The following is a 57,671-nucleotide window of genomic DNA, read 5'->3' on the forward strand; positions in this document are numbered from 1 at the left end:
TTTTGTACCCGCTGATTCTCCGCAAAGCCTTCGCCGGACCACAAACGCTGCACGCTAAAAAAATAGCCAAATAGACCCGGGGAACCTACCCTATAAATACCTAAAAAAAACAAAAGCAGCAGCATCGCCAGCACATAATTATCCTGAAAACGCAACTTCTCTAGGTCCCTTTGCCGCGAGGCGTACACCAAACCCTCTACCCGAACTTCCGCCTCAGAAGAGGCGAACGAGCTTACCTGGCGAAAAGCAGGTACCTGAACACTCCCACTGCAGAAAATGCGCAATTGCTGCGCCTCCAGAGAGGGGAACTGTTTCCAAAGCGTCGCGTATTGGCCACGAATAAGCGTGTCAGAGACGGCTTGAAACCAAAATTTATCGCCGATGAATACCTGTGCACCCTGCCCGACCTCAAGCTCAAAATACGCATAGGGGAAGGAGGCTTGAGAAAATGTGGTGCTATACACATGCGAAAAACCCGCATGCCGAAAAGCAGAAAGTGGCTGGTGGTCAAAAGAAAACTCCCGCAGTAGCTGCCCCTGGACGGAGCCAAGGCTTAACCAACAAAAAATAAAAAATACACAAGCACGCATACCGACACCGAATGAATATTACAGCACAAAAGTGAAAATTATCCGAATAGCGAACAAATGCTTACCTTTGAAATTTAAATTATAGCGCTTTGGCAGGAATCTACCTTCACATACCCTTCTGTAAACAGGCATGTCACTACTGTGACTTCCACTTCAGCACCAAGCTTGACCTCCAGAAACCTATGGTGGAGGCGATGCGGCAGGAATTAGCGCTGCGCAAAGGCTTTTTCCCTGCGGACGCCACCGTGGAGACGCTCTATTTCGGGGGAGGAACCCCTAGCCTGCTAGCACCCGAGGAGGTGGCCAGCTTAATAGAGGCGGCGGCCACCCATTTCCCGCTACGTCTTAAAGAGATTACCTTAGAAGCGAATCCAGACGACCTAAGTCTAGAAAAGGCACAGAAGCTCCGCGCTGCCGGCATTAACAGGCTTAGCATTGGCATTCAGACTTTTGACGCCTCACTTCTCAAGCATTTTAACCGCGCACACACTGCCTCAGAGGCAGAAAAGGCCGTCTGGAATGCTGTAGAAGCAGGCTTCGATAACATTACCATCGACCTGATGTACGGTGCCCGATCGCTGAGCCCAGAGCTTTGGGAGGAACAGCTGGAGCGCGCCGTCCACCTGCCTGTACAGCACATCTCTGCCTACAGCCTGACGGTAGAGCCAAAAACGGTTTTTGCCCATAGGGAAAAAAAGGGGGATGCCCTTACTTTAGAAGAAGATGCGCAGGCGAAGCAGTTTGAACATATGCAGGATCGACTAAAAAAAGCTGGTTTCATCCAGTATGAGGTTGCTAGCTTCGGTAGGCCTGGCTTTTTTAGCCAGCATAATAGCAACTACTGGAAAGGACTCCCCTACTTAGGTATCGGCCCAGGTGCACATGGTTTCGATGGTGCAAAACGATACAGTAATATGCGCCACAACCCACGCTACATAAAAGCCTTGCGGGAAGGCAGCCCCTTTTCCGAGGACGAGACACTTAGCCCCGAAGAGGTCCTTAATGAGCGGGTGCTTACCGGGTTACGTACCATCTGGGGGATTTCCTGCAGTGAACTGGAAAGCTTACAGCCAAACTGGAGGCAGCGGCACGCGAAGACGCTCCTCTGGCTACGCCAAAATGGCTATCTAGAGGAAAATGAAGAACGGATATGGCTGACGCCAAAAGGTTTTATGCTGGCAGATAGCATTGCTTGCCAACTCTTTACCTAAGACAACCTATAGCGCGAAGCACCTGGTCTCCCGCGGCCTTTTGGATTTACAAACCGCTTCCCTTACCTTTAACAGACATGAAAAAAAGTGGATTTGAATATTATAAGCGCAAGCGCGAGGTAGCTCCCCTAGAAGAAGCCTTTAAGGATCTACTAAGAGCATATCGCTTGGAACGCAAGTTCGAAGAAAAGCAGCTGACGCAGGCTTGGCAAGAGATCGTAGGTACCACGGTGGCTAGCAGAACCTCCGCCCTTTATGTAAAGGAGGCTACACTTTTCGCTAAAATCGAATCAGGACCACTAAAAAAAGAGCTCAACATGGCCAAGTCGAAGGTGCTAGCCAGAATTCAGGCGCAGTTCGGTGAGGCCCTTATTAAAGAGATTCTTTTTTATTAAAAATCAGGAGCCATCCGGCGAGAGGGCTCTCGTCGGATGGCTCCTTTTTATTAAGAGTTACTGATTAAGGGTTAGCAAAAACACGACGTAAAATCGCCGTGGTTCGCGCCGCCGGGTCGGCTCGAATCGCCGCTTCCTCTTGGGCCACTAACTGAAACAAACCATCCACAGCCCGCTGCGTGACATAGGCGTTAATATCGGGATCAATCTTGCGCGTGGTCAGTGGAATCGCATTGTAAGCAGTCGCTATCTCTCCATAAAAACGTGTGGCCCCCACCTCATTTAACGCTTCCTCCATATGCGGCTGAAAACGTGCGATTAACTCCGCCTCTGTCGTACGACGTAAAAACTGTGTAGCGGCATCTTGGTCGCCACGTAAAAGGGCGAATGCATCTTGAATCGTAAGCTGGCGAATGGCCGAAATAAAGATAGGCTTAGCCTCCTGAGCGGCACGCTCAGCCCCTCGATTAATGGAAAGCAGTGCCCGATCTACTTCAGCACCGAGTCCGATTTGGCGTAGTGTGCTTTCCACCCTACGCGCATCTTCAGGGAGTAAAATGCGAATCAATTCATTTTGCCAAAAGCCATCTTGCACGCTCGCTCGATCGGCCCCCTTACTAATCCCCTGAATAAGCGCCTCTTTTAGGCCCGTATTCACTTCGCCTTCCGTCAGCGGAGCAGTGCCTGACATTTCTTTCATAAAACGCTTCAGGTCAGAAGAGCTACATGCTGCGAGCAAAAGACAAAAAATAACCAATTGTAAAGACCGAGCTGTACGGGTGAGTGATCGTTGTATCATATTAAAATTTTAATGGTATCTATTAATTTTATTATCGTACTGACGTAAATCAAACGTGATTGCTTATTTTTGTTCACAGAAGACCCTATGAACGACCTCCGCCGTGTAAATATCACAAAAGTTAGCTTTTTCACCGCCATAATTGCATGGCTAATTTTGCTGTTCGTTGATATTACCCGCTTATTTAACAACCTAAATCAGCTCGAGGGCCGCACAGCCTCTGAATTTACGTATATATTAGAGGTGCTGTTTTTTATTATGGTCTATCTTTTTTACCAGAAAAAGATAGAAGAGCACGAACAAAAAGACTTTCTTGAGCTGATTTGGCGGGGCACCTGGACAGGGCTCGTGGCATTAGGGACCTCATTAGCCATTAGCTTATTTTATTATTTATTAGGTGACAGCCGTTTAGGGAATGATCCCCTACTCGCAAACTTTTTTTATCACGTGAACTTTGCGCTCATGGCGCTTTTTCTGGTATCCTGCGCACTTCTCTTTAAACATCTCATTCTGTATCAAAGATCTAAAAAGACTGTCAAACAGTGGCAGGTTTTTGAGGTCGCCATGCTGAGTAGCATGTTTTTGTCGCTACTGAATAAAAATAGCTTCGATTACACCTTTTTACTCGGCCTTGTATTCCTTGTCGTTCTGGGCACCAGCTTGGCCCTTAACCTAAAATGGATTCCCTACCTCACCTTTAAGGAAAAACTAAAAGCCCTGCTTTTCTTTTTTACCATCCAGCTCGCTACCGCCTACCTATTCATTCAGCTACTTAACTATTCAGACAGTTACTTTATAGAGGTAAATCTGACGGATAATCTTTTTTTAATCGCCCTATTCTTTTTTGTATTTATCTACGCGTTGATCAGCTTTTTGGTCACCCTTTTTAACCTCCCGACCAGTTCTGTCTTCGAGCAGAAACTAACAGAGGCCATGAGTTTTCAGCGTCTTAGCCAGTCGATTAAGCCGGGAGAAAATGAGGAGCAGGTGCTAGACATTCTTTTGGACTCCTGTATGTCAGCGGCATACGTAGACGGAGCCTGGCTGGAGCTCCTGACGGAGCAAAAAGTCAGCACTACCAGTCAGCGTCGTTTTATTTCTAAACAGGAGCAAATCGAGCTTGAAACGCTAATCGAATCCACCAAGCCCTTTAACACTTTTGACTGGAAAGCAGACGAAAAAAACGCTCTGTTTAATGGGCGGATCGCGCATTCTAAATTTCAGTCAGCTGTCATGATGCCACTATTCGTTAATGGTGAACTTATCGGGCGCATGTTTTTAGTGAAAGAGGTCAAAGACGGTTTTAATAAGGAGATGCTGGACATCCTGAGGACTTTCGTCGGACAAGCTTGTATCTCTGTCGAAAACTACCGACTGCTAAACGAAGCGATAAAAAATGAGCGCTACCGGGAGGAGCTTAAAATTGCGCAGCGCGTACAGCGTAGTTTGTTACCACGCACCCTTCACTCGGACGCGACCTTTCAGATTTCTGGCTTTTCGGAAGCAGCAAATGAAGTGGGAGGTGATTATTACGAGACCTTCCCTTTGAGCGAAGCTCAATATGCCATCATGATGGGGGACGTCTCGGGGAAAGGCACTTCTGCAGCCTTTAATATGTCACAGATGAAAGGGGTCTTTCATAGTCTGGTGCTCGATCACCCAGAACCAGAGGCCTTTATTAAGAAAGCGAACCGTGCGCTTAGCAAATGCTTAGAGCGGAATCACTTCATTACAGCGATCTACATGCTGGTCGATACGCAGCAGAAAAGTATCCGCTATTCGCGCGCAGGTCACTGCCCTATTCTCTACTACCGACATGCCACAGCAGGTGCCGACTATCTCGCTAGTGAGGGCATGGGCTTAGGCATCCTCAGGAACCAAGGCTACGAGCGTTATGTGCACCTAAATGAGCTTAACTGGAACTCCGGGGACATTTTAGTACTTTTTACCGATGGCATTATAGAAGCGAAAAATGAGCAGCAGGAGGAATTCGGCTATAAGCGACTAAAGGAGGCCCTTAACCTGCATGCGGAGAAAAGTGCGCAGGAAATTCAAGAGTCCATCAAGCAGGATGTGTATCGCTTCATCGGTAAACAGCATTACATGGACGATGACTACACCATGCTCGTATTAAAATTTAATTAGAAAAACCCTGCGTTTTATTACGCGTATACTGAAGTAGTTATGTTAGCAATTAAAGAAGTTTTTCACGCCGAATATGTTACCTTACAGCTATCTGGAGAGATAGATGCGAGTAACTCCGTACTTTTAGATGAGGCGATAAAGCAAGCCATAAATGGAAAACACCAGAAAATACTCATCGATGCTACTGGCCTTACGTATATCAGCTCCGCTGGGCTAGGGGTTTTTATGTCCTATCTAGAGGTGTTTGAGGAAAAAAACATCTACTTCGCACTCTATGGGCTCAGCCCAGCAGTGTTTCAGGTATTCCAAATCCTGGGGCTCGATCAGCTTCTTACCATCACCGGCAGTGCAGAGGAGGCACTACAGACATCGTAATGGGGGCGCATGTTTTCACATTGCATAAAGGCCTAGATCAGTTAGGTGAGCTTCGCGGTTTTATTCGGAGCCAGTTAGCGCGTACCCCGATGAAAGAAGAAAAACAGATGATGGTGGTACTCGCCATAGAAGAGGTCTGCGCAAATCTTATCATCCATGAATTTAAACAGCGAGATGGAGAGAGCATCGTCGTGAGCATCCGAAATACGGATAAAAAAATCATCTTTGAGATTAAAAATAGAGGGGGCAGCTTTAACATGCTGGAGTACCAAGAACCTAACTTACGCGAAGTGAAGGCGAGCAAGCGTAAAGGAGGAATGGGAATAGCATTAATAAAACGTATCATCGATCACATCGAATACGACATTTCTCCCGAGTACAATACGTGTAGACTAATCAAGGTTCTCGATTAATTTTCTCATTAAACACTTTACTTTAAGCATTTTTAACCCTTTTTGTACTCAATAATTCGTAACATTGTGTTTGAATTGAGTAAGATCATGATGAAGGGTAGATTCCTCGTTTTAATTGTTTTACTGATAGGATCGGCATGTGTGAGCAGGCCGACGAATAGCAGCGCGGAGAACGAAGAAATTCCTGCGGTACCGCTCTTAACGGTGGACGGCAGAGAGGTTTTTTCGGACGAATTTTTATGGGTGCTAGAATCAGGCTCGGCGACCTCTCAAGATCCTGACACCTTCGGTGAAGAGCTACAGACGTTTATCGATTTTCAGTTGAAGGTATCTGAAGCACTCGCTTTAGGGCTCGATCAAACAGAGGCATTTCAGGCAGAATATGAAAGTCTGAAAGAAGAGCTGGTGCGCCCCTTTTTAATCGAAAGTAGCCTACGGGAAGGTGAGGTGAAGAAATCGTATGACCGCATGCAGGAAGTGGTGGCTGCCAGTCACATTTTAATTCAGTTTCCGCCTGCTGCTTCCCAGGAGGATAGTCTGGCCGTCCTACGCATGACGTTACAGCTGAAAGAACGAGCGGAAAATGGAGAAGATTTTAATGCATTAGCCGCTACTTACTCAGAAGATCCTTCAGCGAGCGAAAACAAAGGCCGCCTGGGTTACTTTACGGCTTTGCAGATGGTATATCCTTTCGAAGATGCTGCCTATAATCTGCAAATTGGCCAAATTTCAGACCCTGTTCTTACTAATTTTGGCTATCACTTGATACGGGTAGAAGACCGAAAGCCTAACCCCGGGCAGATTCAGGTAAGTCACATCCTTTTGCGCAGCCGCGCAAATGACCCTGTGCAGGAGGAACGAGCACTTCGACGTGCTGAAGAAATATATCTGGCTTTAGAAGAAGATCCTTCCCGCTGGGAAAACTTGGTGGAGACCTATTCAGATGATCCAGGGAGTAAGCAAAACGGAGGGCGTTTACCCTTTATTAGTTTAGGGTCACTGGTACCTGAATTTGAGCGGGCGGCCTTCAACTTACAGGAGATCGGAGCCATTAGCTTACCTGTTCGAAGTAGCTTCGGGTTTCACATTATCCGTTTAGAGGATAAAAAGCCCCTTGCTCCTTTGGAAGAAATGGAAGCGGAGATTTTGTCCAAGATTTTGCGCGATACACGCTCTAATTTGGTCCGCGAACAGACGATGGCGATTCAGAAGTCACGTTTCAACTGGGTGGAGAACGCCAGCTTTTCGGCCTATCTAAATCAATCATTCAATGAAATGGGGCGTGAGCGTTTTTTGTCGCACATCCGTGAAGAGCTAAGCTTGCAGGATTCTGTTTTGTTTACGATCGGTGGAAATAGTTATCGCTTGCAGGATTTCGTCCAATATGTAGGTGATAACCCTCGTGCGCGTCCTTCGGGAACGAAAAACACTTTCGAGGTCTGGGAGGAAGGTTTTTTAAAACAAAGGCTAGACGCCTATGAAAGAAGCTACCTAGAAGCGACCCACCCCTCCTACCGGCAGCAGTTAACCGCTTATCGGTCGGGGATTTTAATGTTTTCGCTTATGAATGAGCGTGTTTGGCAGAAGGGAATAAATGATGATGCGGGCTTGAAGCGTTTTTATGAGGAGCATCAGGACGACTACATGTGGCCCAGCAGAAAAGAAGTGGTGCGCGTATATGAAGTACTTCCCGCCTATGAGGCACGGATAAAGAAATTTCTACAAGATAAGCCTGTGAATGCAGCACTCTTGGATAGGCTCGAGAACACCTATTTACTTGAAGAGCCTAATGCTTTTAAAATGGAGCTCATTTTACTGGAGGAGCATCACCCCTGGCTTTTGGGCAGGGAGGCGCGACAGGTATTTCGGAACGAAGCAGGCATCTTTAAGGTGGGGCAGCAAGTAAGTTCTACGCCTAAAAAGCTAGAGGAGACTCGAGGACCGCTCATCCGAGATTACCAAGCGCATTTAGAACAGGAAATGCTGGAGGAGGTGCGTAAGAAGTATGCTGTAGAAGTTAATGCGAGCGAGCTCGATCGCTTAAAAGCCCTTCGGTACCCAGATGAAAATTAAACGACAGCCCATTCTACTCCTGCTGCTGCTCCTTCTCAGCAGCTGTGATCTTTTTCGGTTAAAATCAGACGAAAACGAAGAGATAAATCCTAAATTAGCGGAGGTGGGCAATCAAGTTTTACGTATGGACGATGTGCGTTTTCTCTATAAAACGCCCCTATCCACTATGGATAGCAGCCAGCTACTGGAAGCCTACGTAAAAAGCTGGGTAAAGAAGCAGTTGATGATAGCTGAAGCGAGCCAAAGCGTCAAGATAGATGAGGCAGAAGTGAACCGAAAGCTTCTGGACTACAGGTACGCCTTGCTGGTATATGAGCTAGAGCGTCAGTTTGTAGAAAAGAATTTGGATAAAAGCATCCAATTGGAAGAGGTAGAAGCCTATTATGCGGCGAATAAGGAAAACTTTATCTTGAAAGATGCTATCTTACGCGTGCAGTATTTTAAGGTAGCGAAGGGTAACGATCGGGCGATCAAAAAAATCCTTTCTTTAGTCGGAAAAGAAGACGAAAAAAGTTTGTCGGAGCTTCGCGATGTAGCCCTGAACAGCACGGTGACGCACTTTGTGGAGACGAATAGCTGGATAAAGTGGGGGGAATTAGCTGCTGGCACTCCTTTAGAAACAGCCTCGAATGTAAACAATGTACTCCGTAGACCGGGGACATTAGAGTTTGAAGACGAAGATTACGCGTACATTTTCCATGTTTTGGAATATAAATTGTACGATGAATATCCACCGATGGAATTTGTGGAAGCAGAGATTCGCAAGATTCTCCAGACAAAACGCCAGGCGGCCTTAGTGGAGCAGCTGGAGCGTGAGATTTATGAAAGAGCACTTGAAAAAAAGGAATTTAAGATTTATGAGTAAGCATGTGAAAACACTGGGATTACTTCTCTTTTTATGTTTAGGGCATTTTGCGTTACAAGCGCAAGAGGAAGAAAAAAAGGAAGAAAAACCAGCGACCAGGCCTTCGGGGCAAGTGATCGACAGGATTGTAGCTAAGGTGAATAATTATATTATTTTGGAATCTGAGGTGCAGCGAGCTTTTTTAGAAGCGATCGCGAGTAACCAAGACGGATTCGAAACCCCCTCTCGCTGTGACATCTTCGAATCTCTACTGATCAATAAGTTGATGGTTGCTAAAGCAGAACTTGATTCCGTGGAAGTAAATGATGCAGAGGTGATTTTCGAGGCGGATCAGCGTTTTTCGATGGCACTTCAGCAAATCGGTGGCGATGAAGACATGCTGGTGGAGGTTTACGGAAAAACCGCTGACCAGCTGAAGAACGAAATTCAGGCCTCTATAAAGGAGCAAATGATTATTGGTCGTATGCAGCGACGGATCACAGAAGATTTACGCGTATCCCCTGCAGAGGTGAGGCGATTTTATAACTCCATTCCTCGGGATTCTTTACCCCTATTCTCGAAAGAGGTAACCGTGGGCCAAATCGTTAAAGAGCCGATCGTATCGCGCGAGATAAAAGATAAGATTGCCGCTCAGCTTATGTTGTTTAAAGAACAGATTCTGAACGGGGAAAAGACCTTCGCTGAGCTGGCTAGGGAATATTCCGAGGATCCGATGTCTGCCATTCAAGGTGGTGATTTAGGGTTTTTCAGAAGGGGTGAGCTCGCCCCAGAATACGAGGCTACAGCGCTTGGGCTTAAGCAGGGGGAGATTTCTGATCCCGTGGAGACCATGTTTGGTTTTCATATGATCCAACTGCTAGAAAGAAGGGGAAATTCATTTAACACGCGTCACATTCTGATCCGTCCACAGCCTTCCGATGCTGATATCGCACGCACGGAACGGTTTTTAGATAGCTTACGGACTGAGATAGAGGCGGGTAAAATCACCTTTGCTAAAGCGGCAAAAGAGCACTCCGATGATCGGGAAACGTCAGATAACGGCGGATTCTTTTCAGATCCAGGCTCCGGGGCGAACCGGCTGACACTACGTACGCTGGATGATCCGGTTTTATATTTCACGATCGATTCCATGAAAGTGGGTACGATGACGAAACCGATGCGCTTCGAAGACCCTAGAGCAGGTATCAAGGTAAGGATGCTTTATTTTAAAGAAAGTTTTCCGGCCCATCGCGCCAACTTGAATGATGACTATGAAAAGCTTAAAGAAGCGACACGCCGAAAAAAGCAAGATGAGATGCTCAGCAAATGGTTTCTGACGGCGAAGGAAGATGTTTTTATCGATATAGACCCTGCCTACGACCGGTGCAATGCACTAGGAGATAAGTAAGAAAGACCTATACGCCAAAAAAGCCTCTACAGGATTTGTCCCTGTAGAGGCTTTTTTGTTATTAAACATCGGATAGGCTCGACAGGCTAAACGAGCTTGCCAAACTGATGTAAAAACCGAATGTCATTTTCAGTAAAAAGCCTCAGATCCTTAATCTGATAACTGAGCATGGCGATACGTTCGATTCCCATCCCGAAGGCAAAGCCCGTGTACTGCTGCGGATCGATACCGGAAGCTGCCAAAACGTTCGGGTCTACCATGCCCGAACCACCGATTTCTACCCAGCCGGTTCCTTTGCATACATTACAGCCTTCCCCTCCACATAGCTGACAGCTGATATCGATTTCCGCACTCGGCTCTGTGAAAGGAAAGAAGGAAGGGCGGAAACGCACCTTGGTAGAGGCGCCGAACATCTCTTTCGCAAAGTGGTAGAGCGTATTTTTCAGGTCTCGGAAACCTACATTTTTATCGATGTAAAGCCCTTCAACCTGATGGAAAATACAATGTGCACGTGCGGAAATCGCTTCGTTTCGATACACCCTCCCTGGAGAAAGAGTTCGAATAGGGGGGCGCTCGTTTTCCATGACCCGAACTTGTACCGAGCTAGTATGTGTGCGTAGCGCTATATCTGGATTCTTTTCTATAAAAAAAGTATCCTGCATCTCTCGTGCTGGGTGGTTTTCAGGGAAGTTTAAGGCCGAAAAGTTATGCCAGTCGTCTTCTATTTCTGGCCCCTCGGATAGATTGAACCCGATGCGCTCGAAAATGGAAATAATTTTTCTACGGGTGGCAGTAAGCGGATGTACTGCTCCCGAAGGAGTAAGAACAGGAGGTAATGTCAAATCGAAGGCCGCTTGTTTCGCTCCTGAGTTTCCAGCTTCTAACTCTTCTATTAGCGCCTTAAACTTGACTTCAGCCGCCTCCTTTACCTCGTTTATAAGTTGACCATAGGCTTTTTTTTCCTCATTTGGAACAGTACGCATGGTCGCAAACAGCTCCCCTACGACACTTTTTTTACTTATAAAACGCATGCGATAGGCTTCTAGCTCCTGCGCATCCTTGGCAGTAGCAGCAGCTATGGCAGCTTTAACCTCTTCTATCTTCTCTGTATTCATGTAAATTATGCGATGCTAGCACAAATCTAAAGCTTTCTGACGTGAATGAAAATATTTTAAAGCGTAAATAGCGCCCTCCTAGCTTTAGCCTAATCGCTAATTCCTAGGCGAAGCCGTCACAAAAAGGAAAAGAGCGGCAGCATCCCACACAGCACTATTTTTCTATCTTTTCAGTGGAAATAGTAGATTTTTTACTACGCTTTACATCTAAGCGATAAAGTACCTGCGTATATCTTCCCAAATCTAAAACAACTATTATCATGAAAAAGCTTTCATTTTCGTTTTTAATTGTGGCTATAGCCTTTTTAACCACATTTAATTCCGCCATGGCACAGAAAGAGAAAACAGTAGAAGTAGGTGGTGCACCGATGTATCCTTCTAAGAATATCGTAGAGAATGCGGTAAACTCTAAGGATCATACGACATTAGTAGCTGCTGTTCAAGCTGCCGGCTTAGTAGATGTTCTACAGTCAGACGGTCCTTTCACTGTTTTCGCTCCAACAAACGCTGCCTTCGGAAAACTTCCTGAGGGAACAGTAGAAACACTTGTGAAGCCTGAAAGCAAGGATTTACTAACGGCCATTTTAACCTACCACGTCGTAGCAGGGAAATTCGGATCTGCTGAAATCGCTGACGCGATCAAAAAAGGAAATGGAAAAGCTACCTTCACTACCGTACAGGGTGGAAAACTAAGTGCGGAGATGAAAGGCAAAGACCTTATCTTAACAGATGAGAATGGCGGAGCATCTAAAGTAACGATCAAAGATGTTTTCCAGTCTAATGGTGTTATCCACGTGATCGACACCGTGGTAACTCCAGCTATGTAAGCTGTACATAGTGTATTAAAAGCAAAGGCTGCCTCTCGAGGCAGCCTTTTGTATGTCAAGTTATTTTTTCTTATTTACCAAGAACGTCCACCGGTAAAAGGAGGTCTTCCTCCGCCAAATGGGCTTTGTGCAGGCTGACGCGTAGGGGCTTTAAAATTACCGATGTTGTAGGTGAAGTTAAGTAGACCATAGCGGGTCAAGACACGAGTAAAGGTATCTGTAACGGAAATATCGTTTACCTCACGAGCAATAGCTTGGTTTTGACCTAAAAGGTCAAAGATAATCAAGCGCAATTCTCCCCGATTTTCTTTCAAGAAACGATAGCCAAACTCAATATTCCATAACCAAACAGACTGATCAAGTCCTTCAGATAAACCACGAAATAAGGAATTATTTACCACGTTCGACACGTATAGCTTTCCGTTATTTGGTGAATAATACAAACGGATATTGGAGTTCTGGATATAGAAGTTATTATTCAGGTTTTGCTGCAAGCTACTGTTTACAATCGTATAGGTACCCGAAGTTCCGATCGTGAAATCTACATCTTTACTGATATTAGAAGTTAAGGTAATGCCCTGCGTCAGATCGATGTTATCGTTCGTGTTACGCTCTCCATTTATCAAACCCGGGGTACGATTAAAGGAAACACTGGTATTAGAGTTAAACTGAGATTTCAACTTTTTAATCGGCGAGCCGAAGGTCGTAAACAAACGTGAGCGGATTTGACCATCTAAGTTGACAGGCTGGATTAATTGCCCGCCAGGGCGAAGAGGCACTTCTCCATTTATAAGCGTATCACGCCTTACGACTGTGGTGCTGCTCCCGATAAAATCTTCTGTCACAGAGGCAAATAAGAATACAAAGAAGGTGCGTGACTTTTCGATATTGATTTTACTGTAATTGGCGAACACATTATGCGTAAATGCTTGGCCCAAGTCAGGGTTACCTACACGAAGTAAAAGTGGATTGCTGTTATCGATAACATTTTGGAGCTGGTTGACACTAGGCTCATTCGTAGAGGTTCGGTAGCGGATTCGCAAGCTATTGCCTTTTTCTCGGTTACGGTACTGAGCGTTTACTTGTGGGAGGAAATTACTAAAAGACTGATTGAATACGCGTTCTGTGGGAAATAGGCTTTCATTATCTTGTACGGCGTACTGGTAATCTAAAGATGCATTTATATTCCATTTCCCTGCATTGAAGCGAAGGCCCGCGCTAGGTCGCTGCACGACAAATCGGTTATCGAACACGTTACTTAGAGCTGTGTCTAAAACCATGATCCCGATTTCCGGCTCTAGCGCGAAGGTCTGTTGATCGGCGGAGGTTTTATTATTCGCCACCTGATAGGAAAGTGTCAATAAAGACTTCTCTCCCAAAGTTTCTGTAAACTGCACGGTGGCTCTATAGTTAAAGCCTTCCGTCAAACCAATCGTCTCTTGGTTCAGGGTGTCGCGTATGTCTCGAACGAAGTCCGTATTGCGCGCAATAAGCTCATCGAGTTGATCACGCTGATTAAATGCCGTGAAGATGGTCGTCGATAAAGTTCTTCCACGCTTATCGAACTTGTAGCGGTATACTAAATTATTCGAAACATTATAGCTGGTGTTTTTATTATCCGTCACACTCCGTAAGCCAGAAAGTGGGCTTAAATCACCCGCTGAATTTAATGCTTCTCGATCACCTAAATTAAAATTCTGAGAAAAACGGATATTCGGAGTGGATATAATCGCGTGGCGCTCATTTATGTCATACTCTAGACGCGCATTCACACGATGGTTATTGCTTCTGGAATTATTTAAAAGTGTTTCTTCATAAAACTGACGATCATTGCCTCCTAAGATAAGCTCTCTATTCGTCAGTCTCAATAGATTATTCGCACTGTTATTAAAGAAGTAGCTGGCGGTAAGATTCGCTTTCTCTCCTAATCGATCGCTGTAGTTAACACCTATCGAGTTCGTGGTGATGATTCCATTATCATTCGATGCCCCGAAAGGATTATTTCCTCCACGGCCACCGCCTCCACCGCCGACACCACCGAGGTCTTCTGAAGCGAAGTTCTGCTGGTTGATGTTATTAAACAAGCCGATCACGGAGATACGTCGGGTACCTTTAAAGAAGTTGATATTTCCTCCCGTGCTGTAGCGATCATCTGTTCCATAGCCGCCATAGACGCGCCCGAAAACTCCCTGACGGCGATCTTCACGCAAGACAATATTAATGGTTCGGGAGTAATTTCCATCGTCAAAGCCCGTCAAACGACTCTGATCGTTTTGCTGATCCAGGATCTCTACGCGATCGATCACATCAGCCGGCAGATTTCGAAGAGCTAAAAAAGGATCCGATCCGAAAAATTCACGGCCATCCACGAGCACCTTTTGTACATTTTCTCCACGAGCTTGAATCTGCCCATTCTGAATCGTTACCCCTGGGAGCTTCCGGATAAGGTCTTCCGCTTCAGCATTTTCGCGGGTTTTAAAGGCACTGGCACTGAAGGAGGTTGTATCTCCCCGCACCTCTCCCACGTACACTTGGCCTTCTACGACCACCTCCCCGAGGACTTTACTGTCTTCTTTCAAGACGATTTCACCTAATTCTAAGCCATCGCGAATGCCTAAGACCTTCTCGAAGCGCTCATAGCCGATAAAAGAAATGCTTAATTTCACTTCTCTCACCCATGGCCGCTGAATACTGAACTCCCCGTTCGCACCCGTCACAGTACTTACCAGTAAGGAATCCTCCATGGATCGAATGATTACATTCGCTCCTATCAAGCCCTCCTTTGTCCCCTCTTCGAGAACCTTTCCTGTCATAAAAAGTGCGCGTCCTTGGCCTTGCCTTTGGCCCTGAGCCTGAACTCCTTGAAGCACGAAAAATAAGAGCAATACGCCCCAAGCATAGTAGATTTTTTTCACCTTGATCGTAATTATAACATGTGATGATTAGACCAAAGTGACCTATAAAAGTTTAATCGAGCAGCTAACTTCGTGTTAAACCCTTAAATTATATCCATAATCGGTAGAAAGTTGATGTAAAAATTTTGCCCAAAGGGCGGCTTACAAAGAAATTTTTAGACCAGTTTGGACTTTAGAGCTGGATAATTTATCCCCATGTGGCTTTCATGGTACAGCACCTTTCCATCACGCAGTACCAGCACCTGGGGAGAGGCATGCTCGATGCCAAGTTGCTGAGCGACAGCGTTCGAAATCTCCCGAAACTGAATGAGGTCGAGAAAGTAAGCATCCGCGATCTGATCATCCTCTGCCGACCAGTTGCGCTTCAGCCGATCCCATGCCATCGAACTGATAGAGCAGCGTGTACTGTGTTTAAAAATGACCACTGGCCGCTGCCGACTGCTTGATATAGCTTCCCTTAGATGCTCCGTATTCTGAAGAGACTTCCACATAAACCTTATACTTTGAGTTGAAAATGCATTTTAAATGCCGAAAGTTCCCGACCAGGGTTTTGGGGCGAGCCCCAAATCGAAAGCTCGAAAAGACATCAGGAAGAAACATTCCTGCCTTTCTCCAGAATTATGTAAATTTGGCATGATTTAAGTCCCTATATCGCATGCGCTTATCCTCTCTTTTGCTTTTCCTTCTTTTCATGGCTTCCTGTAGAAGCTTTCAGCCTGATCCACAGTTGCGTAACGGCCCTACCCAGCCGGCTCCTGAACGTACGAGCTTTCTAGCGGTGCCAGCTACCCTGGATGCGAAGGAAATGGCTGCCTTTTTGGGGACCGCCTTGCCTCCTGTAGTGGATGCAGCACTGCCTTTAGATGAAGGCATCGTGGGTGACTTTCGGATCACCATTTTAGATGCGGCTGAAGTCAGGGTCAGCGATGAGGCACATTTACAGGTGAAACTCCCCATAAATTTAACAGGAAAAGTGCAAGTAGAGCGGAGGGTTTTCGGCCAAATGGTACAGACTAGCGTGCCTATAAATGAAAATTTAGCCCCTGAAGTGCGTTTTACCCCCAGTATCGACAGCGATTATGGTCTGCAGCTAGCGGATGTAAGCCTTCTAAGCCTAAATGGACGTCTTCGAGTAAATGTCCTGGGCTTTCAGATTAATATTGAGCCTTTTGTAAAGGGAGAATTGGAGCGGCAGCTCCAAAGTCCACGCCTGCTGGACCTACTCGGTGGCTTTTCCCTCGCTCCTATCCTAGAAAATGCGCTTCAGGGATTCCTTTCCGGTATACCCTTACCCATTCCGGAGCTCGAAGGCCAAATCATCCAGCCTACCCTTACCAGCATGGCACACCGACTTCGCTTAAATCCTGAGGAAAATCAGTTAGAACTGGATCTACTCGTGGAGGCACAAGTACGTACCGCCCCTGCCAATGCTCGTGCAAGAAGACCGTCTGAGAAGCTCCCCCCGCTGAAAATGTTAGAGCGCCCCCTGCCCACTGAAAGCACCCTGTTTTTACCTATACAGGTCCCTTACACTGCTTTAGAAGGGCCCCTACAAGCAGAAGTCCTAAATAAAGGCTTCCGCGTTAACCGAAAGAATACCGTTATTCCGCGTAAGATCAAAGCGGTGAGTTACGATGCACGCACTTTATTAGAAGTCGACGCCGAGGTCCAAAAATCCGATGGCAGCAGTGTTCCAGGCACCTTTTTCTTCCTAGGCGACCTCGGCTTTTCGCCCGAGGAACTGGAAATTCGCTTCGAAAATATTCAGTCCGGCGTAGAAATAGACGATGCCACTATTCGCACCGGTGTACGGCTGCGCCAAAATAAGCTGCGCAGAAACCTACAAGCGCGTAGTAGGCTATCGCTACAGGAGCCCATCGCCGAAGTGGAGCGCATGCTCGAAAATCGTTTGCAGGAAAATAGCACGCTACTCCAGGGAGCCTCTTTCACGCGGATTCGCCTAGCGGACATGCAGTTTTTTCCTCAGGAAAACGGTATAGAGGCGCAAATGGAAATCAGTACTGCCATCAAGCGCTTCCCGATACGCTTATCCCTGTATTAGCGTGCCTAAGGTGCGGATACCCTTCTTTTTCGCCAACTGCAAAAGCTGCTGCAGAAGACGTGCGGTGGCTAATGCATCTCCTCCGGCCGTATGACGGTCTTCGGTAGGAACCCCATAGCGTGCGCAAACGGCATCTAATGTGTAGTGTCCTTTTTTAGCTGTGTGCACATCGAAAAAAGGGCCTTCCTCCAAACGTGCGGCCAGGTACATCGTATCTAATCGAGGGTTTGTTAGACGCCTCAGCCCAAAGGGGCGCAGCGCTTTTTCGAGCATGGCGATATCGAAAGCCACATGATGCCCGACAAGTACTGTTTGGCTCAGCTGCGGGAGCACTGCCCGTGCAAAATGATGTAATGGAGTGGGGTTCACTGCCTGAATCAAGCCATGCACTTCGATAGACTCGCGTACACCTTTCGGGCTTTTTAGGTAAAATTCCAGACTGTCTTCCAGTCGGATCGCAGCCTGCTGTAGCCGTACCGAACCGAAAGAAAGTATATAATCATCGGTAGGGTTAAGGCCTGTCGTTTCCGTATCAAAAACAAAGAAGGGAATACGTTCCAGAGGCTGTTCGCGAGCGATCGGCTGCTGACGCTGCGCCTGCTCATAGGCGAGGACTACATCTGCCTTGGGCAGTGATCGACCGAAAAGTGTGGCAAAAAAATCTCGAAATTTGTCCTGCATCAGCCGTTAAAATAATCCGTTTGGAACCTTACCTTAAGAATCTTTTGTACTTCTTCGATGGGAACGAAAGTATTTTTCAGCAGTTGCCGCTGCAACTTTCCCAGGCTGCTAGGTGCCAAGTAGCGCCCCGAGCTGGCATTTGCAAGCCCATTTAGGGCGCGCATACGGATCAGGATTTCGTACGCCTTACCCGCTTCTCGGTAGGTTTCGGCATGCTTTGGCTCAAGCTGGGCCAGTTTTTCAAAACGCTTGAAGGTATTATTTATCCCGACCACATGATGCTGCAGTACCAGCGTTCGGGCAGCATCCGCCAGTGGCATCATCGCCCGCAGTTTGATATCGAACTTATCCTGATGTTCGCCCGACTTCTCTACGATGAAGTTACGGAAAAACCCTAAGGGCGGTGGATTAAGGAGTGCATTCTTAGCGAGAAAGTTCATAAAGAGCCCATTCGCTTTTATCTCACTATATATGTGTTCGGAAAGTTGTCGGCTCAGCTCCCGAGAACCATAGACGCATCTAAAATCAAAAAAAATGGTGGCATGCATCACCGCTTTTTGGCTGGGCGAAGTAATCCAGCGGCTGAAATAGCTTTTCCATTTCGCTAGGGACACGCACCACTGCGGATTCGAGGCCATCATATCTGCGGGACAGCGCTGAAAGCCGCAGCGCTCGAGGATCTCGATAAGCTGTTCGGCAAGCGCTAAGAAATAAGGTTGTACTTCTTCCTCTTTTTTGCCGGCAGGCAGATCATACACTAGGGCATTATCCAGATCGGTACGCAGCAGCTGTTCCTCTCTGCCCTCACTCCCTAAGGATAAAAACGCAAAGCGAAGCTCTTCCATACCGGGAAAGTCCTCGCGTAGCTTTTTCTGTGCGATCTGGATGCCACGCTTGAGGATTACATCATTTATTTCAGATATAATATTGGTTACAAAATCGATGGCTACTTCATTTTCGAGATAATAGCGTAAGAGTTTTTCGGCTTGCTCCCGGATTTTGGCCATTTCGGCCACATCGAAAGTATTCATCAGGGCATGAATGAGTACGGCTGGGCTATTTCCCTGCGCCAGCAGAATGTCATGATCGGAAACCAAGCCTGCGATAGGACTCTGAGCTGTTCCGTCAGCGGTAAAAATTAGATGATGGAGACGATGCTTGAGCATGGTGAGGTATACCTCGGAGAAGCTACTTCCTGTTTTTAGCGTCATGACAGGCTGGGTCATGGCCTTCGAGATGGGCAGGTCCGGGCTAAGTGAGGCGGCCACTACTCTTCTTCTCAGGTCTTTATCGGTAAGGATCCCTACAGGCAAGCCTTTTTCATTCGCGATAACGATCGAGCTTACATCTGCAGCCGTCATGCGGGCGGCAGCTTCGCGGATGGAGGTGTCAGCCGTACAGGTGAGGACTTCTCGGGTGTAAGAGAAGCTGGACTTTCCTGTAAAAATAAAGAGACCAGTATCGTTACTTGCTTCCTTAAAGGTGGAGCGGGCTACTTGTGCCTGCGATAGATCTCTTCTGACGACTACCTGTCCGGAGGCGAAGCCTGCCGCAAAGTAAAGTGCTACACGTGAATTTTCTTCTAAAAGTTTTTCAAAGTAGGAAACTGGAAGTGCATAGACGAGAGAGCTCTCTAATACCTCGGCTTGCAGTGTGTAGGGTCTTTTTCCGATGAGCGCCATGACGCCGAAGACGTCACCTTCGTCACAGGTTTCGATAATGGCTTGTTCGGTCGGATTAATGAGGTTTACAGAACCTTCTCGTAGGACATAAAAATGATTGGCTGGTTTATCCCCAGCTTTAAACACGAAATCTCCCGCTTCGAAAAACTTGATCTCGGCTTTACTGGCCAGAGTTTCCAGGGCTGCTGCTCCAATAAAAGAAAAGGGCGGGAAGAGTTTTAGGAATTCAGCGACGCGCTGGACGATTACATTCGCCATGAGGAGGTATTGTTCGTGGGTAAAACGTCATGTAGAAAAGGCTATGGAAAGAAAAGCCAAACACTTCCTTTCCAGGGAGGTTCGGCTTCTCTAACATATGCATACACGCTGTACGTGCATGACCATTCAACCTGTTATTTTCTTCCGTCAATAATTTCAGTTACTACGTCCGGATCTAAGAGTGTGGAGGTATCTCCCATGCTATCCAAGCTATTTTCTGCGACTTTACGCAGAATACGTCGCATAATTTTTCCAGAACGCGTCTTCGGTAAGCCAGATACGATTTGCACCTTATCTGGCTTAGCGATAGGGCCGATGATTTTAGATACTGTGTCTTTGATTTCCGCTACTAAATTTTCTTCTGTACGGTTTTTCATGTCACAGATCACATAGGCATAGATACCCTGACCTTTTACTTCATGAGGATAGCCGACGACTGCTGACTCGATGACGAGTGGGTGTTCATTGATCGCATTTTCCACCTCAGCAGTCCCCATGCGGTGTCCAGAAACGTTAATCACATCATCGACACGACCTAGGATGCGGTAATAGCCATCATGGTCTCTTTTTACACCATCCCCCGTAAAGTACATTCCCTTATAGGTAGAGAAGTACGTTTGCTTACAGCGCTCATGGTCTCCATACGTGGTACGGATCATGGATGGCCAGGGGAACTTGATACAGAGATTGCCTTCTACGGAGTTTCCGGTTAGCTCATTCCCTTCAGGGTCTACGATGCTAAGTTGAACCCCTGGGAGTGGTAGTGTCGCGTAAGCCGGTTTATTCGGGGTAATTCCTGCGATAGGGGATACTAAAATCCCTCCGGTTTCGGTCTGCCACCAGGTATCTACGATCGGGCACCGTGAGTTTCCGATATGTGTATGGTACCAGTGCCAAGCTTCTTCATTAATCGGCTCTCCTACTGAACCGAGCACCTTTAGTGAGCTAAGGTCGTAGGGCTGGATAGGGTCCGTGCCGTAAGCCTGAAGTGCGCGAATGGCGGTGGGTGCTGTATAAAACTGATTTACTTTATATTTTTCAACTACTGCCCAGAACCTTCCTGCATCGGGGAAAGTAGGTACTCCCTCGAACATGATGCTGGTGGCGCCTGCCAGTAGGGGACCATAGACGATGTACGAGTGTCCAGTAATCCATCCGATATCTGCCGTACACCAGTACACGTCGCCAGGCGCATACTGAAACACATTTTCGAAGCTGTACTTGGTATAGACCATATAGCCACCAGTGGTATGTACGACTCCTTTTGGTTTTCCTGTAGAGCCGGATGTATATAAGATGAACAGCATATCTTCGCTATCCATGATCTCTGCTTTATTCGTGTCCGCTTGCCCCTGAATGACATCATGCCACCAGTGATCTCTACCCTCCACCATGGTGACATCTTGGCCTGTACGCTGATACACGATTACATGTTCGACAGAGGCCTTTTCTAGGGCTTCGTCGACGACTGCTTTAACAGCGATTTTTTTATTACCACGGAAATTCCCATCAGCGGTGAGGACTGCCTTTGCTTCGCAATCGTTTATCCTGTCAGCGAGAGCGCTGGAGCTAAAGCCGGCGAAGACGACAGAGTGAATAGCACCTATTCGCGCACAGGCTAACATCGCGATGGCTGCTTCTGGCACCATCGGCATATAGATAATGACACGGTCCCCTTTTCCGATCCCCTTGGCTTTCAAGGCATTCGAAAAGGTACATACTGCATGATAAAGCTCCCGGTAGGTAAGGGTTCTTCCCTCTTCATTCGGATCATTAGGTTCCCAAATGATAGCTGGCTTATCTCCCAAAGTGTACAAATGCCGCTCTAAAATATTTTCAGTGATGTTTAGCTTGCCATTCACAAACCATTTCACATCTGGTCCCTCGAAATCCCACTCAAGGACTTTATCCCAGCGCTTCTCCCAGTGAAAGGAATCTGCTATACGTGCCCAAAACTTTTCAGGCTCAGTTACAGACTTTTGATACTCGTGGAAGTACCCGGATAAGGTGTGTACTTTGTCACTCATAATGCTTGTATTTTTAAGGTTAATTGTTTGTTTCGACTTGTAGTAACTGTTTGACCTGAGCGACTAGCTCTTTCGTAGAAAAAGGTTTCGTCAGATAAAGATCTGCACCCATTCCGAGCCCCTTTTCTTTATCTTTCTGTTTGCCTTTAGCGGTGAGAAAAATAACCTTTACTTCGGGATGATGCTCTTTAAGAAAATTACATACCTCATATCCATCTACTTTCGGCATCATGATATCGAGAATGATGAGTGTGGGCACATTTTCATCTATGATGGCCAGTGCCTCTTCGCCATCTCGGGCGATAAAAACGCGATAGCCCTCTTTTTTGAAAAGAAATTCAAGAGACAGTAGGATGTTTGGCTCATCGTCGACGATTAAAATCTTATCCATAGTTGGTCTGTTTTTCGCTTAGTTTAGTTTTTGATGTTTCCGACTGAATCGGAATGGTAAAATGGAAGCAAGTGAGCCCGTCGATACGCTGTATCTCGATTTCACCCCCGTGATACTCGACGATTTTTTTCGAGATCGCCAGCCCTAGGCCGCTTCCAATCGGTTTTTTGCTGGTTTGATTTTTCGCTTGGAAAAATTTATCGAAGATGTATGGTATTTCCTCCTCTGGTATGCCTTTTCCATCATCCATTACACGTACAGAAAGGTAATGACTATCGCGTGCAGCGGCTAGGACCACCTTAGATTTAGCGAATTTAGCCGCATTAGACAGTAAGTTAAGAATGACTTGTTTTATACGGTCTTCATCCACCAGTAAGAAAAGCTCTTCAAAGTCCAGGTTGATTTTAAAGATAAGCTTTCGCTCCTTAAAGACCTGTCCCATGGAGTCACAGGCTTCTAATAGGAGAATACTCAAGGACACCTTTTCTAGATTAAGCTCTTGTCGGCCACTATCGAAGCGTTCCAGGTCGAGTACCTGATCGATAAGCCGCGTCATGCGACTGGTTTCTTGGATGATGATGCCTAGGAAACGTTTCTTTTCTTCTTCTGGAAGGTCATCGTCAAGTAGAATTTCGGAAAATGCACGAATAGAAGTAATCGGTGTTTTCATCTCGTGCGTAACCGTAGAAATAAACTCATCTTTTAGTAAGTCATTTGTTCGCAGGGCCTCGTTCATACTTTGGAGTTCCCGAGTGGCCTGCTTCAACTGCTTACTTTTTACCTTCAGTTCATCATTCAGAGACTTTAATTCCTGGGTTTCTTTTAGGATACCGAGAACTTCCTCCAGGCTTATTTCTTCTTCTTTCACCACAGACGCCACCATAATCCGAGCTGAAGCAGCTCCGATAATTCCCGCTAAAACCCGTTCCGAATAATTCACGAGCGCAGGATCTGCATACAAGTCACCATGAATGGGTTTTCCCATGGTAAGAAAAAAACGGTCAAGCAGTTTTTTAGTCTCCGATACTCCGAGGAAATTTTCCAAAAGCGCCTTGAGGTCGGGCAGGTAGGCCTTACCTTTCCAGACGATGGAAGAGTCCAGTGTCTCACTATACTTAAAGATATCCACAAAAACCAGTGCTTGGTTATGTTCTTTGGAGTTTTGTTTCGTCCAGATAGAGAGTAGGATATAGGCGAGAATATTAGGCACCAAGCTAAAGAACAGGCCATGGCTAACATAGTCTAAGTCTTGAAAACCGAACAGGGCATAAGGCTTTAGGAAGGAAATTCCCCAAGGCCCTTCCGTGAGCATCTGTTCGGATAAAAACCCTCCGTGCACGATAGTGGGCAGTACGAGGGTATAAAACCACATGACAAACCCTACGCTAATTCCTGTTATGGCTCCAATGCGCGCACCACCTTTCCAAAAAATGCCCCCCAAAATGGCTGGAGCAAATTGCGCGATAGCGACAAAAGAAACCAGTCCTATAGAAACCAATGAAAAGTCCCACACGACGATACGGTAATACATGTAGGCCAGAAGGATAATAGCTAAAATGCTCAATCTTCGCGACCAGAGCAGTAAAGCGCTTAAGCGATTTTGATATTTGTTTTGCATCCTGCTACTCACCAGAAGAAGAGGCATAACCAGGTTATTCGATACCATCGTACTGAGTGCGATAGTAGAAATGATGATCATACTGGTAGCAGCAGAGAAGCCCCCGAGGTATACGATCACCGCTAACCAGGCTTGATCTGTTGCTATCGGTAAGGCGAGTACGAAGGTATCTGCATTTATGGCTTCTCCCTGAAAATACGTTAAGCCCGCCAAAGCTATCGGCAAGACAAAAACATTTATAAGAAACAGGTATAGGGGAAATAGCCACATCGCCTTATCCAAGTGACGCTCATCGGTATTTTCGATGACCCCTAGTTGAAACTGCCGAGGTAAGAAGAGCATGGCTAACATAGAAAGAATACTAAGCCAAAACCATTCGAAGTTTACATGCTCACCCTTTAAAGTAAAGAGTTCTTCATATCCTGCTCGGGAAGCTGCATCGAAGATGCTTCCGAAACCGTCGAAAATAAAATAGGTGACAAAAACACCAGCTGCTAAAAAGGCAAATAATTTAAACAGTGATTCGAAAGCTACTGTCATCACCATCCCGTCGTGCCGTGCATTCGCTTCAATGGAGCGGGTTCCAAATAAGATAGTGAAAAAAGCGAGCCCCAGCGACAGGTAAAAAGCTGTATCGCGAAATACGGTGTTAGCCACTGCCTCGGTTTGATTCGAGATGTGCAGGATATTAAAGGAGTTGGCAATGGCCTTTACTTGCAAAGAAATATAGGGAATGATGCCCACCAGGCAAAAAATGGCTACGATGGCGCCCAAAGTGGCATTTTTACCATAGCGGCTGGAAATAAAATCAGCTATAGAGGAAATCCCCTGTAACTTGCTGATGCGAATAATTTTACGCATCACCACCCACCACAGTGGTGCTATGAGTGTGGGGCCGATGTAAGTCGTTAGAAATTGTAAACCATGTGTGGCCGCTTGCCCTACAGAGCCGTAATACGTCCATGCGGTGCAGTAGACCGCCAGTGATAAGGCGTACACGTAAGGATTTTGGCCTAAGCGCCTACCTTTCTCCGCAGAACGCTCCGTGTACCAAGCGATCGCAAACAGGAGGGCTAAATACCCAAAAGTGAACAATATGATCAAACTATCAGAAAGCACTATTCAGATCCCTTTTTGGTGACAAAAAATGTAAGCACAATTAAAAGCATCCAGCTGAAGAAAACCATAATAAAGAGCACAGGAATACCAAGCCATCGATCAGGAACATTATACATACCCAGCACCGGATAGTTAAATAGGATAAGTCCTAAAATAAAGATGAGTAGGAGATACTGCTTTTTTTTCGATTCTTTCATCTAGCAATCACTTTTTATATTTGAATATACAGGATTTTAAGAGGAATTAAAAACAGAAGACAAAATGAAAAAGCGAGCTCTTCCCTATACCTTACCCTATCGAAAGGAATGCTAGGAAAGAACTCGCACAGCGGCTTAGTGATCTACGGCCTCACCTGCTCCACGGGGGATTCGTATCTCTTCGATAAGATCCTGAACGTTTTGAGGTGGCGCTGGAGTCAATTTAGATACCACATAGGTAACGATGAAGTTCACCACCATACCCACGGTACCAATGCCTTCAGGAGAAATCCCTAAGAACCAATGATCCGCATTATTAATGTCACTGTTTATGAACTTAAAGTAGATAATGTATGCGAGGGTAAAGAGTAAGCCCGAGACCATACCGGCTATCGCACCTTCTTTATTCATCCGCTTAGAGAAGATCCCCATGATGATGACAGGGAAGAAAGAGGCTGCCGCTAAGCCGAAGGCAAAAGCTACTACTTCCGCCACAAAACCAGGAGGGTTCACACCGAAGTACCCGGCGATCACCACCGCTACTGCTGCGGAGAGGCGGGCGATTCCCAGTTCTTTTTTCTCTGAAATGTCTGGCTTAAAGGTCTTGAATAGATCTCTTGAAACAGAGGTGCTAATTACTAATAAAAGTCCTGCTGCTGTAGAGAGTGCTGCCGCCATACCGCCAGCTGCCACCAGACCCACTACCCAGTTTGGCAGATTAGCGATCTCAGGGCTGGCAAGCACCATGATGTCTCGGTCTATTTTGAGTTCATTCAGCTCTGCATTAGCAGAATACTGCACGACACCATCTCCATTTTTGTCTTCGATGGTGATCAGATTGGTCTTACCCCAGTTATCTACCCATTCTGGAAGCTCATTTATATTCTTATCTGCCACGGTATCGATCGTATTGTAGATACCGAAAGCCGCGATGGCAGGAGCTGTCGTGTATAGAATGGCGATGAACACAAGTGCATAACCCGCCGATAAACGTGCATCTTTAACACGAGGTACCGTAAAGAAGCGTACGATTACGTGCGGAAGTCCTGCTGTACCCACCATAAGCGCTAGTGTTATGGCAAAAACATCAATCATTCCCTTACGCCCGCTAGTATATTCAGCAAAACCAAGATCCCCTAAAACGCCATCTAATTTGTCTAACAAGAAAGTACCATCTGCTACTGTCCCACCTAAGCCCAGCTGAGGAATCGGCGTTCCGGTTAACTGCATAGAAACGAAAATCGCGGGAACCATATAAGCGAAAATCAAAACACAATACTGCGCCACCTGTGTATAGGTAATTCCTTTCATGCCTCCTAATACGGCATAGAAGAACACGATACACATACCGATAATCACGCCTGTATTAATATCTACCTCTAGGTAACGTGAAAACACAATACCCACACCGCGCATCTGACCTGCCACATAGGTGAATGAAATGAAGAGGGCACAAATGACCGCAACGACACGCGCTTTATTCGAATAATACCGATCTCCTACGAAATCAGGCACCGTGAATTTCCCAAACTTCCGCAGGTAAGGGGCTAATAACAGGGCCAGTAACACGTAACCTCCTGTCCACCCCATTAAATAAACAGAGCCATCATAGCCTGCAAAGGCAATAATTCCAGCCATGGAGATGAAGGAGGCTGCCGACATCCAGTCTGCCGCCGTGGCCATCCCATTCGCAAGCGGAGAAACCCCTCCCCCTGCCACATAAAATTCTTTCGTAGAACCTGCACGCGTCCAGATCGCGATGCCGATGTAGAGGGCAAAAGACAAGCCCACTAATATATATGTCCAAGTTAAAATATCCATTTTGTAAAAGCTTTATAGCGTGAGCGATTTCTTAATTTTCATCTACATCAAATTCCCGATCTATCTGGTTCATGCGAACCACATAAATAAAAATCAGTACGATAAAGGTGTAAATGGAGCCCTGCTGAGCAAACCAAAACCCTAACTTGAAGCCTCCGAAACGAATCTCGTTTAACTGATCCACCAGAAGGATTCCGAATCCAAAGGAAACTAAAAACCAAATGATCAGTAGTCCTAGCAGCGTGGAAAGATTCTTTTTCCAATAAGCCACTTTGTCAAATTTGTTGTTGAGCATAATGTGAAAATTTATTTTGGGTATGTTTAGAGAAAGATGTGTGTCTGTACGATGAACTCGCCTGCAGAACCCGAGCGCTGAAAATTTTCAAACAAAGGACGCGTGCTATACTGAAGCGTTATCTTTGCCTGATGGGCATTCACTAAATAGTTAAAGCCTATATCATACTGCCAAGAACTATCTTGGAAAAATTCGAAATTTTTATAAGTGGTAGCCGCGAAAGGTTGTAAACGGCCCTTGTCTCCCAAGATATCTCGAGGCAACAAATAACCCGCTTGCGTGTAGAAGATTTGGCCTGTGCCGATCGTCGGCTGCGCATTTCCAGGACCATTTTGGGTAGTTCCAGCTCCGAATCCGATGTTCATAATGCCCACATTACGCATATAGTTAGGACCAAAGTCGTAATTATAAAAAACAGAATAAGCGGTTAGGGCAGTGCCTTTCGAGCGATCCAGTGGAAGATCTAAGAAAGCATCGACGCCGATTAGCGTAATGTCATGAAGCGCTGCCTCTCCTGAAGCCGTCATCGATTTGGTCGCTGAACCGTGGTGATGCCAGCCCGCCCCGATATTAAAGACCTTTTTCGTACCTAAATAAGTACCCACGAAAAAAGGAAGCTTGTTATTTTCTAATTCTAAAAATTGATAGTTGATGTACCCCTGCGTAGCCCAATTATCATTTATCACATTTGCGGCCACCTGACGCTGATTGGCCTCATCGAAACGACCTCCCGCTCCTACTGAAAAAGGCTTATTTAATGCCATACGATAATCGACACGACCAAACTGTCCCTTCGTGTAAAATCCAAACTGACGCGCGAACTGATCTGTCAATTCGATGAGAGGCCAATTGAAAATTGGAGCATCTATCGCCAAGAAGTTTAATGTTGAGGCACTGGTCATCCGAGATATACCATTCCAATAATGTAGGCCTGTACCTACGTATATCTGTTCGGTAACTTTAAACTCTGTCCAAATATCATGGAAAAAAAGCTGCGGCTTTTTGGCCGATCCAGCTAAAGCGCTTCCCTGTCCAGTAACTGGATCCACTGTGACGGGGATATTCCCTGCATTTCCCGTGGCACCTCCACCCGGAACACCCCCATTTGTAAAAGTCTGATTATTTATCCCCCAATGGGTCAAAATCAAAAACCGAGGAGAAATTTCCGCATAAGCCAATACACGTGCGCGGCGAATTCCAATATCCGGTGTAACATTCCGTGGCGTACCGTCCACGCCCATAGTGCCTGGGTTATTTTCAGTTACGCGGGCCCACATCTGATTCCATACGAGAAATCGAATATACTTCGACCCATCATCACTGAGTTTGAGCGTTAGCGGCTTGTAAGTATGGTCTACAAATTCTTTGACGCCTGCTTTATCGTAGGCAGCTTGGTTCGGATTAGGGGGAATGCTATCCTGTGCATGTAAAGCGGAACCACTGAACAGTGCGACACAGGACAATAAGGCGGTATAGAACTGCTTTTTCATTTTCGTTTTCTTGGGTTTGTCGTTAATTACAGCAGCGACCGGGCCCTAGCCGCTTTTGCTTACCCCAAGTTGGAAAATGCTACACAGAATCAAAAACTACAGATAGATATACGTTAACTGTATATAGCTAAAAAATTATCTATTGCGAAAGCGTTCCCACTTAATGATCATAAATTTATCACCCAGCTCGGTTATAAGCATTCCTGTTTCTGTTAAATTCTCCTTATTCGCTAAAAATTTAACTAACTCCGTGTGATTTAACACCTTGTAAGTGGGTCTATAATCGTAATTCTCGGGTGCTTTGATCTTGTACTGACGCACCCAATTCATCACCGATACATGGCTTACTCCTAATATTCTTTCGATTTCACGATAAGAGATCCCTTCGATATACAGCTGCAAAGCCTTCACCACATAGTATTTATCGATCGATTTACCGATCTTATTGACCGTAAAATGATAACTGCAGCTTTTGCATTTATAACGCTGTCTACCGCCTACTACGCCACTTTTTACTACTTTATCATGATCGCATTTGGGACAAATAGGACGCTCGTTCATAGGATTTTGGGTTTAGATATACAAATTTAGCGAAGATATACCTTTTTAGCAACAATAGGAGGAGAGCGTTCTTGAATTTAGAAAAAATCAAAATTTTTATTGCCAGAAGCAAGAAAAACCATACCCCACCACACGCCGAAAGGCCTATTTTCCAAATCTACACAGGAAGAAGAAAAACTACATAAAAATAGCACAACTATTTTTTAAAAAACTTTTAAGCTGGCTTTCGCACGATAAAAAGCATGCGCTCACTCCAAGAAGGATGATAGGCATTAAGCGCATAATCCCCAAACAGCTCTTCCACCACCAGCCCACAGCAGCTAAAGTAGTACTCAAAGCGGTCTTTGCTGATAAGCTTCACCCGTTCCATATAGGCGAATCTGCTCGCACCATCCTGAATCGCGATATCCTTCACCACAAAACCATCCCGAACCTGACGCCGCAGCAGAAACCGAACGCCATCGATGACCTTTTCCTCATGTGCTTGCAAATTATCCAGCAAGAAGGCCGGATTTAAAAAGTCTAAAACCAATCGACCACCAGGCTTTAAAGCTTGAGCTATGGCTTGTATCACGCAGTAATCGTCTTCATCCGCGTCGAAATACCCGAAACTGGTAAACAAATTAAACACATAATCGAACCGACCCTCCGCGAAAACGCGACGCATATCATGCTCATAAAAGCGCAAGCGCGCATGCGCTGAGGCATTCGCGATCCGAATATTTTCTTGGCTCAGGTCCAGGCCAGTAACATCTAAGCCCTTTTCTGCTAAATAGATACTATGCCGCCCTTTGCCACAGGCCAAATCCATCGCCTCCTGCCCCGGCTGAAAATCCAGCTGAGCCGCTAAGCGATCGATAAAGTACTGCGCCTCACGCGTATCGCGATTACGGTACAACAGATGGTAATAGGGGGTATTAAACCACTCCTTAAACCAGCCACCCTGAAGCACCTGGCTACACTTTTTCGACTCCATTTCTTACTCTGATGTTAAATAAACACGTAACTGCTGACTGATGCGCGTCTCCCCACGTGCCCGCACTGCCACGTACTGCAGGCCATCCCCCTCCAGCTGACTTAAAAAGTCTTCCCTTCCCGATGCCAAGGCCGCCCAGGCAGCTAATTCTGCCGTAAAGGCATCTCCTTCATAATACATACTCACCTGCAGTAAATCATGCTGCACCGGCACGCTCGTCTCCGGATGTACATAGGAAGCAAAGACATTCCCTAATGGATCCGTATAAAATGCGGTATAATCCCCTATCGTCACGAAAGAGGCATCCTCAAGCGCCATCACACGGAAATTTGGCCCCTCCGAACTACTAAACGATTTTTCAGGTAAAGGCAGCGCGATGCGCCAAAGTTCCCCGCTCGCATTCACTCCAGCCGCACGCACCAAACTTCCTACGTTAATAAGAAAGTTTTGGATACCCTTTTCTACTAAAAAATCCGCTAATACATCCACCGCCAGTCCCTTGGCACCCTGGTGCAGCGTGACCTTTACCGTGGTATCACTACGAACATACAGGGGGGGCGTTAGGCGCAAAGTTGCAAAACCCGGTGCCGGAAGTTCCTTCAGCCGTGTACTGTCCCGGAAAATAGGCCCTTCCGGACGAAAATCCCATAAATCACGAAGCGGATGCTGGGTAGGCTCGATCCCCCGCCCGAAACGCTCTCGAAGCTTCCCATACCGGGAAAACAACTCCTCCCAAAGTGGATCCTCCACCTCAAGACTATCCGTCCGGTTCCATCGGCTGACTAAGGAGCTGGAGGAGTAAACAGAAAACTTCTCTATAAACTCCTGAAAAATAGCCTCCACCTCTGTCGATAAATCACGCCGCTGCTCATCGATATACGTGAGCTGATAGGGTACACCTAAGGCCTCTCCCTGCACCTGCATACGATCCGAACCTGCCTGCTTCTCCAGCTGAGCCGGCTGCTGTGGCATGTAATTACGATACAGATAAACGATTCCTACTAAAACAATAAGTATAACAGAATAAATAGCGTTTTTTCGCGCCAACTGCTTCCGATCCATCTTGACTCTTGAATTTCTCGAAAGTTACAGCTTAAATCCGAAATCTTCGTGACTTTAGTCGGTGAGAATCCTGGTCGTGGGCAGGTCCCGGATCGAAAACGCGGAAAGTTTAGAAAGACTTCCGTACCTTTAAGGCAGGATTCAAACTGGAGCATGAGAGAAGATTATTTATCAGGAGAAAGTGAAAACATGAACCCGAAAGATCAGGAGCTGGAGCGTGCCCTCAGGCCTTTGCAGTTTTCTGATTTCACGGGCCAACAAAAAATCGTGGATAATATCACCGTTTTTGTGCAGGCCGCTAAACAGCGGCAGGAGCCCCTGGATCATGTGCTGCTGCATGGCCCCCCCGGTCTGGGAAAAACGACACTCTCCCATATTATCGCGAATGAACTGGGTGCAGGTATCAAAATTACCTCTGGCCCTGTCCTCGATAAGCCTTCTGATCTCGCCGGCCTGCTCACGAATTTAGAAGAAGGCGATGTTCTTTTTATAGATGAAATTCATCGGCTGAACCCTGTTGTGGAAGAATACCTTTATTCTGCCATGGAAGATTATCGGATCGACATCATGCTCGACTCTGGGCCGAATGCCCGATCGGTTCAGATCGCCCTGAGCCCTTTTACACTGATCGGTGCCACTACCCGATCCGGACTGCTGACAGCTCCGCTGCGGGCCCGCTTCGGCATTAACGCCCGCCTGGAGTATTATGATGCGAAGCTGCTGACGCAAATCGTTATGCGGAGCGCTGCACTCCTGAAGTCCGGCATTTTCGAAGAAGCGGCCTTTGAAATCGCCCGGAGGTCGAGAGGAACGCCCCGAATCGCGAACATGCTGCTGCGCCGTACACGGGATTTCGCCCAGGTTAAAGGAGATGGACAAATCACCCTGGAAATCGCCAAAATCGCCCTAAAGGCCCTTGACGTGGATGAAAATGGCCTGGATGAAATGGACAACCGCATCCTACTCACCATCATCGATAAGTTTAAAGGCGGCCCTGTAGGATTAAGCACCATTGCCACAGCTTGTGGGGAAGAGGCCGAAACCATCGAGGAAGTGTATGAACCTTTCCTTATTCAGGAGGGATACATCAAGCGCACTTCCCGCGGAAGAGTGGCCACCGATAAGGCTTTTGCCCACTTCAAGGTAAATCCTGGCATCCGACCAGGGGAGACGGGAAGCCTATTTTCGAGCTAAACACCTCCCGCATGGTACACCTAGAAAAGAAAAGTGAACATGTGAAAGCCATCGCCACAGAGCTCGGCTTCCAAGGCTGCGGAATCGCACAAGCTGCTTTTCTCGAGCAGGAGGCCGCTACACTCGAAAACTGGTTGCTAAAAGGTTACCAAGGCCAGATGCGGTACATGGAGAATCACTTCGATAAACGTTTAGATCCACGCCTACTCGTACCGGGTGCGCGTACGGTGATCAGCCTGCTATACAGTTACTTTCCTGAAAAATCGTTGCTCGACCAGCATCAGCCCTATAAATTGGCGAAATACGCCTACGGGGAAGACTATCATTTCGTGATAAAAGATAAGTTGAAAACGTTTTTTTCCCGACTAAAGGAGTCTTTCGGTGAGATAGATGGCCGAGTGTTCGTAGACTCGGCACCGGTGATGGAGCGCCAGTGGGCGCAAAGGTCCGGCCTCGGCTGGTTAGGTAAGAATTCCTTGCTCCTAAATAAAAAGATGGGCTCCTTCTTCTTTTTAGCTGAGGTTATTTGTGACCTGGAGCTGCAGCCTGACTTGCCTGCGGCAAAAAACCACTGCGGCACCTGTACCCGCTGCATCGATGCATGCCCGACAGATGCTATCGTCGGAGATGGCGTGGTGGCAGCAGACCGCTGCATCTCCTACCTAACGATCGAACTGAAAGAGGCTATCCCGAATTCCTTTAGCGGACTCATGGAAAACTGGGTCTTTGGCTGCGACATTTGTCAAGATGTGTGTCCCTGGAACCGTTTTTCAGTCCCACATCAGGAGCCCCGCTTTCGACCAAACGAAGCGCTAGAAAACTTGGATGGAGCCACCTGGCGTGAGCTCACCGAAGAAACCTTTCGAAAGGTATTTAAAAAATCGCCTGTAAAAAGAACCAAGCTAAGCGGAATTCACAGAAATATAGCCTTCTTAGAGGAAAATAAAAAGGAAGACTAGGGTCCCTACCTAGACTGGTTCTGAGTAAAATAGGGTGAGAGCAGATAAAAAAACCCTTCCGAAGAAGGGTCTTGAACTGTTTGCAGATTGTTTTGTGGTTCGCTGTAAAAGCCTCCCTAACCAGCAAGCCCGACAAAATACTTGTCTAACACTGGCTCATAAGGCTTACCAAACTGCTTATAACACCAGGCTCTAAACTCCCGGACCTCGTTAGGCAAAAGTAAATTGAGACCTTTTCTCAATTCTTTCTCGAATAAAACCCTGTCAAAGCTTACCTTTAACAGAACAGTTTTAACGTATTCTAGCATACTACCCTCATTTTAAATGTTAAAATGTTCTTAAATTCTACGTTATCTCGCAAACGTTTGTTGCGTTTAAAATATAACGTTAATTTGCAGTTTCATGATATTACTCAAGTCCACGCGCATGCGATTCGCACTTACATTTTCTTTCGGAATATTTTGGTACTGCCTGGCACTACTTCCGGCTTTTAGCCAAGAAGTCAAAATAGAGCTGGGAGAAAAGGAAATTCCGCTAAACGGAACATTTACCATAAAAGTAACAATTTCCAATGAAAAAATAAAATCTTATGACAAATTTCCTGAAATTCCCGGATTTCAGCAGCAGGGCGTTTCGCAGTCCTCTTCGATGAGTATTGTAAACGGACAAATGACTAGTACGAACAGCATTATTCAGTATTACAAACCCATCAGGCAAGGAAATTACCGCCTCCCAAATTTCAGCATTAACGTGAATGGTCAGGAGGTAAAGTCTCAGGGCATGGACATCACGGTCACGGAAGCACAGGCCCAGGGGGGCCAAAGAAGAGGCTATGACCCCTTTGACGATCTATTCGGAGGAGGGGGACGCCAGCCACGTCAGGAAATCGAATACATCGAGATCGAAGATGACGCATTCTTTGCCACGTCAGTGGATAAAAATAAGGTCTTCGTCGGCGAGCCCATTAACATCTCACTCGCTTTTTATATGTCGGAGCAGAACCAAGCGCCTTTTCAGTTTTACGAGCCAGGTCGCCAGCTAGAAGAGATTTTAAAGAAATTAAAGCCCACCAATGCCTGGGAGGAGAACTTTAGCATCACCAACATCCAGCCCGAATTCGTGGATTTAGATGGCAAGCGCTGGATTAAATACAAGGTATATGAGGCCACTTTTTACCCCTTTTCGCCTGGAGAGCTAAAGATTCCCTCTGTACCCTGGGAAATGATTAAGTACCGGGTGGCGCGAAATCCGAGCTTTTTCGGTAGTAATCGTCTTGAGGACTTTAAGACCTTCTACTCGGGAGCAAAAGTCATCGACGTAAAGCCCCTCCCTCCACATCCACTAAAAAACGAGGTCTCCGTAGGGGATTATCGCCTGTTCGAAGAGGGCCCGAAGGGTGAGGTGCAGACGGGAGAAGGGTTTAGCTATAATTTCCGCATCAGTGGCGAGGGAAATATCACCACCATACAGACCCCAAGAAAAAAACGTAATCAGCGCCTAAGTGCCTTCGACCCGAATGTGCGCCAGCAAATCAACCGCGGCGGCGGGCGCGTGAGTGGCTTTAAGAATTTCGAATATTTTATCACCAGTAATGAACCTGGCGAGGTGGATTTGGCGAATCATTTTGAGTTCATCTATTTTAATTGGAAAGCGGCACGCTATGATACCTTACGCCCGCAGACGAAGGTACGGGTAGTAGGCGAGTCGAAAGTAAATGAGTCCATTTCAAATAAGCGGCTGGGTGGAATCTATGATTTAATCGAAGTAGAAAGTAATAAACTTTCAAACGAGCGATTAAAGTCTTATTTTTCCATCTTCATTAATGTTTTACTGGGGCTGGCGATACTTGTGCTCCTGTATGTTTTGATTAAAAAGAGAAATGGGTAATTCATTTGGAAAGATTTTCCGCATCAGCACTTTCGGAGAATCACATGGGAAAGCACTGGGCGTCATCATCGATGGCTGTCCTGCGGGAATAGCGATAGATGAAACCTTCATCACCGAAGAAATGCAGCGGCGTAAGCCTGGCCAGTCGAAAATCACCACGCAGCGAAAGGAAGAAGATGAGGTGCAGGTACTCAGTGGGGTGTTCGAGGGGAAAAGTACGGGAACGCCGATAGGGATCCTGATCCCAAATACAGACCAAAAAAGTAAAGACTACAGCCATATCGCGGAAACATACCGCCCTTCTCATGCCGACTTTACTTATCAGGAAAAGTATGGCATTCGGGATTACCGAGGCGGGGGTAGAAGTTCCGCACGTGAAACTGCAGCGCGTGTCGCTGCAGGAGCAATCGCCAAGCTGTTTCTTAGACACTACGGTATCGACGTTCAAGCGTATGTGAGCCAAGTCGGTGACCTACGCCTAGAAAAAACCTATCAAGAGCTGGACTTGAGCCTTACAGAAACGAATATCGTGCGCTGCCCAGAGCCGGAAACAGCCGAAAAAATGGTTCAACTTATCGACTCAGTTCGAAAGTCTCGTGACACCATCGGCGGGGTGGTCGATGCTGTCATTCGCGGCGTACCGACAGGAGTCGGAGAGCCTGTTTTCGATCGGCTTCATGCCACCCTTGGCCATGCGATGCTTAGCATAAACGCCGTAAAGGGCTTCGAGTATGGCAGCGGATTCGAAGGGGTGAAAATGCGCGGCTCTGAACATAATGATGCCTTCGTAAAAGAAGGCGATAAAGTAAAAACGACCACGAACCACAGTGGTGGCATTCAGGGCGGCATCTCGAATGGAGCAGATATCTATTTCCGCGTAGCCTTTAAGCCTGTGGCCACCATCATGCAGGACCAGCAGTCCCTAAACCAAGACGGCGAAGCTGTCACTGTTTCAGGCAAAGGACGTCATGACCCCTGCGTCGTGCCACGCGCCGTACCGATCGTGGAAGCAATGGCCGCCTTAGTCCTGGCCGACTACCTTTTGATCAAAAGAACGAATACCTTAGCGTCTAAATCCGATTAAGTAGCTCATGAAGAAAATACCCTTACACACCCGCATCATCATCGGCCTGGTTTTGGGATTGATTTTTGGTTTAGTGGTGATCAAGTTAGACATCGCCCCTGACTTCACCCTAGACTACATCAAACCGATCGGTACCATTTTCATAAATGGACTGAAAATGATCGCCGTGCCGCTGGTGCTGGCCTCTCTTATCGTAGGGGTTTCTAACCTAGGGGACATATCGAAACTGAGCCGTATCGGAGGTAAAACCATTCTTACCTACATGATCACCACGGTGGTTTCGGTCACGCTCGGTCTGACGATGGTGAACCTGTTTAAGCCAGGGACTAGCTTGCCAGAAGAGACCCGAGAAAGCCTCATGGCCCTTTATGACGATACAGTCGATTCTAAGTCCTCACAAGCCGCCGCCCTACGCGAACAAAGCCCGCTGCAGCCTATCGTGGACATGGTCCCAGAAAATGTGTTCCTAGCTGCCGCGAATAACGGAAGCATGCTACAAGTGGTCTTCTTCGCTATTTTAGTGGGCATCGCGCTACTTCAAATCCCAAAAGACAAAGGCAAGCCCGTAGTGGCTTTTTTCGATGGCCTAAACGATGTTATCATCCAGATCGTGAACTACATCATGCTCATCGCCCCCTACGGAGTGTTCGCATTGATGGCCTCCCTGATCGTGGAAATAGCCGGTGAAAACCCAGACTCGGCGGTGGAACTACTCCTCGCCCTGCTGAAATACAGCTTAGTGGTCCTCGGCGGCCTCTTTTTCCTCATGCTAGTGGTTTACCCGACCATCCTCAAGCTTTTCACTAAAATACCCTACGTGGATTTCTTTAAGGCCATCCGCCCCGCACAGCTTTTGGCCTTTACGACCAGCTCCAGCTCCGCCACACTTCCCGTAACCATGAAGCAGGTAGAAGAAGAACTAGGTGTTTCCGAGCAGGTAAGTAGCTTCGTTTTGCCCCTCGGGGCCACCATCAACATGGACGGTACATCCCTCTACCAGGGGGTAGCTGCGGTATTTATCGCGCAGGCCTTAGGCATGGACCTTACCTTTAGCCAGCAGCTTATGATCGTCTTAACCGCCACGCTGGCCTCTATCGGCTCCGCAGGCGTACCTGGGGCGGGCATCATCATGCTGATCATCGTACTGGAATCGATAAACGTTCCTGCTGCTGGAATCGCGCTAATCATCGCTCCAGACAGAATATTAGACATGTTCCGCACGGTGGTGAATGTCACGGGAGATGCCACCGTCTGCTCGGTAGTGGCGAGCACGGAAGGAGAGCTACCCGACGGCCTAATCCGAGAAACGAATCCTTTAACCAGCACCACAGAAGAGGTGAAGTCCTAAACAGGCATCAGCTCCCTTCTGCTTGGGTTTTGCCCTGGGGGCAAAGAAAAATAAGCCCTCCTACATAAAATAGAAGGGCTTATTTCGGTGTCTTTACACTTACTGTCCTCTTTGCTTCCGCTGCAGGTACTGAAACCAATAAAACGCTGGAAAAAGGAGTGCCTTCAGCTTCCACTCATTCTTTTCCAGCGTGCCTAAGGCTTCGTCTGCATGAACTTTTTTATACATAAACGCCGCTGCCAGCGTATGTCCGAGTAAGAGCAGGAAGGCCACTGCATAGAAGGTCAATTCACTCATATCGGCTGAAAGATTAGTGCCGCCCAGCGGTCCTTGACGGACTTTTTAACAGGTTTTAACTGCAGCGATGCTGCTGCCTCTTCCAGGTCGGCAATGTCTTCTTCGTAAAAGCCGCTTAACAGCAAATGCCCGTCCGGCGCCAGAAGGGCCGCATAAACAGGGAGCTCATCGAGAAGAACATTTTTATTAATATTCGCTAAGAGCAGTTCGTAAGGACCTCGAAGTGGCACCTCGCGAATCGTACCCAGCTCCATTTCCACGCGATCTGCTAAGCCGTTTAATGCAAAATTTTCATTCCCATTTTCCACACACCAGGGGTCGATATCGAAAGCTTCCACACGAGCAGCACCTAGCTTAGCAGCCATAACCGCCAGAATCCCAGTGCCCGAGCCAGCATCTAGCACCGATTTCCCAGCATGCGGAAGCTCCAGCTGAAAAGTAATCATCTGATGCGTGGTGGCATGATGCCCCGTCCCAAAAGACATTTTAGGGTTGATCAGGATCTCATGCGGATAAGAGGGCTGAGCAGGATGGAAGGACGCGCGGATGTACACCTGATCCCCCACGAAGATAGGATCATAATGCTTTTCCCATTCTTCGTTCCAGTTGGTTTTCGGAACGCGCTTTTCCGTCACTTGAAGTGCTGCGCTTTCCTGATACCGCTCGAAAACGGCTGCTACCTCCGCTACATCTACAGCCGAAGCCGGAGCGTAGGCCTCTATGCCGCCCTCGATTTCCATAAAGGAGTCGAAGCCCACCTCTGCCAACTCAGCGATCAAAATCTCCTGAAAAGGATCGGCACACCGAATTTCATATCCGATAAACTCCATCTTAAAAGGACTTAGCGATAGCGATAAAATCACGAGACTTCAGGGAGGCACCTCCTATGAGACCACCATCCACATCCGCCTTGGCGAAAATAGAGGCGGCATTTTCGGCATTACAGCTACCCCCATACAGAATCGGACAGGCATCAGCGGCAGCTGAACCTTGCGCTTTCGCGATTTCGGCACGCAGTGCGGCATGCATTTCCTGAGCCTGCTCTGCAGAAGCTGTCTTACCCGTACCTATCGCCCAGATCGGCTCATACGCGATCACCACCTGCGCGAACTCCTCGGCAGTCAGCTGAAAGACGGTCTCCTCCAGTTGCTTCACCACAAAAGCCACGTGCGTATCGGCCTCGCGGATTTCTAAAGGCTCTCCGCAGCAGAAGATGGGGCGAAGGCCTGCGGCCAATGCCTGTTTCGTTTTCTCTAACAGGAAGGCACTATCTTCTCCGAAATAAGCTCTCCGCTCACTATGTCCGAGGATAACGAAATGGGCACCGAAGCTGCGCAGCATGCCAGCAGGAACTTCCCCGGTGTACGCACCGGAAGCCTTATCGTAGCAGTTTTGAGCACCTAAAAAGACATTCGCCGTATCGCCAATTAATTTTTTCACAGGGTAAAGGTGCGGAAAAGGAGGGTTAAGTACCAGTTTCACACCAGCAGGACGTTCATCTCGGAACATCTGAACGATTTCAGAAGTCAGCTTTTGTCCTTCCTCGAAGGACAGATTCATTTTCCAGTTTCCTGCTACGATTTTCTCACGCATACATCAAATAGGTTTATAGTGAAGAGAATAATATTTGCTAAATTAACAGCCTAAATTACGCAAAATGTATCAGTCTGGAAAAGAAAGCGAGGAGAGAGCCCCAAAAAGATGGTCCTTTAAGGAGGCAAAACTCAAAATCGCGGCCTACTGCGCCTACCAGGACCGCTGCCAGCAGGAAGTTCGTGCCAAGCTCCGAGAACGTGGGATTTACGGTGACGATGCGGAAGAGCTGATCTCGCTGATGATCACCGAAAAATTCCTTGACGAGGAGCGCTTTGCAAAAGCCTTTACCAGGGGAAAATTTTCTCAAAATCACTGGGGCCGAGTAAAAATCACGCTAGAGCTCAAGCGCCGTGACATCAGCCCTCGCCTTATCCAAATCGCCCTGAAGGAACTAGACCCAGAAACTTACTGGGAAAAAATGCAGGCATTAGCCCAGAAGAAGTGGGCGAATAGAAAGGGAAAGGATACTTTTAAGGAAAAACAGGCCCTTCTGCGCTATCTCTTAGGCAAGGGGTATGAACATGCCTTAGCCGCTGAACTAATCGCCAGCCTAGAAGAAGAGAATTAAATGGCCCTACGTTTTCGTTTTCGCTTCCTATCTGCTAACTTGCAGAAAATATCGGTATGATAGCGAAATTGTTTCCTTTAGATAAAAATTATATCCTGCGGCAGGCGCAAAGTGCCCTGCTAGAAGAGGGTATTGCCCTTATGAAGGAGGAAATTATCCGTTCTTATGTCGCCTATTTTAATCCCTTACAGCTTCCAGAGTCTACTTACATGGCGATCCTTACCAGAAAAGAAGTTCCGGATGCCTCGCTATCTCTGCTTTATGCCCAGCTATCAGGTATTTACAGATTGCGTTTTGGCTCTAATCAGCTGGAATTATTATTTGATGGACGAAGCCACTTTGAAAAATTCCAAGACGACTGGTGCGCTACCCTGCGTCTTTGGATGCGCCAGCTCGGCCAAGACCCTGCTTTTATAAAAAGCTGCCTGAGACTTAGCTTTCTTTACGAACATGAACAGCAGGCCATTTGGGCAGAAAATCAAGCTAAACGTTTGATCAACAGCTTTTTCGAGGTAAAAATCATCAAGCGAAATGGAGAGCTCAAGCTCCTAAAGGCCTGATCTTACTCGAGATCCAAAAATTTTTACACGATCCACTATCTATTGCCACACCTTGCAGCCGAAAAGGTAACCGACTGCTATGAGGACCTTTTTCTGAGCCTACGGCATGCTGAAAAACTTATGCTTTTGAGTCAAAATGACACAAAAAGACCCCTACTTCCGAATGCTTGCGAACAAACATGAGAAATAGGGGCTGTTACAGGTGCTTATAGAAAAAGCCGAAGCTTATTCTACCGTTACCGACTTAGCGAGGTTTCTGGGCTGATCTACATTACATCCGCGCATCACGGCGATGTGATACGAAAGAAGCTGAAGAGGTACCACAGAAATGAGCGGCACAAAAGCCTCCTCAGTAGAAGGAACCTCGATCACGTGATCGGCCATATTTTTTACCGTAGTGTCTCCCTCTGTCACTACAGCGATGATTTTTCCTTTTCGCGCTTTCACCTCTTGGATATTACTTACGACCTTTTCGTAGCTACTATCCTTTGTCGCAATAAAAACCACTGGCATCTCTTCATCAATTAGCGCGATAGGGCCGTGTTTCATTTCTGCTGCTGGGTAGCCTTCTGCATGGATATAGGAAATCTCCTTTAGCTTGAGAGCCCCTTCTAAAGCGACAGGGAAATTATAGCCACGTCCTAAGTAAAGGAAGTTACGGGCGTCTTTATAAATTTCAGCGATTTTAATCAGCTGCTCGTTAAGCTGCAATGCCTTCTCCACTTTTCCAGGAATTGTCTCTAATTCATGCAACAGCTCCATATAGCGTGTCTCGGCGATCATGCCTCGCTGATAGCCCAGTTTTAGCGCCATCAATGTGAGCACAGAAATCTGCGCAGTAAAAGCTTTCGTGGAAGCTACACCGATTTCAGGTCCTGCATGGGTGTAAGAACCTGCATGCGTGGCACGTGCGATAGAACTACCCACCACATTACATACACCAAATATCGTAGCACCCTTCGATTTTGCCAGTTCTATCGCCGCCAAGGTATCTGCTGTCTCTCCGGACTGGGAAATCGCGATAACAAAATCATTTTCGTTTAGGACCGGGTTTCTATAGCGAAACTCAGAAGCATACTCTACTTCTACGGGGATACGTGCAAATTCCTCGAATAAATACTCCGCCACTAAACCGGCATGCCATGAGGTCCCACAAGCCGTAATGATAATACGCTGCGCATTTTGGAATTTGTTCATGTAATCCCGAAGTCCGCCTACTACTAAACGGCCACTAGAAGCATCTAAACGCCCACGCATACAGTCAGCAATGGAACGCGGCTGCTCATAAATCTCTTTTAACATGAAGTGATCATACCCTCCCTTTTCGATGGCCTCTAACTCCATCTCTAACTGGTTGATATAAGGGTGAGTCTCCACATTTTCTATCGTCTTAATCTGCAGCTGATTTTGGCGTATCACGGCGATTTCATAATCATCTAAATAAATGACCTTATTCGTGTACTCGATAATAGGGGTGGCATCGGAAGCTAAAAAATACTCCTCTTCGCCTACACCGATGACAAGCGGGCTGCCCTTGCGCGCAGCAATTAAAGTGTCGGGCTCCTCCTTATTCATGATCACAATCGCATAAGCACCTACTACCTTATGGAGTGCTAAACGTACTGCCTCTTCTAAAGAACAGTCATTATTTCTGTGAATATCCTCGATGAACTTAATGAAAACCTCGGAATCTGTCTCACTATGGAAAACATAGCCTTTATTCTGCAAGTCTGTTTTAAGGACCTCGTAGTTCTCAATGATCCCATTATGAATCATCGCAAAGCGCTCACTTGAAGAATAATGAGGATGCGCATTCACATCATTCGGCTCACCATGAGTAGCCCAACGTGTATGCCCTATCCCGATTTTAGAGTTTAAGGAGCTAAAAGTATCTAAGTGAGCTTCTAACTCACTTACCTTTCCTTTTTTCTTGTAAATACTTAGCCCATTTTCGTTTAGCAGTGCTACACCCGCACTATCATATCCTCTATACTCCAAACGCTTTAGCCCTTTAATAATGACGGGTAGCGCCTCTTTTTGGCCTACATAAGCAACAATTCCGCACATAGTTACAAAAGTTTAATTAAAAATAAATTCTTAGTTTGTTTGGTTGATGGTTGAATAGAAAATTTTCAGAACAAAACGCTCATCATCCGCCGTAAACTGCCTAAATGATGCACGTAAATCATCCCGTGTTCCTGAGGTCCCCTGGCGAACCCTTGGGAAAAGCAGCCAATCGGTACGTTGTAAATTTCCCCTGTAAACCGCATTTGTATAACTCGTAATCCTCTGGGTAAAAATTCGATTATCACTGCTATACGCTAAAAGGGCGGGGGCACTTGTAGCCGGTAAATCCCCCTCCTCGGACTGATTCACTTGAGGCTGTCCATCTGCTTGTACGGAAATCTCGGCACCATCTATCGGTCTCCTTAGAATTCGATTCGTCTCATTTGTAAAGTACATCTGCAAAAAATCGTGAGGGACTAGATCTCCGCCTCCGGAGTCTACACCACCGATTTCCATGCGCACATCATTAAAGGCTACATTTGGAAGCGTATCGAAGAAAGACTGTAGTGGAGAAGTGTCTACTCGAATAACGAGCCCCAGGCTCGATTTAATCCCTACTCTGCCGTCTAATGGAAAAGACACCAAAGGCCTATTCACAACTTCTAACGGTGTTCCGGCAGCTTCGTGCTTCACTTGGTTAAAGTGGCGTGACTGACCTAAATTAATCGAGTAATTCCGCGTAACTGTATCACCTTGATTTCTAAAAAAGACTGAAAACCCTGTCGCATTTCCCACCAAGATATTTACCGAGCCCTCATCGTCAGGATCTCCTTTCACTGCGATCCCCGGAAGAAACCGCCTAAAAGAGAATAAATTATTAAAGGTAGATCCGTCACGCATAGCAGTAAACAACTCCTGCGCGAAAACTTCATCTACAGAGACCGTTAAAGTCGTGTCTTGCCTTGCTTGAAAATTAAAGCGACCAGAAGCCACCGCCTCCTCTGAGAACTTGAGCGCGCTAAAATTGTAATACATCGTATCGAGCAGGGGCTCTTCGAGCAGATGCACCGATAAGGAGCGTGGACGGGCTAAATCTCTTGCGATCACGCTTTCCACCCGGAAGGTGAAGGTGACAGAATCTAGTGTAGCCGTGGCATTCGGTAGCACCGCAGTGGGATTGATCGCCATTCTAGAATAGCCGATCCCTTCCGTATCTCCGAAAAATGCATCTGAACTGCCTCCCACGATTAAGCGCCCTTGATTCGTAGTATTCAGGGAATCTAATAAGACTACAGATGCAGAAAGGGGTACTTCAGCATAGAAGACCCCTATTTGATTCCCATTTGGATCGATGTCTAAACCTATCGTAGAGGGGTCAGCACAAGACTGATACCCCAAAACGATAAATAGAAACAAGCCTTTAACCAGCCAGTTCCGTGTAAATATTGTAGTAACTTTCAAAAAGTTTCTCTTCTTCTTCGCTGTTAATCTCACACTTCTTGTCTTTAGAACATTCTTCGATAACTTTGCTCAAGTCTTCCGAAATATCTTTATTCTTGATCACTACATCGGCATACTCCATGCCGATCTTTAGAAACCCTTCATAATCTTTCGTAGCCAGGGGTGCCAATACCTTATCATCGATATCTACCATCTTGACCTTCTCGAACAAATCATCGCCAAATTTATGGTTAAATCCTGTATTATAAATACCAAACACGGATTTTGTATCCTTAAATAACGGCTCTTTTTTGTATGTAGTCTTTAAATATAAAGGTATTAAGCTCGTCATCCAATCGTTACAGTGCACAATATCTGGAGCCCAACCTAGTTTTTTAACCGTTTCTAATACACCCTTACAGAAGAAAATCGCACGTTCATCATTATCATCATAAAAGCGTTCTTGCTTGTCATGAAAGACACTCTTACGCTGAAAATAATCGTCATTATCTATAAAATAAACCTGGAGCCTAGCATTAGGAATCGAGGCTACCTTTATGATAAGCGGCTTTTCCTCCTCACCCACAGAAATATTTATTCCCGATAATCGAACGACCTCATGTAACCTGTTTCTCCTCTCGTTAATCAAACCAAATCTAGGAACTAAAATTCGGATTTCCATTCCCATTTCCTGCATCGCCGCTGGAAGTGCACGAACGAAATTCGCTACTTCAGAAGTTTCAAGGAAAGGGTTAATCTCGTTGGCCACATAAAGAATTCGAAGTTTAGACATAATCTACTTGTTTTTTGTTTAGGGATAAAACGGGACTACAAAGTTACAAAAAAAACAGCATTTTTCCATTGTTTTTAACTGGAATACCATAGCTTTGCGCCTATTTTAAACCCCTTAACCCGATCATTCGTGAAGGTTTTACGCACCCAAAAGGAAGCATTTCACTACGCAAGCATTCTGAAAAAAGAAGGAAAAACCATAGCTTTCGTTCCCACTATGGGCGCATTACACGACGGACACCTGTCTTTATTACGTCACGCCATTAAATCTTCCGATATTATCCTCGCATCTATTTTCATAAATCCTTTACAATTCAACAGTCAAGAAGACTTCGAAAATTATCCGAAAGATTTTGAAAATGACCTACTTTTATTAGAAAAAGCAGGTGCTGATGCTGTATATTTACCAGAAGTCCAGGAGATTTACCCTGAAAAAACAGAGCTGCACATACACTTTGGTCCGCTGGACCAAATGATGGAAGGCGCCACAAGGCCCGGACATTTTAGCGGCGTAGGCATCATCCTTTCCAAGCTATTTCATACCCTCCAGCCCGATCGGGTTATCATGGGCCAAAAGGACCTGCAGCAGTGCGCCATCGTAGACCGGCTCATACGCGATCTCGGATTTCCTATCACCTTGGATATCGCCCCTACAGTACGCGAAACCGATGGTCTAGCCATGTCCTCCCGAAATAGACGCTTAAGCCCCGAGCTGCGAAAGCAAGCAAGTGTACTCTATCGCACCCTCACTGAGGTAAAAGCTGCCCTTTTAAGGGGGGAAAATTGGGCCACAGCCCAAAAAAACGCCTGCGAGAAGCTTGAAGCCATCCCCAACCTAAAGGTGGTCTACCTCGAATGGGTAGATCTTCCTGATCTTCAGGCCACCCAAAGCCTGGGAAGCGCGGAAAAACAAGCCCTCTGCATCGCCGCCTTCATAGGAGAAATACGATTAATAGATAACCTCATCCTAATTAATTAACTTGCGCGAAAATTTCTGAACATGTTCATCGAAGTTCTAAAATCGAAAATTCACCGAGTACGCATCACCCAAGCCGAACTCCATTACGTCGGTAGCATCACCATCGATGAAGACCTGATGGATGCCGCCGACCTGATCGAAAATGAAAAGGTCCAGATCGTTAACATCAATAATGGAGAACGTCTCGAAACCTATGTCATTAAAGGAGCGCGTGGTACCGGTATGATCTGCCTAAATGGCCCCGCTGCGCGCAAAGCGCAAGTCGGAGATATCGTCATCATCATCTCCTACGCGAGCATGGAAAAAAGCCTCGCTAAAACACACAAGCCGATCGTCCTCTTCCCCGACGATCATAACCGACTCATCTAAATGGGCCTCGTGCTACCGAAACGACTTAAACAGAGCCTGCAAGTAGCCCTTTCGCTGGCCCTTGCAGGCTGGATTTTTTGGTTACTTTATAAAGATCTCGACTTTTCGCTTATCACTTCAGCCCTTGCGGAGCTGCATCGCGGCTGGTTTATCGCCTCGATCCTGCTTAGCATCTACGGCTTCTGGCTGCGCGCCTACCGCTGGAAACTCCTGCTTAATACCGACGCAAACACCGACTCCATCAGCACCCTGAATAGCTTTTGGGCCCTGATGATCGGCTATGTCACCAATCTCCTGCTGCCACGCGCTGGGGAAGTGGCCCGCTGTGCCGCCGTAAACCGACTAAGTGGAAAACCTATCAGCCAAACACTCGGCACAGTGGTCGTAGAGCGAAGCTTAGATCTACTGTTTTTGCTGGCCACTATCGGCATCGCCTTTCTGCTGGAAGCGAAATTGTTCCTACAGCTATTTGCAGATCTTGTAGACCTCAGTACCCTGGCTCAAAGCCTCCGAAATAATCTCCCCTTGCTCCTAGCTGCTTTGGCCATCACGCTAATCTCCGTCCGTATACTCGTCAAAAAGTACGCCGCCAGTGGCTGGGTGAACAAATTACAGCAGTTTACACGCCAAATGCTCACTGGCATCCAGAGTATCGGCAAGCTCGAAAAGCCCCTTATTTTTTGGGCCAGCTCTATAGGAATCTGGCTAAGCTATTACCTGACGATGTACTGGGTGGCCCTCGCCATTCCCAGCACTGCCAGTCTGTCCGCTTCAGCGGTTCTCCTGGTCATGGTAATGGGAAGTATTGGCATGGTGGCGCCTGTACAGGGGGGAATCGGCACATTTCATGCCCTTGTGGCATATATCCTTAGCGTTCTAGGCCTCGAATTAACAGAAGGAAAGGTTTTTGCTGTGATTATTCACGGCTCACAAACCCTACTCGTAGCGCTCCTTGGCCTGCTGGCCTTTGGCGCAAGCCTGAAAATTTTAAACGCCCAAGCAACTAAAAAGCGGGGCGAATCGTTTTAAAAATTACAAACTAAATTTAAGATTATGATTCTGGTCATTTTCATCGTCTTTGCAGCACTAGGCTGGATCGTTAGTAACCGTCTGAAGTCAAAATTTAAAGCGTATTCACAAACCGCCCTTCAGGCAAATCTCTCTGGAAAGGAAGTTGCAGAGCTAATGCTTGCCGATAATGGTATCCGGGACGTGCGCGTACTCTGTGTAGAAGGTCAACTTACCGACCATTATAACCCACAGGATCGTACCGTTAACCTCAGCCAAGATGTATACTATGGAAGAAATGCTGCGGCTGTAGCCGTCTCGGCGCATGAGTGTGGCCATGCCGTGCAGCACGCTACTTCTTATGCTTGGTTAGAGATGCGCTCTAAACTGGTGCCCCTGCAAGTGGCTTCTGGTAAAATTCTGAACATCGTGCTGATCGCCTCGCTTTTCGGAGGGTTCCTTATCGGATTAGATTATCAGCTAATCGGTGCTATCGTCGTAGGCTCTTATGGAGTGATGACGCTGTTTTCACTGGTTACACTACCCGTGGAATTCGATGCGAGTAACCGTGCTCTCGCTTGGGTAAAACAGCGAAATGTCGTTACTCCTTCAGAATACGCTATGTCTAAGGACGCTCTTAAGTGGGCTGCCATGACCTATGTAGTCGCAGCGCTGGCCTCACTGGCCACATTAGCCTATTACGTGTATATTTTCTTCGGAAATCGGGACTAAGAAACTATTTATACGGAAATGAGTTTACTAAAGGGACAAGATTATTGTCCCTTTAGTTTTTTGTAGCTATATTCCGAACACGAAATAAATAAACCCATTAGACATATGCATTTCGAATTTACCGAAGAGCAGCTAGCGGTGCAGATGGCCGCGAGAGAGTTTGCGCAAACTGAATTATTACCTGGCGTTATCGAGCGCGACACTGAAGCAAAGTTTCCACATGAACAAATTAAAAAAATGGGGGAGCTCGGCTTCATGGGTATGATGGTAGATCCCAAGTACAATGGGGGAGGCATGGATACCGTTTCCTATGTCCTCGCCATGGAGGAACTCTCGAAGATCGATGCCTCTGCCTCAGTTTCCATGTCTGTAAACAATTCTCTAGTATGCTGGGGAATAGAGAAATACGGAACAGAAGCCCAGAAAGAAAAATATTTAAAACCTTTGGCCAGCGGCCAAATCATCGGCGCTTTCTGTCTATCTGAGCCCGAAGCAGGTTCTGATGCTACCTCGCAGCGTACTTCTGCTGAACTTAATGGCGACCACTACATCCTGAATGGGACGAAAAACTGGATCACAAATGGTAATAATGCCAGTGTCTATTTGGTGATCGCCCAAACCAATGCCGCACTGGGGCACAAAGGGATCTCCGCCTTCATCGTTGAAAAAGAGTATGAGGGATTTACAGTAGGTAAAAAAGAAGATAAACTCGGTATTCGCGGTTCAGATACGCATTCTATCATGCTAAGCGATGTGAAAGTGCCTGTCGAAAACCGTATCGGTGAAGAAGGATTTGGATTCCGTTTTGCCATGGAAACGCTTAATGGTGGTCGTATAGGAATCGCTGCTCAGGCACTCGGCATCGCTTCGGGAGCTTATGAACTAGCCCTTGCCTATTCGAAAGAGCGTAAGGCTTTTGGAAAGCCGATTTCAGAACATCAAGCGATTCAGTTTAAGCTTGCCGATATGGCCACTCAAATCGAGGCCGCACGTCTGCTCGTTTTAAAATCAGCCTGGTTAAAAGATCAGGGAAAGCCCTATGCAGATGCCAGCGCTATGGCAAAATTATACGCATCCGAAGTAGCCATGCAGGTGACCGTAGAAGCCGTACAGGTGCACGGCGGCTATGGCTATGTAAAAGAATACCATGTAGAACGCTTGATGCGGGACGCGAAAATCACGCAGATATACGAAGGCACAAGCGAGATTCAGAAGATCGTAATCTCACGAAGCATCCTCAAGTAATTGCATTTTCAGCCCTTGAAGCCCCAAAATCTACCGGATTTGGGGCTTTTTTTATTGCTATTTAAATTTTTGTTGAATTATATTGCGATCTGTAAGAAAAAAATTATACTTTTATAGCAGACAACCAAGCCTAGTACTCATGGAATACTATAATAAAGTAATCGAATCTGTAGGAGTCAGATTCCTAAAGGGCAATAACTACAAGGTAGAAAAATCTTTTGCCGTCACGAATTTTCACGATGCTGAAAATACCGTTATCCTGCTACATCAGGGTACACTGAAGTTTTCAGATGCAGGCGAAACTGTGAATGAAGGTGAAATTCTCTTTATTCCAGCTGGAAGAACTACGTCCGTTACCTTTGGCACTACGTCTAAGAAAAGTGAAATGGACAATGAGGCCTACTTGGAAAATAAGAGGAAGTACTTGCAGACCCTCAGCTTTAAAGACATCAAAAACGCAGAAGAAGACTGTGTTTCTATCGTGAACTTCGAAGCTAAAGTATTCGATGTAGTCAATTTCTTTAACTCGCTAGGTATCCCACCTTTCGTGATTCGTTTTAACGATCGTCTGGCTTCTATCACAGAAGATATCGTGAAAGAATCTGAGCAGAGCGTACCCGGTAAAGAGCGTGTCATCAAGATCCATACCGAATTGCTCGTGATCGAAATCGTACGCCATATCTTGAAGAACCGTCTCTTCATGGAGGAACTTTCCACGAACAGCACCTACTTCAAGGATCCTCGCCTCATCGATATGTTTACCTACATCAAGAAAAATATCGGCGGAGATCTATCTAATAAAGTACTCGCTAAAGTCGCGAATGTCTCCGAAGATTATGTAGGCCAGTATTTCAAAATGCTTACAGGCATAAACCCACAGGATTATATCGAATACCAGCGCATGGAAGCAGCCGTAGAACTACTACGCACCACTAAAAAAAGTATCCGAGACATCGGAAAAGAAGTGGGATACAAAGACACTGCCTACTTCTGTCGTCGCTTTAAAATGATGTACGGCTTGCCTGCCGGAAAAATGAGAAGAAGAGAGTCGCTTATAAATGTACAATAAAACAACAGCATAAGGGAGAGCATCACCCCCATCTAAGGCTCCCTTTTTTCACACGAAAGGCGCTGTTTCTCTCGATTCAGCGCCTTTCTATTTTTACTGGTTTACGGTTGTGCCCAAAGCATAAAAAAACGCTGCCCTAAACTCCACCTGAAAAGAAGCACTAGCCTTATTCCACCCCAGACTCGTTCATCTTCGCTAAATTTTCTGCTAAACGCAATGCCGAGATAAAATCCGCAATATCTCCTTCCATCACATCCGGTAAATTGTACACAGTTTTATTGATGCGATGATCCGTGACGCGGCTTTGTGGGTAATTATAAGTCCGAATCTTCTCCGAGCGATCCCCCGAGCGAACCATAGACTTCCGCTGTGCACCCACCGCCTCATTATGCTTGGCTAGCTCCATTTCATAGAGACGCGAGCGCAGCACCTTTAAGGCCTTCTCGAAGTTTTTAATCTGAGACTTCTCATCCTGACAGGTGACGACGATGCCCGTAGGGTTATGCGTCAGCCGAACAGCAGAGTAAGTGGTGTTCACCGACTGTCCCCCTGGACCTGAAGAACAATAGGTATCCTTTCGAATATCATTCATATTCAAGTCCACCTCTACCTCATCCATTTCTGGAAGTACTGCCACCGTGGCCGCAGAAGTATGCACCCTACCTTGTGTCTCAGTAGCGGGTACACGCTGCACCCGATGTACGCCAGACTCGAACTTCATCTTGCCATAAACATCATCACCGGAGATGGTACTGATAATTTCCTTATAGCCCCCAGAGGTCCCAAATGTCAAATCTAGAACCGTCAATTTCCAGTTTTGCTTCTCACAAAACCGCTGATACATCCGAAATAAATCGCCTGCAAAGATGGCCGCTTCATCACCCCCAGTACCAGCACGAACCTCTAAAATACAGTCCTTACTATCATTCGGATCTTTAGGAACGAGCTGCTGTTTGATCTCCTCCTCTAACTCCCCCACCTGAGGACGCAGCTCCTCTATCTCCGCTTTCGCCATCTCTCGAAAATCAGGATCCTTCTCCGTCTCTAAAAGTAGCTTCGCATTCTTGAGATTCTCGGTCACCAACTTATACCGCTCATAAAGCTGTACGATTTTCTCTAGCTCCTTATATTCTTTCGTCAACTTCGTGTAGCCCTGCATGTCTGCCATCGCCTCTGGCTGAATAATCAGCTGGCCCACATCCTCGAAGCGCTCCTTAAGTGCCTGTAATTTATCAAGCATGTTCTACTTCTTTTGCTTTTTGGAAAACACAAAAATAACATAATTATACCGATTCTTCCGCTTAAGCCTCCCTTACACGCAAAAAAGCATCACCCCACCCTAGACAAACCCCTCATCGAAAGCCCTAATAAATTTGCTGAAAGCCAAGCCTTCATCATCAAAACCTTTTACTTTATAACAAATCCAATAAAACAATTGGAAAAAATATAACTTTTACCTTTTAGACTAGTTAAAAATTAAATCCAACTTAAACATACCATGAAAAGATTTTCTATTCTCTCTTTAGTTTTCATGTTGGCCGCATTTATGGTCGCATGTAACGATGAAGACGATCAGCCGATGATACTAAATCAAAGCATCGTCGAAATCGCCCTAGAAACAGACGATGTGAGCACGCTGGTTCAAGCGCTCCAAACAGCAAATTTAGTCGAGGCGCTTCAGGGACCTGGACCTTTCACCGTTTTCGCACCAACCAATGCCGCTTTTGAAAACCTTTTAGCCAGTAACTCTGACTGGAACTCCCTAGCCGATATTCCTACCGATCTGCTCGCCACGGTGCTCACCTTACACGTCGTAGAAGGACGCATCGCCGCTGCCACACTCTCTGAAGGCACCATGCTGGAGACCCTTAACGGAGAACAGCTTACCATCACAGGTGTGGATCCTGTGAGGATAAACGAAAGCGCCTCAGTTATCTCAGCAGATATCGCCGGCTCTAACGGGATCATCCATCTTATCGATGCTGTGCTACTTCCTGAAATGGATATGACCCCCACCCTAGAAACACGCATGAGCGATGACTTCGGCACTGTGCTCACAGACCAAGCGGGACGCACCCTCTACTTCTTCGCTCCTGACGTAAATGGCGAGAATAATTGCTCTGGCGGCTGTGCCGACAACTGGCCGATCTTCTTCGCCGAAGAACTCAATTTAGATGGAGTGGGTGATGAAGCACTAATCGGTACTATCGAAACAGAAAATGGTCCCCAAACTACCTATAACGGCTGGCCACTCTACTACTTCGCCGGTGATGACATGATGCCAAATACCTTTAATGGAGATGGCGTAGGTGATAACTGGTTCGTAGCCAAGCCCGACTACACTTTGATGGTGGCCGTAGGCCAATTAGTCGGCGCTGATGGCAATAACTACGTGGAAGAGGATGGCATGATCGTAGCGGGCGATGGAAACTCTCGTTTCTTCGTGGATTTCGCCTCTGGACGTACCCTCTACCGCTTCATTAACGATGAGGAGAACACCAGCAATTTTGGCGGCAACCCTGAAATATGGCCTGCTTTCGCTACTCCAGTAACTTGGGTACCATCCACTGTGAGCGTAGATGAATTTATGGAAATTACAGCAGGACAAATCTCCTTCAGAGGAAACCCGCTCTACAAGTTCGGTCAGGATGCAGAGCGCGGTGAGACGCTTGGCGTATCTGTCCCTAACCCAGGTGTGTGGCCTACCGTAAATGAGAATACTCCAGTTTTAGGTGAAGCAGCAGAAATGGCCATTACGATCACGCTAGGTAACATAGGAGCCTCGGCCTACACCGTAGAAGGTGTCGAAGGTGCTGCCATGGAAGATGTCATTACGGGAGACCCACAGGATAACCCCACGCTCAACTTAGTAGAGGGACAGCGCTATACCTTCGTAGTAACGAACATGAGCGTACATCCCCTTGACTTTCGAGATGCCGATAATAATGTCTTACTCGCTTTTAATGCTACAGTTGGCAGCTTCGAAGAAGAGGCTGCTGTGAATTTCCAAACAGAAGGCGATAATACCTTATCTTTCACCCTGACCAGTGAGCTGGCAGAGGTCATTTCCGTCTATGTGTGTACAGCACACGCCGGAAGTATGCGCGGAGATATAAATGTGCTAAGAGACTAAAAAGTCACTTCATAGCTAAAAAAGGCAGCTCTCACGAAGAAAGCTGCCTTTTTTTGGCCCATGGGGCCAAAGAACACACCGTACAAGACGCCCACTAAGGCACCTGTGGACCCTGACCCTGCTCATCTTCATACCACCGCTCCTCAAAAGTATGCTTCACAGGCACCTCCGCCCGCAGCACCCGATACACCATCCAGAGCATCCCCAAAGGAGACAGGCTAAAGACAAATAAAATCAAAGCGGTACTTAGTTCCATGCTGACCATGGTCACATAGATCAACAGCACCGCGGTCATCACATAGACGGGAAAGAGGTAATTTTTCATGGGAGTCATTGGTTAAGTTTAAGGTATTCTAAACTACGCAGGCCTGATTATTGTTATATAGCCATTATGAAAGGATTCCGTTTTACCCAGTACATTCCACCAAAAGACCAAACAAAAAGCACTTTTGACCAACTTTTACAGGTTTTTCTGCAACTCGTCACCATGACCGGTGGGGATGTCAGCGAAGCCCTGAGCTGGTTGAGTAATTTAGATAAGCGTTATAACCTCACCACACCGAACTATGGTATTGGAGATTTTATCGAGGAGATGAAAACGAAGGGATACCTCACGGAAGAAAACCAAAAAGGAGAAATTAAGATTACCGGCAAAGCAGAGCAGTCCATCCGGAAAAGTGCCTTGGAAGAAATTTTTGGAAAGCTGAAAAAAGGAAAAGGGGGCCAACATAAAACCACCTTCACGGGTCCGGGAGATGAACGGGGCACCGACCGAAGGCCTTATGCTTTTGGTGATAATTTAGATCAAATCGCCCTCACCGAAAGTCTACGTAATGCTCATGTGAATCATGGCTTCTCAGGGGATCACCTGCTCACTGAAGAGGACCTAGAAGTGGTGGACCAAGAGGTGAAAACACAGACCTCCACAGTCCTGATGATCGACATCTCCCACTCCATGATTTTATACGGGGAAGACCGCATCACGCCAGCAAAAAAAGTGGCCATGGCGCTGGCAGAACTCATCAAGACCCGCTACCCGAAAGATACCCTAGATGTAATCGTTTTTGGAAACGACGCCTGGCAAATCGAAATCAAAGACCTGCCCTATTTACAGGTAGGCCCTTACCATACGAATACAGTAGCAGGCTTGCAGCTGGCCATGAACCTGCTGCGCCGAAGAAAAAACCCGAATAAGCAGATCTTTATGATCACCGATGGCAAGCCTACTTGCTTGAAAGTAGGGATTAAGTACTATAAAAACAGTTTTGGCATCGATAGTAAAATTCTGAACGAAACACTAAACCTGGCCGCGCAGTGCCGCCGCCTTTCGATTCCGGTCACCACTTTTATGATCGCTTCCGACCCCTACCTGAAGGAGTTTGTGAAGGAATTCACTCAGGTAAATAACGGAAACGCCTATTACAGTAGCCTAAAAGGATTAGGCAATCTCATTTTCGAGGATTACAGAAGAAATAGAACTAAACGATTTTAACATGGCAGTAAGCGCTTCTACGCACCCACTTTTACACATACGAACTTTAGGGGAATTAAAAGCCTCGGGCTACCGCCCAAAGTCCATTAAAACAGAGTTACGGGATAACCTTATCCGCGCCATGATGGCCGGAGAGCAGGTCTTCGAGGGAATTTGGGGATATGAAGACACCGTGATTCCCGCAGTGGAAACCGCTATCCTCTCCAAGCATAACATCAACTTCCTCGGTCTAAGGGGACAGGCTAAAACTAAAATGGCGCGCATGATGACACGTCTGCTGGATGAATATGTGCCCGTAGTAACGGGAAGCCCCCTAAACGATGACCCGCTCGCACCGATTTCACGCACAGCAGTAGACCTCATCGCCAAGCATGGAGACGATACGCCCATCAGCTGGTGGCATCGTGAGGAGCGCTACACCGAAAAGCTGGCCACGCCGGATGTCTCAGTGGCAGACCTTATCGGAGATGTAGATCCCATAAAAGCAGCTACCTTAAAACTTTCCTATGACGATGAGCGCGTCCTACACTATGGCCTGGTTCCACGCTCCCACCGCTCCATTTTCGTCATTAACGAGCTGCCCGATCTCCAAGCACGCATCCAGGTGGCCCTCTTTAACATCCTCCAAGAAGGAGATGTACAGATTCGAGGGTTTAAGTTGCGCATGCCGCTCGACATCCAGTTCGTTTTTACAGCTAACCCGGAAGATTACACGAACCGTGGTAGCATCGTCACACCGCTTAAGGATCGTATCGAAAGCCAAATTATTACCCACTACCCGAAAACCATAGCGATCGGAAAGGCCATCACCGCACAAGAGGCCCAAGTGGAAGAGGCCATAGCTGCGCGCATCCACGTCCCTGAACTGATGAAAGACCTCATCGAACAGATCGCGGTCGAAGCCAGAAGCAGTGAGTACGTAGACGAAAAAAGTGGCGTTTCTGCACGACTCACTATTTCTGCCTACGAAAACCTACTCTCCGCCGCCGAACGCCGCCTCTACTTGAACCGCGAAGACAGCACAGTGGTGCGCCTAGCCGACCTCATCGGCGTAATTCCAGCCATTACTGGTAAAGTGGAGCTCGTGTATGAGGGCGAGCAGGAAGGTGCTGGCCTGGTAGCCTATAACCTCATCGGAAAGGCCATCCGCACACTTTTCGCCCAGCAGCTACCAGTGCCTGAAAAGAAAAACCTGAAAAATGGCAATCCCTACCTCCAAGTGATCTCCTGGTTCGGTGAGGGCAAGCATCTCGATATTTTAGCCGCACAGGCAGATAAAGCCTACAAGGAGGCCCTCCACAGTGTTCCCGGCCTCGAAGAAGTCGTAACCGAAAATATCGAAACGCTGCCCGAAAAGGAAAAAGAATTCTACATGGAATTTGTCCTGCACGGCCTGGCCGAATACAGCCAGCTTAGTAAAAAATTACTCGATACCGGAATGAGCTTCAGCGACCTCTTCAGCTCTATGTTCGATATGGACATGAGTGATGAAGACTTCGAAGACGAAGACGACGATCGATAAGACGCCCCTGTATTCTTACTGTAATACGCGCAGCAGGACATCTTTTCTGCTGCGCTTTTTTTGGGCCTCGGCCCAAAATAAAAAGACCCGAAAGCGCATTTTCCACCGCTAAAGCGAAAACCTTAACCGCTCAACATTTTTCTGTCCGTACATTTTTTTTAAAATTTTATATTGTGAAAAGCCGATGATACCAACTACCAGCATGGAATGATCGGCAAAATACCCTAAAGCACGAATAAACACAGCACCATGAAGAAACTAACTTGGCTTATCGCCCTAGCCTTCCTATGGACATGGCCCGCAGATGCGCAGCGCGGACAGCGAAACAGCACCCCGGCAGCTCCGGCCTTCGAAAGTGATGCCTTTCAGGCACTAAAATGGCGGAACATCGGTCCTTTCAGAGGGGGGCGTAGCGTCGCTGGAACAGGCGTTCCCGGAGATCCGCTCACCTATTATATGGGCAGTACCGGAGGTGGGGTCTGGAAAAGTACAGATGCAGGCCTGAGTTGGTATAACATTTCCGACGGCTTTTTTGAAACAGGCTCCATCGGCGCCATTAGTGTAGCCGAATCGGATCCGAACGTGGTCTACGTGGGGACGGGCGAACATGCCGTTCGTGGGGTAATGACCAGCCACGGGGATGGCATGTACAAGTCCACAGATGCAGGCGCTACCTGGCAAAAAATCGGGTTGGAAAACTCCCGTCACATCTCTGCTATCGTCATCCACCCCACCGAACCGGACATTCTTTTGGTCGGGGTGCAAGGGTCACTCTACGGACCTTCTGATGAAAGAGGCGTCTATAAATCTACAGATGGAGGTAAAAGCTGGAATAAGGTGCTTTTCATAGGAAACCACAGCGGTATCTCTGCACTTTCTATGGACATGAATAATCCGCGGATCCTGTACGCCTCCGCTTGGGAACACCAGCGCTATCCATGGGCAGTCCGTTCAGGAGGCCCGGACTCGGGCATCTATAAGTCCACAGATATGGGCGAAACCTGGACCCAGTTGTCTAAAGGACTTCCAGAAGAAATGGG

53 protein-coding genes (2 of these 53 only partly in view) are annotated in these 57,671 nt (G+C 46.8%); 27 read left to right on the forward strand and 26 right to left on the reverse strand.

Annotated elements, in window-relative coordinates:
- Nucleotides 1-590 carry the 5' portion of a DUF4271 domain-containing protein gene (locus ACXIT9_RS05195; protein WP_458055165.1) on the reverse strand. It extends 508 nt beyond the left edge of the window, so only the first 590 of its 1,098 coding nucleotides appear in the window; it begins with the start codon at nt 588-590; its stop codon lies beyond the left edge, outside the window.
- An 89-nt stretch (nt 591-679) separates the two neighbouring features.
- Between ACXIT9_RS05195 and hemW the strand changes: the two genes are divergently transcribed.
- Both hemW and ACXIT9_RS05205 read left to right on the forward strand, forming a co-directional pair.
- Nucleotides 680-1,801 (forward strand): radical SAM family heme chaperone HemW, encoded by a 1,122-nt coding sequence (gene hemW, locus ACXIT9_RS05200; RefSeq protein WP_458055166.1) that lies wholly within the window; start codon nt 680-682, stop codon nt 1,799-1,801.
- Between the two features lie 77 nt (nt 1,802-1,878).
- Nucleotides 1,879-2,196 carry a DUF721 domain-containing protein gene (locus ACXIT9_RS05205; RefSeq protein ID WP_458055167.1) on the forward strand — a complete coding sequence of 106 codons (318 nt, stop codon included), beginning with the start codon at nt 1,879-1,881 and terminating at the stop codon, nt 2,194-2,196.
- 64 nt (nt 2,197-2,260) lie between these two features.
- On the opposite strand, the gene ACXIT9_RS05210 is transcribed toward ACXIT9_RS05205, so the two are convergent.
- On the reverse strand, nt 2,261-2,995 hold the full coding sequence (locus ACXIT9_RS05210) for a DUF4197 domain-containing protein (RefSeq protein WP_458055168.1): 735 nt from the start codon (nt 2,993-2,995) through the stop codon (nt 2,261-2,263).
- Nucleotides 2,996-3,082: 87 nt separating this feature from the next.
- Between ACXIT9_RS05210 and ACXIT9_RS05215 the strand changes: the two genes are divergently transcribed.
- The 6 genes from ACXIT9_RS05215 (at nt 3,083) to ACXIT9_RS05240 (ending at nt 10,253) form a co-directional block, all read left to right on the forward strand.
- Nucleotides 3,083-5,140 (forward strand): GAF domain-containing SpoIIE family protein phosphatase, encoded by a 2,058-nt coding sequence (locus ACXIT9_RS05215; RefSeq protein ID WP_458055169.1) that lies wholly within the window; start codon nt 3,083-3,085, stop codon nt 5,138-5,140.
- A gap of 39 nt (nt 5,141-5,179) precedes the next feature.
- Complete coding sequence (locus ACXIT9_RS05220) at nt 5,180-5,515, forward strand: STAS domain-containing protein (protein ID WP_458055170.1); 336 nt, start codon at nt 5,180-5,182, stop codon at nt 5,513-5,515.
- A complete protein-coding gene (locus ACXIT9_RS05225) occupies nt 5,515-5,928 on the forward strand; it encodes an ATP-binding protein (RefSeq protein WP_458055171.1) in 414 nt (137 codons plus the stop codon). The genes ACXIT9_RS05220 and ACXIT9_RS05225 overlap by 1 nt, the downstream gene beginning before the upstream one ends.
- Before the next feature lie 87 nt (nt 5,929-6,015).
- A complete protein-coding gene (locus ACXIT9_RS05230; protein ID WP_458055172.1) occupies nt 6,016-8,001 on the forward strand; it encodes a peptidylprolyl isomerase in 1,986 nt (661 codons plus the stop codon).
- Nucleotides 7,991-8,866 carry a peptidyl-prolyl cis-trans isomerase gene (locus ACXIT9_RS05235; protein WP_458055173.1) on the forward strand — a complete coding sequence of 292 codons (876 nt, stop codon included), beginning with the start codon at nt 7,991-7,993 and terminating at the stop codon, nt 8,864-8,866. Before ACXIT9_RS05230 ends, ACXIT9_RS05235 begins: the two co-directional genes overlap by 11 nt.
- A complete protein-coding gene (locus ACXIT9_RS05240; protein WP_458055174.1) occupies nt 8,859-10,253 on the forward strand; it encodes a peptidylprolyl isomerase in 1,395 nt (464 codons plus the stop codon). The genes ACXIT9_RS05235 and ACXIT9_RS05240 overlap by 8 nt, the downstream gene beginning before the upstream one ends.
- Before the next feature lie 86 nt (nt 10,254-10,339).
- Here the strand turns inward: ACXIT9_RS05240 and pheS are convergent, their stop codons facing one another.
- The gene (gene pheS / locus ACXIT9_RS05245; RefSeq protein ID WP_458055175.1) at nt 10,340-11,368 is read right to left on the reverse strand and encodes a phenylalanine--tRNA ligase subunit alpha; all 1,029 of its coding nucleotides are present in this window, start codon (nt 11,366-11,368) and stop codon (nt 10,340-10,342) included.
- 260 nt (nt 11,369-11,628) lie between these two features.
- Here pheS and ACXIT9_RS05250 point away from each other — a divergent pair, with 260 nt between their 5' ends.
- Nucleotides 11,629-12,195, forward strand: coding sequence for a fasciclin domain-containing protein (locus ACXIT9_RS05250; protein ID WP_458055176.1), 567 nt, complete (start codon nt 11,629-11,631; stop codon nt 12,193-12,195).
- Between the two features lie 74 nt (nt 12,196-12,269).
- Here ACXIT9_RS05250 and ACXIT9_RS05255 read toward each other — a convergent pair whose 3' ends face one another.
- Nucleotides 12,270-15,110: an outer membrane beta-barrel protein gene (locus ACXIT9_RS05255; RefSeq protein WP_458055177.1), complete on the reverse strand. Its 2,841-nt coding sequence runs from the start codon at nt 15,108-15,110 to the stop codon at nt 12,270-12,272.
- Between the two features lie 155 nt (nt 15,111-15,265).
- Complete coding sequence (ytxJ, locus tag ACXIT9_RS05260) at nt 15,266-15,601, reverse strand: bacillithiol system redox-active protein YtxJ (RefSeq protein ID WP_458055178.1); 336 nt, start codon at nt 15,599-15,601, stop codon at nt 15,266-15,268.
- A 200-nt stretch (nt 15,602-15,801) separates the two neighbouring features.
- Between ytxJ and ACXIT9_RS05265 the strand changes: the two genes are divergently transcribed.
- Nucleotides 15,802-17,172 carry a DUF4403 family protein gene (locus ACXIT9_RS05265; RefSeq protein WP_458055179.1) on the forward strand — a complete coding sequence of 457 codons (1,371 nt, stop codon included), beginning with the start codon at nt 15,802-15,804 and terminating at the stop codon, nt 17,170-17,172.
- Here ACXIT9_RS05265 and ACXIT9_RS05270 read toward each other — a convergent pair.
- The 12 genes from ACXIT9_RS05270 to ACXIT9_RS05325 form a co-directional block, all read right to left on the reverse strand.
- Nucleotides 17,158-17,853 carry a 3'-5' exonuclease gene (locus ACXIT9_RS05270; RefSeq protein ID WP_458055180.1) on the reverse strand — a complete coding sequence of 232 codons (696 nt, stop codon included), beginning with the start codon at nt 17,851-17,853 and terminating at the stop codon, nt 17,158-17,160. The genes ACXIT9_RS05265 and ACXIT9_RS05270 overlap by 15 nt on opposite strands.
- Entirely contained in the window at nt 17,853-19,793 is a 1,941-nt protein-coding gene (locus ACXIT9_RS05275; protein WP_458055181.1) for a DUF294 nucleotidyltransferase-like domain-containing protein, read from the reverse strand. The genes ACXIT9_RS05270 and ACXIT9_RS05275 overlap by 1 nt, the downstream gene beginning before the upstream one ends.
- 134 nt (nt 19,794-19,927) lie before the next feature.
- Nucleotides 19,928-21,844 (reverse strand): acetate--CoA ligase, encoded by a 1,917-nt coding sequence (gene acs / locus ACXIT9_RS05280; protein WP_458055643.1) that lies wholly within the window; start codon nt 21,842-21,844, stop codon nt 19,928-19,930.
- Entirely contained in the window at nt 21,840-22,211 is a 372-nt protein-coding gene (locus ACXIT9_RS05285; RefSeq protein ID WP_458055182.1) for a response regulator transcription factor, read from the reverse strand. Before ACXIT9_RS05285 ends, acs begins: the two co-directional genes overlap by 5 nt.
- The gene (locus tag ACXIT9_RS05290; RefSeq protein ID WP_458055183.1) at nt 22,204-24,948 is read right to left on the reverse strand and encodes an ATP-binding protein; all 2,745 of its coding nucleotides are present in this window, start codon (nt 24,946-24,948) and stop codon (nt 22,204-22,206) included. The genes ACXIT9_RS05285 and ACXIT9_RS05290 overlap by 8 nt, the downstream gene beginning before the upstream one ends.
- Nucleotides 24,948-25,145: a hypothetical protein gene (locus tag ACXIT9_RS05295; RefSeq protein WP_458055184.1), complete on the reverse strand. Its 198-nt coding sequence runs from the start codon at nt 25,143-25,145 to the stop codon at nt 24,948-24,950. The genes ACXIT9_RS05290 and ACXIT9_RS05295 overlap by 1 nt, the downstream gene beginning before the upstream one ends.
- Nucleotides 25,146-25,280: 135 nt before the next feature.
- Entirely contained in the window at nt 25,281-26,966 is a 1,686-nt protein-coding gene (locus ACXIT9_RS05300) for a sodium:solute symporter family protein (RefSeq protein WP_458055185.1), read from the reverse strand.
- A gap of 31 nt (nt 26,967-26,997) precedes the next feature.
- A complete protein-coding gene (locus ACXIT9_RS05305) occupies nt 26,998-27,261 on the reverse strand; it encodes a DUF4212 domain-containing protein (RefSeq protein ID WP_458055186.1) in 264 nt (87 codons plus the stop codon).
- 26 nt (nt 27,262-27,287) lie between these two features.
- Entirely contained in the window at nt 27,288-28,751 is a 1,464-nt protein-coding gene (locus ACXIT9_RS05310; protein WP_458055187.1) for a porin, read from the reverse strand.
- Nucleotides 28,752-28,886: 135 nt separating this feature from the next.
- Nucleotides 28,887-29,312, reverse strand: a complete 426-nt coding sequence (locus tag ACXIT9_RS05315; protein ID WP_009054484.1) for an IS1/IS1595 family N-terminal zinc-binding domain-containing protein — start codon at nt 29,310-29,312, stop codon at nt 28,887-28,889.
- Nucleotides 29,313-29,526: 214 nt separating this feature from the next.
- Nucleotides 29,527-30,288 (reverse strand): SAM-dependent methyltransferase, encoded by a 762-nt coding sequence (locus ACXIT9_RS05320; RefSeq protein ID WP_458055188.1) that lies wholly within the window; start codon nt 30,286-30,288, stop codon nt 29,527-29,529.
- A 3-nt stretch (nt 30,289-30,291) separates the two neighbouring features.
- Nucleotides 30,292-31,260 carry an FAD:protein FMN transferase gene (locus ACXIT9_RS05325; protein WP_458055189.1) on the reverse strand — a complete coding sequence of 323 codons (969 nt, stop codon included), beginning with the start codon at nt 31,258-31,260 and terminating at the stop codon, nt 30,292-30,294.
- A gap of 243 nt (nt 31,261-31,503) precedes the next feature.
- Between ACXIT9_RS05325 and ruvB the strand changes: the two genes are divergently transcribed.
- Both ruvB and queG read left to right on the forward strand, forming a co-directional pair.
- Nucleotides 31,504-32,544: a Holliday junction branch migration DNA helicase RuvB gene (gene ruvB, locus ACXIT9_RS05330; RefSeq protein WP_458055190.1), complete on the forward strand. Its 1,041-nt coding sequence runs from the start codon at nt 31,504-31,506 to the stop codon at nt 32,542-32,544.
- 11 nt (nt 32,545-32,555) lie between these two features.
- On the forward strand, nt 32,556-33,503 hold the full coding sequence (queG, locus tag ACXIT9_RS05335; RefSeq protein WP_458055191.1) for a tRNA epoxyqueuosine(34) reductase QueG: 948 nt from the start codon (nt 32,556-32,558) through the stop codon (nt 33,501-33,503).
- A gap of 116 nt (nt 33,504-33,619) precedes the next feature.
- Here the strand turns inward: queG and ACXIT9_RS05340 are convergent, their stop codons facing one another.
- Entirely contained in the window at nt 33,620-33,811 is a 192-nt protein-coding gene (locus ACXIT9_RS05340) for a hypothetical protein (RefSeq protein ID WP_009054477.1), read from the reverse strand.
- Nucleotides 33,812-33,905: 94 nt separating this feature from the next.
- Between ACXIT9_RS05340 and ACXIT9_RS05345 the strand changes: the two genes are divergently transcribed.
- Genes ACXIT9_RS05345 through ACXIT9_RS05355 form a run of 3 tightly spaced genes read left to right on the forward strand, consistent with a single transcriptional unit; the run spans nt 33,906 to nt 37,822 of the window.
- Entirely contained in the window at nt 33,906-35,390 is a 1,485-nt protein-coding gene (locus tag ACXIT9_RS05345; RefSeq protein ID WP_458055192.1) for a BatD family protein, read from the forward strand.
- The gene (gene aroC, locus ACXIT9_RS05350) at nt 35,383-36,474 is read left to right on the forward strand and encodes a chorismate synthase (protein WP_458055193.1); all 1,092 of its coding nucleotides are present in this window, start codon (nt 35,383-35,385) and stop codon (nt 36,472-36,474) included. The genes ACXIT9_RS05345 and aroC overlap by 8 nt, the downstream gene beginning before the upstream one ends.
- Before the next feature lie 7 nt (nt 36,475-36,481).
- A complete protein-coding gene (locus tag ACXIT9_RS05355; RefSeq protein ID WP_458055194.1) occupies nt 36,482-37,822 on the forward strand; it encodes a dicarboxylate/amino acid:cation symporter in 1,341 nt (446 codons plus the stop codon).
- A 99-nt stretch (nt 37,823-37,921) separates the two neighbouring features.
- On the opposite strand, the gene ACXIT9_RS05360 is transcribed toward ACXIT9_RS05355, so the two are convergent.
- Genes ACXIT9_RS05360 through tpiA form a run of 3 tightly spaced genes read right to left on the reverse strand, consistent with a single transcriptional unit; the run spans nt 37,922 to nt 39,712 of the window.
- Nucleotides 37,922-38,119, reverse strand: coding sequence for a hypothetical protein (locus tag ACXIT9_RS05360; protein ID WP_458055195.1), 198 nt, complete (start codon nt 38,117-38,119; stop codon nt 37,922-37,924).
- Complete coding sequence (gene prmA, locus ACXIT9_RS05365; protein WP_458055196.1) at nt 38,116-38,949, reverse strand: 50S ribosomal protein L11 methyltransferase; 834 nt, start codon at nt 38,947-38,949, stop codon at nt 38,116-38,118. The genes ACXIT9_RS05360 and prmA overlap by 4 nt, the downstream gene beginning before the upstream one ends.
- Nucleotide 38,950: 1 nt before the next feature.
- Entirely contained in the window at nt 38,951-39,712 is a 762-nt protein-coding gene (tpiA, locus tag ACXIT9_RS05370; RefSeq protein WP_458055197.1) for a triose-phosphate isomerase, read from the reverse strand.
- Nucleotides 39,713-39,776: 64 nt separating this feature from the next.
- Between tpiA and ACXIT9_RS05375 the strand changes: the two genes are divergently transcribed.
- Entirely contained in the window at nt 39,777-40,283 is a 507-nt protein-coding gene (locus ACXIT9_RS05375; protein ID WP_458055198.1) for a regulatory protein RecX, read from the forward strand.
- Nucleotides 40,284-40,339: 56 nt separating this feature from the next.
- On the forward strand, nt 40,340-40,843 hold the full coding sequence (locus ACXIT9_RS05380; protein ID WP_458055199.1) for a hypothetical protein: 504 nt from the start codon (nt 40,340-40,342) through the stop codon (nt 40,841-40,843).
- A 225-nt stretch (nt 40,844-41,068) separates the two neighbouring features.
- On the opposite strand, the gene glmS is transcribed toward ACXIT9_RS05380, so the two are convergent.
- From glmS to ACXIT9_RS05395, 3 genes are read right to left on the reverse strand one after another with little or no spacing between them, the layout of a single operon-like run.
- Entirely contained in the window at nt 41,069-42,910 is a 1,842-nt protein-coding gene (gene glmS, locus ACXIT9_RS05385; protein WP_458055200.1) for a glutamine--fructose-6-phosphate transaminase (isomerizing), read from the reverse strand.
- A gap of 30 nt (nt 42,911-42,940) precedes the next feature.
- A complete protein-coding gene (locus ACXIT9_RS05390; RefSeq protein WP_458055201.1) occupies nt 42,941-44,311 on the reverse strand; it encodes a DUF4270 family protein in 1,371 nt (456 codons plus the stop codon).
- The gene (locus ACXIT9_RS05395; protein ID WP_458055202.1) at nt 44,271-45,083 is read right to left on the reverse strand and encodes a glycogen/starch synthase; all 813 of its coding nucleotides are present in this window, start codon (nt 45,081-45,083) and stop codon (nt 44,271-44,273) included. Before ACXIT9_RS05395 ends, ACXIT9_RS05390 begins: the two co-directional genes overlap by 41 nt.
- Before the next feature lie 129 nt (nt 45,084-45,212).
- Here ACXIT9_RS05395 and panC point away from each other — a divergent pair, with 129 nt between their 5' ends.
- From panC to ACXIT9_RS05425, 6 genes are all read left to right on the forward strand, one after another.
- Complete coding sequence (gene panC, locus ACXIT9_RS05400) at nt 45,213-46,061, forward strand: pantoate--beta-alanine ligase (protein WP_458055203.1); 849 nt, start codon at nt 45,213-45,215, stop codon at nt 46,059-46,061.
- A 21-nt stretch (nt 46,062-46,082) separates the two neighbouring features.
- Nucleotides 46,083-46,430: an aspartate 1-decarboxylase gene (panD, locus tag ACXIT9_RS05405; RefSeq protein ID WP_458055204.1), complete on the forward strand. Its 348-nt coding sequence runs from the start codon at nt 46,083-46,085 to the stop codon at nt 46,428-46,430.
- Nucleotides 46,431-47,459 (forward strand): lysylphosphatidylglycerol synthase transmembrane domain-containing protein, encoded by a 1,029-nt coding sequence (locus ACXIT9_RS05410; protein WP_458055205.1) that lies wholly within the window; start codon nt 46,431-46,433, stop codon nt 47,457-47,459. It abuts the gene before it with no gap.
- 24 nt (nt 47,460-47,483) lie between these two features.
- Nucleotides 47,484-48,170, forward strand: coding sequence for a zinc metallopeptidase (locus ACXIT9_RS05415; protein ID WP_458055206.1), 687 nt, complete (start codon nt 47,484-47,486; stop codon nt 48,168-48,170).
- A 105-nt stretch (nt 48,171-48,275) separates the two neighbouring features.
- Nucleotides 48,276-49,415 carry an acyl-CoA dehydrogenase gene (locus tag ACXIT9_RS05420; RefSeq protein ID WP_458055207.1) on the forward strand — a complete coding sequence of 380 codons (1,140 nt, stop codon included), beginning with the start codon at nt 48,276-48,278 and terminating at the stop codon, nt 49,413-49,415.
- A gap of 139 nt (nt 49,416-49,554) precedes the next feature.
- Complete coding sequence (locus tag ACXIT9_RS05425; RefSeq protein WP_458055208.1) at nt 49,555-50,484, forward strand: AraC family transcriptional regulator; 930 nt, start codon at nt 49,555-49,557, stop codon at nt 50,482-50,484.
- Nucleotides 50,485-50,650: 166 nt separating this feature from the next.
- Here the strand turns inward: ACXIT9_RS05425 and prfA are convergent, their stop codons facing one another.
- Complete coding sequence (prfA, locus tag ACXIT9_RS05430) at nt 50,651-51,724, reverse strand: peptide chain release factor 1 (protein ID WP_458055209.1); 1,074 nt, start codon at nt 51,722-51,724, stop codon at nt 50,651-50,653.
- Nucleotides 51,725-51,982: 258 nt separating this feature from the next.
- Here prfA and ACXIT9_RS05435 point away from each other — a divergent pair, with 258 nt between their 5' ends.
- A complete protein-coding gene (locus tag ACXIT9_RS05435; protein WP_458055210.1) occupies nt 51,983-53,617 on the forward strand; it encodes a fasciclin domain-containing protein in 1,635 nt (544 codons plus the stop codon).
- Between the two features lie 94 nt (nt 53,618-53,711).
- Here ACXIT9_RS05435 and ACXIT9_RS05440 read toward each other — a convergent pair whose 3' ends face one another.
- Nucleotides 53,712-53,942 (reverse strand): hypothetical protein, encoded by a 231-nt coding sequence (locus tag ACXIT9_RS05440; RefSeq protein WP_458055211.1) that lies wholly within the window; start codon nt 53,940-53,942, stop codon nt 53,712-53,714.
- A gap of 66 nt (nt 53,943-54,008) precedes the next feature.
- Here ACXIT9_RS05440 and ACXIT9_RS05445 point away from each other — a divergent pair, with 66 nt between their 5' ends.
- The 3 genes from ACXIT9_RS05445 to ACXIT9_RS05455 all read left to right on the forward strand — a co-directional run.
- Complete coding sequence (locus tag ACXIT9_RS05445) at nt 54,009-55,109, forward strand: vWA domain-containing protein (RefSeq protein WP_458055212.1); 1,101 nt, start codon at nt 54,009-54,011, stop codon at nt 55,107-55,109.
- A 1-nt stretch (nt 55,110) separates the two neighbouring features.
- The gene (locus tag ACXIT9_RS05450; protein WP_458055213.1) at nt 55,111-56,631 is read left to right on the forward strand and encodes a magnesium chelatase; all 1,521 of its coding nucleotides are present in this window, start codon (nt 55,111-55,113) and stop codon (nt 56,629-56,631) included.
- Between the two features lie 249 nt (nt 56,632-56,880).
- Nucleotides 56,881-57,671: the start of a VPS10 domain-containing protein gene (locus ACXIT9_RS05455; protein WP_458055214.1), read on the forward strand. The gene runs 2,362 nt beyond the window's last position; only the first 791 of its 3,153 coding nucleotides appear in the window; the start codon lies at nt 56,881-56,883; its stop codon lies beyond the right edge, outside the window.

Source organism: Nitritalea sp. (genome assembly GCF_054166705.1).

Bases quoted from the DNA above. Each gene is read 5' to 3' on its own strand.
- ACXIT9_RS05445 (WP_458055212.1), top strand. From the start codon at position 54,009: ATGAAAGGATTCCGTTTTACCCAGTACATTCCACCAAAAGACCAAACA.
- ACXIT9_RS05415 (WP_458055206.1), top strand. From the start codon at position 47,484: ATGATTCTGGTCATTTTCATCGTCTTTGCAGCACTAGGCTGGATCGTT.
- ACXIT9_RS05380 (WP_458055199.1), top strand. From the start codon at position 40,340: ATGATAGCGAAATTGTTTCCTTTAGATAAAAATTATATCCTGCGGCAG.
- ACXIT9_RS05225 (WP_458055171.1), top strand. From the start codon at position 5,515: ATGGGGGCGCATGTTTTCACATTGCATAAAGGCCTAGATCAGTTAGGT.
- queG (WP_458055191.1), top strand. From the start codon at position 32,556: ATGGTACACCTAGAAAAGAAAAGTGAACATGTGAAAGCCATCGCCACA.
- ACXIT9_RS05435 (WP_458055210.1), top strand. From the start codon at position 51,983: ATGAAAAGATTTTCTATTCTCTCTTTAGTTTTCATGTTGGCCGCATTT.
- aroC (WP_458055193.1), top strand. From the start codon at position 35,383: ATGGGTAATTCATTTGGAAAGATTTTCCGCATCAGCACTTTCGGAGAA.
- ACXIT9_RS05310 (WP_458055187.1), bottom strand. From the start codon at position 28,751: ATGAAAAAGCAGTTCTATACCGCCTTATTGTCCTGTGTCGCACTGTTC.
- ACXIT9_RS05345 (WP_458055192.1), top strand. From the start codon at position 33,906: ATGATATTACTCAAGTCCACGCGCATGCGATTCGCACTTACATTTTCT.
- ACXIT9_RS05450 (WP_458055213.1), top strand. From the start codon at position 55,111: ATGGCAGTAAGCGCTTCTACGCACCCACTTTTACACATACGAACTTTA.
- ytxJ (WP_458055178.1), bottom strand. From the start codon at position 15,601: ATGTGGAAGTCTCTTCAGAATACGGAGCATCTAAGGGAAGCTATATCA.
- ACXIT9_RS05235 (WP_458055173.1), top strand. From the start codon at position 7,991: ATGAAAATTAAACGACAGCCCATTCTACTCCTGCTGCTGCTCCTTCTC.
- pheS (WP_458055175.1), bottom strand. From the start codon at position 11,368: ATGAATACAGAGAAGATAGAAGAGGTTAAAGCTGCCATAGCTGCTGCT.
- ACXIT9_RS05420 (WP_458055207.1), top strand. From the start codon at position 48,276: ATGCATTTCGAATTTACCGAAGAGCAGCTAGCGGTGCAGATGGCCGCG.
- ACXIT9_RS05210 (WP_458055168.1), bottom strand. From the start codon at position 2,995: ATGATACAACGATCACTCACCCGTACAGCTCGGTCTTTACAATTGGTT.
- ACXIT9_RS05215 (WP_458055169.1), top strand. From the start codon at position 3,083: ATGAACGACCTCCGCCGTGTAAATATCACAAAAGTTAGCTTTTTCACC.
- ACXIT9_RS05320 (WP_458055188.1), bottom strand. From the start codon at position 30,288: ATGGAGTCGAAAAAGTGTAGCCAGGTGCTTCAGGGTGGCTGGTTTAAG.
- ACXIT9_RS05285 (WP_458055182.1), bottom strand. From the start codon at position 22,211: ATGGATAAGATTTTAATCGTCGACGATGAGCCAAACATCCTACTGTCT.
- ACXIT9_RS05270 (WP_458055180.1), bottom strand. From the start codon at position 17,853: ATGCAGGACAAATTTCGAGATTTTTTTGCCACACTTTTCGGTCGATCA.
- ACXIT9_RS05325 (WP_458055189.1), bottom strand. From the start codon at position 31,260: ATGCCACAGCAGCCGGCTCAGCTGGAGAAGCAGGCAGGTTCGGATCGT.
- ACXIT9_RS05265 (WP_458055179.1), top strand. From the start codon at position 15,802: ATGGCTTCCTGTAGAAGCTTTCAGCCTGATCCACAGTTGCGTAACGGC.
- ACXIT9_RS05230 (WP_458055172.1), top strand. From the start codon at position 6,016: ATGATGAAGGGTAGATTCCTCGTTTTAATTGTTTTACTGATAGGATCG.
- ACXIT9_RS05355 (WP_458055194.1), top strand. From the start codon at position 36,482: ATGAAGAAAATACCCTTACACACCCGCATCATCATCGGCCTGGTTTTG.
- ACXIT9_RS05300 (WP_458055185.1), bottom strand. From the start codon at position 26,966: ATGGATATTTTAACTTGGACATATATATTAGTGGGCTTGTCTTTTGCC.
- ACXIT9_RS05220 (WP_458055170.1), top strand. From the start codon at position 5,180: ATGTTAGCAATTAAAGAAGTTTTTCACGCCGAATATGTTACCTTACAG.
- ACXIT9_RS05205 (WP_458055167.1), top strand. From the start codon at position 1,879: ATGAAAAAAAGTGGATTTGAATATTATAAGCGCAAGCGCGAGGTAGCT.
- ACXIT9_RS05410 (WP_458055205.1), top strand. From the start codon at position 46,431: ATGGGCCTCGTGCTACCGAAACGACTTAAACAGAGCCTGCAAGTAGCC.
- prfA (WP_458055209.1), bottom strand. From the start codon at position 51,724: ATGCTTGATAAATTACAGGCACTTAAGGAGCGCTTCGAGGATGTGGGC.
- prmA (WP_458055196.1), bottom strand. From the start codon at position 38,949: ATGGAGTTTATCGGATATGAAATTCGGTGTGCCGATCCTTTTCAGGAG.
- ACXIT9_RS05360 (WP_458055195.1), bottom strand. From the start codon at position 38,119: ATGAGTGAATTGACCTTCTATGCAGTGGCCTTCCTGCTCTTACTCGGA.
- ACXIT9_RS05340 (WP_009054477.1), bottom strand. From the start codon at position 33,811: ATGCTAGAATACGTTAAAACTGTTCTGTTAAAGGTAAGCTTTGACAGG.
- ruvB (WP_458055190.1), top strand. From the start codon at position 31,504: ATGAGAGAAGATTATTTATCAGGAGAAAGTGAAAACATGAACCCGAAA.
- ACXIT9_RS05295 (WP_458055184.1), bottom strand. From the start codon at position 25,145: ATGAAAGAATCGAAAAAAAAGCAGTATCTCCTACTCATCTTTATTTTA.
- ACXIT9_RS05275 (WP_458055181.1), bottom strand. From the start codon at position 19,793: ATGGCGAATGTAATCGTCCAGCGCGTCGCTGAATTCCTAAAACTCTTC.
- ACXIT9_RS05440 (WP_458055211.1), bottom strand. From the start codon at position 53,942: ATGAAAAATTACCTCTTTCCCGTCTATGTGATGACCGCGGTGCTGTTG.
- ACXIT9_RS05240 (WP_458055174.1), top strand. From the start codon at position 8,859: ATGAGTAAGCATGTGAAAACACTGGGATTACTTCTCTTTTTATGTTTA.
- ACXIT9_RS05250 (WP_458055176.1), top strand. From the start codon at position 11,629: ATGAAAAAGCTTTCATTTTCGTTTTTAATTGTGGCTATAGCCTTTTTA.
- ACXIT9_RS05305 (WP_458055186.1), bottom strand. From the start codon at position 27,261: ATGCTCAACAACAAATTTGACAAAGTGGCTTATTGGAAAAAGAATCTT.
- ACXIT9_RS05315 (WP_009054484.1), bottom strand. From the start codon at position 29,312: ATGAACGAGCGTCCTATTTGTCCCAAATGCGATCATGATAAAGTAGTA.
- tpiA (WP_458055197.1), bottom strand. From the start codon at position 39,712: ATGCGTGAGAAAATCGTAGCAGGAAACTGGAAAATGAATCTGTCCTTC.
- ACXIT9_RS05425 (WP_458055208.1), top strand. From the start codon at position 49,555: ATGGAATACTATAATAAAGTAATCGAATCTGTAGGAGTCAGATTCCTA.
- ACXIT9_RS05375 (WP_458055198.1), top strand. From the start codon at position 39,777: ATGTATCAGTCTGGAAAAGAAAGCGAGGAGAGAGCCCCAAAAAGATGG.
- glmS (WP_458055200.1), bottom strand. From the start codon at position 42,910: ATGTGCGGAATTGTTGCTTATGTAGGCCAAAAAGAGGCGCTACCCGTC.
- panD (WP_458055204.1), top strand. From the start codon at position 46,083: ATGTTCATCGAAGTTCTAAAATCGAAAATTCACCGAGTACGCATCACC.
- ACXIT9_RS05395 (WP_458055202.1), bottom strand. From the start codon at position 45,083: ATGTCTAAACTTCGAATTCTTTATGTGGCCAACGAGATTAACCCTTTC.